The organism is Sphingomonas oligophenolica (assembly GCF_039522915.1).
Taxonomy (GTDB): Bacteria; Pseudomonadota; Alphaproteobacteria; order Sphingomonadales; family Sphingomonadaceae; genus Sphingomonas; species Sphingomonas oligophenolica.
The window spans coordinates 1-57,671 of sequence record NZ_BAAAEH010000031.1 but is presented as its reverse complement, the minus strand read 5'-3'; the positions used below and the strand labels follow the sequence as shown (position 1 = coordinate 57,671).

Here is a 57,671-nt window from a genome sequence, read left to right as displayed (position 1 = left end):
GGCCATCCGGGCGAAGATGACATACCCGGCCTGGTGCTCATTCCCGCGACGGCCGACAAGGTCAAAATCCCCATCATCGCCAGCGGCGGGTTCGGCGATGGCCGGGGACTGGCGGCCGCGCTCGCGCTCGGCGCGGACGGCATCAACATGGGAACCCGCTTCTGCGCGACCCAGGAAGCGCCGATCCACGACAAGATAAAGCAGTTTATCGTCGCCAATGACGAGCGCGCGACAAATCTCATCTTTCGCCGCTTCCACAATACCGGACGCGTTGCCAGGAACAGCGTGTCCGATCGCGTCGTGGACATCTCGAACCAGCCCGGTGCCGTGTTCGAGGATATACGCCCTCTGGTCGGCGGCGCTCTGGGGCGCAAGGCGCTCGAAACCGGCGATCTGGATGCCGGCCTGGTGTGGGCCGGGCAGATACAAGGGCTGATCCACGACGTGCCGACCTGTCAGCAACTATTGGACAGGATGATAGACGAAGCCGAAACGATCATTCGCGACAGGCTCAATTCGATGATCAGCGCATCGCCACACGAGGCTGTCGCACAATGAACTATGAATTTGTCGAAGTGGACGCGAGGTCGCCCTCACAATCGTAACCATCAATCGCCCAGCCATCCCCATCTGCAAGCTCGTGAAACATTCGTTGAAAAGGACGGCTTGGTCCAGGCGGTTCCAGCACCTCGCTTTTCCCGAACACCTGGCATAATCCAAGATGCTCGGGAAGCCGCAGCAATGTTAAGCCGGTGGACGTGAGAAGCAACGGTTGAAACGTAAGTGGCTGAGGCATCGCGCGACGCCCATGCCGAGCTGAAAACAAATTGTGCGAGTACGATTCGATCACATCTGGCGGGTCGCAACTGCGGAAATGATCGAAATGGTCGCATGCGGACATGCAAACTGACGGGCCGCCCTGTCTCGTTGGCCACGGAAATCCGTTATCGTCGCAAGGGAAAGGTGAGACTCATGGAGCCAATCATCTTCGAAAGACTGCTGCGGTTAGAGGGCAGCTTTAACCTGCGGGATCTAGGCGGCTATCCCACGGTCGGCGGCGGACACTTCGAAGGGCGCATGCCCAGAGCGTCGATTCCAACGCGCAATCGTCCTGCCGACGAAAATCGCAGACCGTGCTGATGCCAAGAGGCATGGTGTTCACCTTATCGCCCAGGATTATGAAGAATCGAGCGGTGTCCTGCTCGAATTGTTAAGACGTCCCGAGGGACTGTCCGATATTTGTGCGTGAGGCCTGTTATCGTCATAAGATGACGAACCGTTCGCCGGAGATGACGGCGAACTGAGTTTTTGCCTCGGCCCATTCACGCGGCGGCCGCTTCCATTCGTCGGCGGCTTTGTTGAGCACGAGGTATAGCAGCTTCATCGTGGCGCCGTCACCGGGGAAGTGGCTGCGGGTTCGCACCGCGCGCCGCAGCTTCGAGTTCAGCGCCTCGATTGCATTGGTAACCGGTACGAGGGTTGCCGGTGCCGGAATCCCCGCTGAGACCATGCTGGTTTTGGTATATGGTGCGACCATCAGGGACAGAGGCACCGGGAGCACGAAAGTGTGGGCAGGCCGATGTATACGAGCTGAGAGCTCGAGTTAGTAGCTGGCCGCCTCTGCCACTCGCCCGGTTGCGCCGAGAGCACGGATCCGTAGGTGTCGTGTCGCCCACCGCTCCCGTCGTCATGCTGACAGGAGGAACCAAACGGATACGATGTCGGCGGCTTTTTATATATCACGCTCCATCCGCGCCCGCTCCAGATCGCGGCGCAACCGCAGCGCGCTTGAACGCGGCGGTAAACCGCCGGTTCGTGGAACGTGCCATCATACACCCCCTGCCTTTGCACGGGGTCATCGGTGTCCCGCAAATCGAGGGATGATCGCTTTCAGCCGGGCACGTCACTCGGAACGGTTGGAGTCAGCCGGCGCTCCAGCCGCCGTCCACGGGCACGACCACGCCGCTCATAAAGGACGACTGATCGGACGCCAAAAACAGGGCAGCATCGGCAATCGACTGCGGTTCGCCTGGATTGCCAGCCAGTGCGCCGACCGGTTCGCAAAGCGCGAAATAGTCCATATCGATCGCGCTGTCATCCAGGATCGCGGTTCCGCCGATCGCACCTGGGCAAATTGCGTTGCAGCGGATGCCCTCCGACCGGTATCCCCAAGCGACCGATCGCGTCAGACCGATCAGCCCATGTTTCGATGCGGTGTAGGCGGCGCCCCCGACTCCGCCGCGCAGCCCGGCCACCGACGCGATGTTGATGATCGAGCCGCGGCGGGCGTTCACCATATGCGGCAGTATCGCGCGCGTCAGGATGAAGGGAGCGGTTAGGTTTACGGCGATGACGCGATTCCACAACGCCGTCGAGGCGCCCCCCGCTGCCTTGTAATCGTCGAAAATGCCGGCGCAATTGACGAGGATGTCGATGCCGCTTCCTTGGTCGATGATCTTCGAAACGGCATCGTCAACGGCTGAATCGTCAGTGATGTCCAATGAAGCACCGGATGCCGTTCCCCCGCCCGCTTCCATCATCTTTATGGTTTCAGCTACGCGATCCGATATCCTGTCGAATATAATCGCGCGTGCGCCGTGACTGGCAAGAGTGAGTGCAATCGCTTGACCGATCCCTGCGCCCCCGCCGGTAATGATCGCCGTCCTGCCCGTTAAATCGGACTTGGTTGAAGACTTAGTCAGGTCATCATGACGTAAAGCGTTCTCAGTCACCTCAGAAACTCTCCAATATTATCCGCTTATGTGAACAGATTATAGTTATTGTCACAGCAATGCAGCATTAAAGCTCGTTGCAGCTCAACTACCTGCGCAAATTGCGCTTCGTCGAATCCAATCGACCCTCGGCATTTAACCCATTCAAACTCCATCCGCATCGAAGCGCAAGTATGCGGGAGCGTAAATCATAACCAAGATATCTGCCACTACTGACAGCGATATTGGCGGCCAACACCCCTTAAATCGCTTGCAGCGATCAAGCTTGCGCCCGATGGATAGCGCTTGTCAGCCGAACAGCTTTCCAGAACAGAAAAACCTGAGGAGATGGCCGATGTTGATTCCAAATCCTACGGGACTGGCCAATATAATGCAGACGGCGTGGGTAACGCCCGATCTGGACCGCTCAATGGACCAGTTCGCCCGCCGTTTCAAATTGCAGGACTTTTTCACCACCGACATTGCCATTCCCGCACGTCTGCGTGACGAAACGGGAGAAATGGCGTTACGGATAGCGCTCGCCAACGTCGATAATATTCAGATCGAATTGATCCAGCCCGTAGGCGGCGGCATCGACAGGATTTATCGTGACGCGCTTCCCTCTGATGGGAGCCACGCAAACGTCTTTCATCACTGTTGCGTCAAGATCGCGGGCCCCATCGATCGCTGGAACGCTTATATCGCCGAACTCGAGAAGAAGACGACGATCGATTATACCGGCGACTCCGGCCCGAATGTTCGCTTCGTCTACACAGACGAGCGCGAAACGATCGGCATCTGGCTCGAGCATGTCTGGTACGAACCATCCTATGACGCGGAGTTTTCGGCACTTATCCCCACATATCGCTCGGCGTAAGGAGCAAGTATGACTGAGTTCCGCACTCTCGATCATCCGGTGATCGCGATGATCCGTTGGGATCCGCGTCGTCCGGCCGAGTGGATCAACGAACATATCGCCATGGTCCATGCGATCTCCAACGCCTATGTCATCACCACTGCCGATGGCGACGTGGTGATCAACTCCGGGACCGAGCAACAAGGAACCCGGATTCGCGAAAAGTTCGAGGAACTATTGGGTCGCCCGCTCGACATCAGGAAACTCATCTTTACCCAGAACCACACCGATCATATCGGCGGCTGGCCAGCGTTCGCGGACCCGCAGACAGAGATTGTCGCGCAGAAGATGACGCGTCAACTCGTCGATGAGCGCAAGATGCTGACCAACTTCTTCACGCGGCGTTACACGAATGTCATCGCTTCGATGATGACTGGCGCCAACAAGCAGGTCGGGACGCCCGAAATTCTCCCCGCCGTACTCACGACATTCGATGAAGAGTTCGACTTTACCCAAGGAAAGACGCACTTCGTCCTCAAAAGCCTGTGGTCGGGCGAAACTCAGGATTCGATCGCGGTGTGGCTGCCGGAGGAGCGCACCGTGTTCACCGGCAACTGGGCCGGGGCGATTCACGGCGCATTGCCCAATTTCTATACTGCGCGGGGGGACCGGCAGCGCTCGATTCCCGGCTGGTTGGCGCAGTGCCGCGACATCGTCGCGCAGGAGCCGGAACTGCTCATTACCGGTCACGAACAGCCGATCCAGGGCACGAACCGGATCAAGTCGGATCTAATGAAGGTGCATGATGCGGTGCGCCATCTCCATGACGAGACGGTGAAGGGAATGGAGGCTGGCTCGAAACTTTCGGACCTGATGCAGACCATCGTCATCCCGGATCATTTGACGCCGCGCGATGGCCGTTGCCCGCCGCACTGGATCGTGCGTGCCGTGCATGAGGAATATGCCGGGTGGTTCCGGCACGAGCATACGAGCGAATTGTATGCGACGCCGACGAGCGCGATCTGGCCCGATATAGTCGAAGCGATGGGCGGCGCGGAACAGGTGGCGTGCAAGGCCAGGGAAGAATTAAGCGCCGGGCATCCCGAAAAGGCGCTGCATTTTATCGAAATGGCCGTTGGCGTGGCCCCATCAAATAAGCGCGTTCGGGAAGTGGAACTGGCTGTGCTGGATGCGCTCGCCGATGGCACGCAAGGGCGGATATTCGATCTGCTCGGGTGGCTGGAAGGTCGTATTATTTCGGCGCGGAACGCGCTCGCATGAGACCTCGCTGAAACGACATGCAATGACTGTGTCGGGCAATAGCCGGCGCAGCGCCAGGATGGGAGCGGAATTGCCATGAGCGTCGAAACGGTTCGCGTCGCCGATATGAAGGACCCTGTCCTTACGGCGGTGCAGCAGAAACTTGTCGAATACACGGCTGCGAATCCCGTAACCCTCAGCGCGGAAGCGGCGATCGATGCCGCAAAGGCTCAGACAGGCCTGGATTATTTCGGCGACATGGGTTTCATGCCGCGGCTCGATCTGATCATGTCCGCCGCCGACGCGGACAAAAATCTTGCGCCGGCCGGGCGGGCCGGCTTCTTTGGTCTGGCGGTTCGATTTTTGCGGGCGCGCCTGGAACTCGAGGATTTCATCCGCAAGCATCCCGAGGCAGAGAACGTGCATCTCGATCCCCCGATCATAGACGCCGGTCTTCCTCGATCCGGCACGACCTATATTCTGCAACTGCTGGCCGCCGATTCCCGCATGCGCTCGCTCCAACACTGGGAAGGACTACGTCCAGTAGCCGATCGCTACATCAAAGACGGCAGGGACACTCGGTTCGAGCTGGCCGAAGTGGAATGGGTGGAGATGGACGCGATCTCACCTATCGCAAAGTTGACGCATGAGTTCATGCCTGATCATATCACGGAGGACATCGAACTGACGGGCATGGATTTCGGCGGTTATTATTTCGAGTGGTTCGCCAACATTCCCGCATGGCGCGATTATCAATATATGCATGATCCAGCGCCTTCTCTCGGTTATCTGCGCCGCGCCATAAAGGCGCTGGTTTTTCAGCAGGGTCCGGGCCGTTGGGTCGGCAAATGCCCTCAGCACATGGAGCAGTTGACGGCGGTGGCCAAGGCATTCCCGGGCGCCTTCATCGTGATCAATCATCGCGATCCGGTCGCGTCGATCCAGTCCGGCATTACTATGCTGGGCTATTCCGCACGCTTCACCCAAAACCGCCTGGATCTTGATCAGATCGCCACTTACTGGATCGAACGGTACGAGCATCTCCTGCGGCGCTGCGTGGAAGACCGGGAGGCGCTTGATCCGGGCCGCACCTATGACCTCTATTTTCACAGGCTGATGGCGGACCCGCTCGGCGAAATCGAGGCCATTTATCACAAGGCCGGACTTGCGTTCGATGACGTGGCCCGCGCCTCGATACAGAAGGCAGTCGACGCCAATCGGCGGGGCAAGCATGGCCAGCTCGCTTACGATCTCAAAGGAGATTTCGGGGTTGATCCCGCGCAACTGCGCAAGCGCTTCGACTTCTACTTCAACCGCTTTCCCGAAGTCCGGCCGGAGGTGAACTGACATGGCAGACAGTCTGTTTGACCTGAGTGGAAAGGTCGCACTTGTGACGGGCGCGAATTCCGGTCTCGGGCTCGGAATGGCTCATGCTCTCGCCCGCGCCGGGGCCGATGTGATCATCTGGGGGCGTCGGGAAGACCGCAATGCGGCGGCGGCCGAAGAGCTTCGCGTCCACGGGAGGCGGGTGGCTCATCGGATGGTGGATGTCGCCACCGAACAGGACGTCGTCGAGGGCTTTGCCGACGCGGTGAGCGAATTCGGCCGCGTGGACTGCGCGATTGCCAATGCGGGTGTGACGAACTTCACGCCCTTCACGGAAATGACGAATTCCGTTTGGCACGATCTGCTCGCCATCAACCTGCACGGTGCATTTTACACGTGCCGCGAAGCCGCCCGCCACATGAAGAAGCGGGCAGAGGCAGGCGACCCCGGCGGCTCGATAATTCTGAACGGCAGCCTTTTGGTTTTTGCCGGTAACCCAGGCATGGAGCATTACGCAGCCGCCAAGGGCGGGTTGAATTCCATGTCGAAGGGGCTGGCAGTGGAGCTCGCCCCTTATGGCGTTCGCGTCAACGTCATCTGCCCAGGCTATTTCGCGTCTGACCTGGGCGACCAAGATTCCCCCATGGCCGTTGCCCTGCTGCAGAAAGTTCCTCTCGGGCGTATCGGTCGCGCCGAAAATCTCGACGGGATCATCATCTATCTGGCAAGCGACATGTCGTCATACCATACAGGCGATTCGATCACGATCGATGGCGGCATCATGGCCAGATGCTTCTAGGCGGCCCGTTTCGACGCGAGGACGAGATTGCGACCGAAGGCGAAGGACCGATTGCCGTCACGCATTACGCAGCTGAAGGTCGGCGAGGTGGACCCCGGGAAGGCCGCCCTTGCGGGCTAGGCCGCCGGCGGTGCGGGCCGCCTCGGCGATACAAGCCTCCGCCGTCTTATCCCTTTTCAAAATCGGGGGCGCGCTTCTCGAAATAGGATCGCAGCCCTTCGCGGCATTCCGCCGATGCGCCAGCCCGCACCATCGATTGCAGCTCATTCTCCAGTTGCGTTTCGTATGCCGTTTCGAACGTCGTGCGCAAAAGGGCGCGCGCGGCGCCCACCGCACCGGTCGCGGCGCTCGCGAGGCGGACTGCGGTCGCCTCCCCCTCGGCCGCGAGTGCATCATCCTCCACGCATCTGGTCACGATGCCGATCGCCTCGGCCTCGTCGGCTTTGATCCGACGGTTGGTCAGGATGATTTCCTGCGCCTTGCGCAACCCCACCAACCGCGGAAGCCACCAACTCATCCCGCCATCCGCAGTCAGCCCCAGCAAGCCATAGGCCGCCGTGAAGTGGGCGGAGCGCGCGCACAGGACGACATCGCCCGCCAGGGCGAGGCTGAACCCCGCGCCCGCCGCCGGACCGTTGACCAGCACCAGCAGCGGCTTGGCCATACGCGCAAACCCGGCGATCGCTCGGTGCAACGTGCCTGCCAGGTCGCTCAGCAGCGAATCCACCCCATCGTCGGCGGTCCTGAAGCTTTCCACGTCGCCACCGGCGCAGAACAGGCGGCCCGCGCCCGTGAGCACGACGCAGCGAATCGCGGTGTCGGTCTGACAGCGGGTCGATACCTCCGCCAGCGCGCGCGCCATGGGAAGATCGATGGCATTGCCCGACTGCGGCCGGTTAAGCGTCACGCGCGCGATTCCTGCGGCGAGATCGAACAGGACGGGCGAGCCGCTCACCTGGGCGACATCCGGATCGCGCCATCGAGGCGGATCACTTCGCCGTTCAGCATCGGGTTGGCGATGATGCATTCGGCCAGTTGCGCATATTCCTCCGGCTTGCCCAGACGGCTGGGGAAAGGCACCTGCATGCCAAGCGACTCCTGCGCCTCCGCCGGCAGGGATGCGAGCATCGGCGTCCAGAAGATGCCGGGCGCGATAGTCATCACACGAATGCCGTAGCGAGCAAATTCACGCGCGATCGGGAGTGCCATGGCGGCCACGCCGCCCTTGGAGGCCGAATACGCAGCCTGGCCTACCTGCCCTTCAAATGCGGCGACCGACGCGGTGTTGATAATGACGCCGCGTTCTTCGCCTAAAGGTTCGGCATCGTGAATACGGGCAGCGAATTTCGACAGTACGTTAAACGTGCCGATCAGGTTGATGTTCACGATCTTTGCGAAGTCGGCCAACGCGATCGGGCTGCCGTCGCGGTTGATGACCTTGGCAGGTGGCGCGATGCCGGCACAGCTGACCAGGATCCGAGCCTTGTCGTGTTTTTCCTCCGCCTGGAGGATCGCGGCCTTGACCGCCTGCTCGTTGGTGACGTCGACGGAGATGAATTGGCCGCCGATCTCGGAGGCTACCGCCTCGCCGGTTTCGGCATTGAGATCGAACACCGTAACTCTCGCCCCGGCGGCCGCCAGCCGCCTTGCAGTGGCCGCGCCAAGACCGGAAGCCCCGCCGGTTACAATTGCCGCTACGGTATCAATTTTCAAAATCGATCTCCTTTCTTGAATCCGTAAGCAAGGCGGCAGTGCCTAGCCGTCATCGCCGGGTAAGGAATCAACGCCGCTCTCACGGCCGCGCACATCAGCGCGAACTTTGCTCCTTGATTCACGCCCGCAAGCCCGAGCGGCATTCCTAGCAGGCCGCCGCGCATTCGGTCCGCACGGCGCTACCGATTAATCTACTGACGAATGGCTTTCCTATCGACAAGTTATTTCGTCCCAGCCCGCTTGATCCCACAACGGCCGCGCATTTTTTGGCCGACAAAAGACTGGCGCCTTGGCGCCGAGATCAGGACCGCGGTTATGCAAAGCTGCGGCATCCCCGGACGGAATGCCGACTTCTCGGCTCCCAGTCCACAAATGGGTAATGCGCCGACACGGCTTTCCCGTTTATGTGCGCTGCCGACAATTTGCCGCACACGGCAAGCTGATGGAGAGACGGCATGGCTGAATATGATCTGGTCGTACGCGGCGGAACAATCATCGACGGCCAAGGCAATACCCCTGTCCGTGCGGACGTGGCGATCCGAAACGGGCTTATTGTCGCCGTAGGTCGTGTTGACGGGCGCGGTATTAGGGAAATCGATGCGGACGGATGCATCGTCACACCGGGCTTCGTCGATGTGCATACCCATTATGATGGGCAGATCACCTGGGAAAACCGCATGGTCCCCTCATCCAACCACGGCGTTACGACGGTGGTCATGGGCAATTGCGGCGTCGGCTTTGCGCCCAGCCGACCGGATGACCATGAAATGGTCATCAAGCTGATGGAGGGCGTGGAGGATATTCCCGAGGTGGTGATGGCGCAGGGCGTTCCGTGGAACTGGACCAGCTTCCCTGACTATCTCGACGCGCTTGAGCAGCGCGCTTCGGACGTCGACTTCGCGACGCAGCTTCCGCACAGCCCCCTTCGCGTCTTTGTCATGGGGCGGCGTGGCGTCGATCTGGAACCCGCGACCCAAGCCGACCTGGCCGAAATGCGTCGGCTTGTGGCCGAAGCTGTGCACGCCGGGGCCTTGGGCGTCTCCACGTCCCGCAGCCTCTTCCATCGTTTCCGCAACGGCGATCCCGCGCCGTCCGTCGGCACGGGCGAAGAGGAACTGCGCGCGCTGGCACTGGGCCTGAAAGATGCGGGCGCGGGCGTGTTTCAGTGCATCCCCAGTCTCGAAAGCACGGCGGAAGTGGAAATGGGCGTGTTCCGGGAGGTGGCGCGCACGTCCGGCCGGCCGGTCAATTTCAGCCTGCTTCTCCCGAACAGCGATTATGTCGACGCGCTGCACGACGCCGCCCGTGAGGGACTGACGATCCGCGCACATTTCGCGCCCCGCGCGACAGGCGTTCTTTTCGGCCTGGACCTCAGCTACCACCCCTTTTCGCTGCATCCCAGTTACCGCGCGATCGCACAGGCACCGTTGGCCGAGAAGGTCGAGCGGATGCGCGATCCCGCCTTCCGACGCCAGTTGATGGCGGAAGGCCCCGACGATCCCAACCCGGCGTTCGTGAAAATCGTCGACATGCGCGAGTATCTGTTCCTGTTCCGGGATCCGCTCGACTACCATCTGTCGCTCGAGGATAGCCTGGGCGTGCAGGCGCGACTTCGGGGCATCGCGCTGGACGACCTGATTTATGACACGCTGCTGGAAGATGAGGGGCGCGCAATCCTGGGCCTCTTCTCCACAGAGCCCCGCACCTATGTGGCGGCAATGCACCCGCTCGTTGAATCCGATCTGGCAATAATGGGTCTGGGAGACGGAGGCGCGCATTATGGGATGATCTGCGATGCCGCCTATACCAGCTACATGCTGACGCAGCGACGGAACGGGCCGCTGGGCCACAGCCTGCCCGCGCTGATCCAGGCGATGACCAACCGGCCTGCAGCGGCCGTGGGCCTCAACGACCGGGGGGTCATCGCGCAAGGATACAAAGGCGATCTGAATATTATCGATCTCGATCGGCTGACGCTCTACCGGCCCGAGATAGTCCGGGATCTGCCTGCTGGCGGCAAGCGTCTCTTCCAGCCGTCGACAGGATATCGCGCAACCGTCGTGAGCGGCGTCGTGACCCAGCAAGACGACCAGCCGACCGGCGCGCTGCCGGGTCGGCTGGTGCGTGGCGCGCGGCAAGCACCAGCGGTCCCGCGCATGGCAGCCTGACCCGCAGGCGGCATCGGGGCCGTAGTCAAGGTCCGCCCGGCCGCCAACCGCAATGCTTCAGAGTCGCCTGTTAGGAGGCATTATCTCATGGGAGATATCATGCCGCCGAAACGGCGGATTCCTTGTATCGACCATGGCACCGTGTAGACGGCATGCTCATCGCGCACGATGATGACAAGAGACCGATAATGTCGATCGCCATGCCCAAACCGGACGCACAGACGTTGGCAAAGCGCGCCCATATCGTGGCGGCGCTGCGTAAAATCGTGCCTGGCGAAGGGGTAATCGACGATCCCGATAGCCTGCGGCCCTGGGAATCGGACGGACTGACTGCCTATCGCCAGCAACCGATGGTCGTCGTGCTGCCGGAAACGGTGGAGCAGGTATGCCAGGTGCTGCGCTGGTGCGAGCGCGAGAATGTGAAGGTGGTGCCGCGCGGATCGGGGACGTCCCTTTCGGGCGGCGCGCTTCCGCTCGAAGATGCGGTCCTACTCGCCATGGGGAAATTCAAGCGCATTCTCGAGATCGACTATGAGGATCGCATCGCTGTCGTGCAGCCCGGCGTCACCAACCTCGCGATCACCCAGGCGGTGGAAGGCAAGGGCTTTTATTACGCACCCGATCCATCGAGCCAGATCGCCTGTTCGATCGGCGGAAATGTCGCGGAGAACTCCGGCGGGGTCCATTGCCTGAAATACGGGCTGACGACGAACAATGTTCTGGGCGTCGAGCTGGTGCTGATGAACGGAGAGGTCGTGCGCCTCGGCGGGCGACATCTCGACGCCGGCGGGCTGGACTTGCTGGGCGTCGTCGTCGGGTCGGAAGGTCTGCTCGGCGTGGTGACGGAAGTGACGGTGCGCATCCTGCCCAAGCCGGAAACGGCGCGCGCCGTTCTGGTCGGCTTTGCCGACGCAGAAAGCGCCGGAGCCTGCGTCGCTCAGGTGATCGCCGAGGGGATCATCCCGGCGGGTATGGAGATGATGGATCGTCCCGCCATCCATGCCGCCGAGGCCTTCGTGAATGTGGGTTATCCGCTGGACGTGGGGGCGCTGCTGATCATCGAAGTGGACGGGCCATCGGCGGAATGCGATCATCTGATAGCCGAAATCGCGGGTATTGCCGACGCCAACGGCGCGGTGACTTCGCGCGTCTCACAGGATGAGGCCGAGCGCGTCGCTTTCTGGGCCGGGCGCAAGGCCGCGTTTCCCGCAGTTGGCCGGATCTCTCCCGATTATTATTGCATGGACGGGACCATTCCCCGACGCCGCCTCCCCGATGTGCTACGCAGAATGGAGGAGTTGTCGCAGAAATACGGATTGGGCGTCGCGAACGTTTTCCATGCCGGCGACGGCAATCTCCATCCCCTCATCCTGTACGATGCCAATATTCCGGGCGAACTTGATCGTGCGGAGGAATTCGGAAACGACATCTTACGGCTATGCGTCGAGGTAGGAGGCGTATTGACCGGCGAGCACGGCGTGGGAATCGAAAAGCGTGATCTGATGCCCGAAATGTTCAGCGATATCGACCTGAAGCAGCAGCAGAGCGTCAAATGCGCCTTCGACCCCGGGCTGTTGCTCAATCCCGGAAAGGTCTTCCCGACGCTGCATCGCTGTGCAGAACTCGGCCGCATGCATGTTCACCACGGCGCTCTCCCGCACCCCGATCTGCCGAGATTTTGATGCTCACTCCCAGAGACACACGCGATCTCGCGGAGATCGTGGCCAGCGCTGCCGCGGATGGCACGAAGCTGGAACTGTCCGGTGGGGGAACGAAGACAGATTTCGGCGCACCCAGACAAAGCCAAATCGTCGCCTTGCGGCAGATTGCGGGCATCGTCGATTATGATTCCGCTGAACTCGTCCTGACCGTCCGTCCGGGCACATCGCTGGCCGAGATCGACGCGCTGATCGCGGCCGAGGGGCAAATGCTCGCCTTCGAGCCTTGGGGCGATCCGGCTGCGACGATCGGTGGTACGGTGGCGGCCGGCGTTGCCGGATCGCGGCGGGTAACGGCGGGGAGCGCTCGAGACCATCTGTTGGGCTTTACCGCCGTTTCCGGACGAGGCCAGACGTTCGTCGCGGGCGCGAAAGTCGTGAAAAACGTGACCGGTTATGACCTCCCCAAGTTGATGGCGGGGTCATGGGGACGGCTCGGTGCGATGACCGAGATTACACTCAAGGTACTCCCGAGGCCACGGCAGACGGTGACGCTGGCGGCAAGAAGCATCACGCCGGAAGGTGCTTATGCCGTCATGGCCTGCGCCCTGGGCAGCAATGCGGATGTTTCGGCCGCAGCGGCGCTTCCGACTGGCGAGGTTCTGCTGCGGGTGGCGGGATTTGCGGCTTCCGTAGAGGCGCGCTGTGTCACATTGCCTCGCTTGCTCGCCGGCCATTGCTCCTTCGAGCGCATGCCGGAGGAGGAAGCCGCGCCTCTCTGGCGAAAAGCCATGTCGGGCGACGCCGTTCACGGCGATATCCTGTGGGACGTGCATTTGCCTCCACGCTATGCGACCGGCCTGATCAAGGCCCTGGAGCCGCTGGGAATCAACTGGTCGATGGACTGGGGTGGCGGCCGCCTCTGGATCGGCACGGACGAGCGCGGCGGGCAGGTGCGGGACGAAGCGGCAAAACTCGGCGGCGAGGCGAAACTTGCGCGTGCGCCCGCTGAAATGCGGGCGCATATCCCGGTCTTTCACCCTCGCCAATCCGGGGTCGCCATGCTCGAACAGCGCGTACGGCGTGCGTTCGATCCCGCCGGCGTCTTCGTCACCGGTCGCTTTATGGAGGATGCGGATGCAGACCAGTTTCCCGCCTGAGGCGCTGGCAGACCCGGCGATGCAATCGTCCGAGCAGGTCATCCGCAAGTGCGTGCACTGCGGATTCTGCACCGCGACGTGCCCGACGTATGTACTGTTGGGAGACGAACTCGATTCTCCGCGCGGGCGCATCTACCTGATGAAGGACATGCTGGAAAATCAGCGCGTCCCTAGCCCCGAGGTGGTCAAACATGTCGATCGTTGTCTGTCATGTCTTTCCTGCATGACCACCTGCCCCTCCGGGGTGAATTACATGCACCTGGCGGATCACGCGCGGACTTATATCAACGACAATTACAAGCGACCCGCCGGCGATCGGTTCATTCGCGGCTTGCTGGCCGCCGTTCTGCCCTATCAATCCCGGTTTCGCTGGTCGCTGATCTTGGCGCCGATTGCCAAGCCGATGAGGCCGCTATTCCGTATGATCCCGGCGCTCAAGCCGCTCGCGGCGATGCTCGACCTGGCGCCAGCGGATGTCCGGGCGCCCGCCTCGTTACAGTCGACGGCGGTGCCGGGCGCCAAGGGCCGGGTCGCATTGCTGCAAGGATGCGCAGAGCCGGTGCTCAGGCCGGAATTCCGCGAGGCCACCGTGCGCCTGCTCAATCGCTGCGGCCACGACGTGGTGTTTGCAGCGGGAGAGGGTTGCTGCGGCGCTCTGGTCCATCATATGGGGCGCGAGGACGACGCCATCGCCGCCGCTCGCCGCAATGTCGATGCCTGGACCGCGCTGATCGAAGATCGGGGTCTCGACGGCATCATCGTGACCGCTTCGGGCTGCGGCACCATGATCAAGGATTACGGATTTTTGCTGCGCAATGATTTGGACTATGCCGAAAAGGCGGCCCGTGTCAGCGCGCTCACGATGGATGCCTCCGAATATCTCGCGCGCATCGATTTGCCCGTGGCCGAGACGAGTGGAATAGTCGTTGCCTACCATCCGGCTTGCTCGCTTCAGCACGGCCAGAAAGTGACGGAAACGCCCAAGCGCTTGCTCACGCTTGCCGGCTACACCGTGCGCACACCGGCAGAAGCGCATTTATGCTGCGGTTCGGCTGGCACGTACAACATCCTGCAACCGGAGATCGCGGACACGCTGGGCAAGCGGAAAGCCGGGAATATCGACAACCTGGATGCGGACGTGATTGCCACTGGCAATATCGGTTGCGCGACCCAGATTGCACGGTTTTCCGGCATCCCGGTCGTGCACACCGTCGAACTGCTCGACTGGGCGACCGGCGGTCCCCGACCTGCGGCCCTGAACAACCTTTCCCGGAGTAAAAAACTATGACACGCATTTCACTCGATCAGGCTCAAACCATCGTGACGGCAGCACTGAAGGAGGGGCGCACGCTTGGCCTGAAGCCGCTCAGCGTGGTGGTACTGGATGCCGGCGGGCACATGGTGGCGTTCGCCCGCGAGGATGGATCGTCCAATCTGCGCCCGCAGATCGCCACCGCCAAGGCCTCGGGCGCCTTGGCGCTGGGCGTATCATCGCGCGCCATCGGTGATATGGCAATCGAACGCCCAACCTTCGTCAACGCAGCGGCAGGGCTGAACCCGGCCGGCATCGTTCCCGCAGCCGGCGGCGTGCTCATACGCGACGAAAGCGGTGATCTGCTTGGCGCGGTAGGTGTGACGGGCGACACCAGTGACAATGACGAGAAGGCTGCAATCGCTGGTGTCGCCGCCGCCGGCCTGTCGGTCTGACAGTGGATTCAGCGTGCCGCGGGCGACTTCCTGCGGCTACGCGCTCGACGGCATGGCAAAAGGGCGAAGTGATCATCGCTTCGCCCTTGCCTTATCTGGTACCTTGACAGCCGAAGCGCCTCAATGGCGCGCTTCGAATTCCTTGGACGCGCGGAATTCATTGTCGATCGCGTCCCGGTAAGTCATGCCGAAATTCTCGTCGATCAGCGTGTTATAGGCCATGATGATCCTGCGATCATGCTTGGCGATGTCGCGGGCGAGCGCCTTTGCCTCCTCAAGGAGCATGTCCGGCTCCACAAGCCTGTTCACCAGTCCCCACCGTTCCGCGGTGGCCGCGTCAATGAGCCGACTGGACAACGCCATCTCCTTCGCCCTGCTCACGCCGATCAGGTGCGGAAGGAGGGAACTCAGCAGCGCTCCGGGAAGCAGGCCGACACGCGCATGGGCATCGCCGAAACGAGCGGTCGTCGATGCTATTCTGATGTCGCAGCACAGCGCGAGTTCCAGCCCTCCTGCAACCGCAACCCCGTTGATCGCTCCAATGACCACGCCCTGAAAGCTTGCCAGGCCGAAACGGGTATGACCAAAGCCGATGGAGTCGTCGCTCGGGCCAGTAATTCCCTCGCCCGATGCCATCTCCTTCATATCGAGACCAGCGCAGAAGGCGCGCTCTCCCGCACCCGTCAGCACGACGACCAGAACGTCTTCGCCAAAGCCCGAAAAGGCCTTCTCCATGGCCTCGAACACGGCGCGTGACAGCGAGTTCATCGCCTCGGGCCGATTGATGGTGACGACAGCGACGGGTCCCTCCTGGCTCACCGTCAAGACAGGGGTCTCTTGAGTGGATTCAGACATGAGGGATGCTCCGAAAGAGATCGGGAGGGGTCGAAACGCAGATACCGAAGCAATGCGCAACCCACCGGTGGCGGCGTGAACCTGCGAACGCAACGGCTAATCCGCGACATGCCCCGGCTATCGGATATGTAATGCGAGGCGAAGCCGGGACGACGAATACGGATCGCTAGCGCATATTCAGGTTCACCACGATCCTTCCGGCGCTCTCGCCCTTCGCTGCCTCGGCCATGACAAGGGCATAGTCCTCGATCGGATAGTTTCGGGCGACGGCCGGGCGCAATCTGCCCGCGCTGGCCAGATCGAGGAGATGCGCCATGTTCGCGGCCGCCTTGTCCGGTTGCGAAAGATAGAATTGGCGTATGTTCACGCCGACGAGACTCGCTCCCTTGAGCAGGGGAAGGTTGGTCCGCAAGCTGGCGATGCCGCCAGGGAAACCCACGATAAGGTGACGGCCGCACCACGCAAGGCTGCGAAAGGCCGCATCGGTGGCGGCTCCGCCGATCGGATCGAATACCACGTCGACCGGCATGCCGCCGTTCGCGGCTTTCACCGCATCCCGCCAATCGGCGGCGCGCGCGTCGATGGTTGCGTCCGCGCCCCCTCCGGTGGCGAGCGCACGCTTTTCATGCGTGGAGGCGGACGCGATGACATGGGCCCCCAGCACCTTCGCCACCTGCACCGCCGCGTAGCCCGTTGCCCCTCCAGCGCCCAGTACCAGCACCGTTTCGCCCGGTCGGACATGCGCTCGGTCCACCAGGGCGTGCCAGGCGGTGGAAAAGCTGGCCGGAAAAACAGCAGCCTCGACCAGGTCGATGCCGGGCGGGATCGGCGTGACGGCGTCGCGCGGCAAAACACATTCGTCCGCGAGCAGGCCATACCAGCCGCCGCAGACCACGCGATCGCCGACGGACACGTCGGGCACGTCGGGCGCGGTTTCGATCACCACGCCGGCCGCTTCGCTGCCAGGGATGAAGGGGACCGGCGGTTTGACCTGATAATTGCCCTCCGCCGTCAGGACATCGACATAACTGATACCCACCGCCACAAGAGCAACCCGCACTTCCCCTGCCTCGAGCTGCGGCCTTGGGAGGTGACGGAGCGTATAGTGACCAACAGGCCCGAGTTCGTCGGCCACGACGGCGCGATACATGCTTTGCCTCTCGCGCTTCGGTGGAGACGAGGCGCCGGCCGCCCCCACCTCGCTCAGTTTGTACGTCACCCCGCCCAAGCGCCCGTGGTCAACGAACCAAAACGGTCTTGAAATGGAGAAACTCGTCAATTCCGGCCTTGCCGCCTTCCTTGCCGTAACCGCTCAGGCCGAGCCCCCCGAAGGGTGCATTGTAGGTCAGCGGAGCGCCGCCGTTAACGCCCACCGTGCCGGACCGCAACTGGCCGATCAGGCGCCTGACGCGCTTGGCATCGCCGCTCTGGATGTAAGCCGAAAGACCGTAGCCGGTGCCGTTTGCAAGCGCGACCGCTTCCTCTTCTGACCTGAAACGCATCACGGAGATGACCGGGCCGAAAATCTCCTTCTGCGCAATCGAACTGTTGGGATCGACATCGGCAAGAACGGTCGGAGCCAGAAACCAGCCGGTGCCGAGTTCTCCGTCAAGTCGCTTGCCCCCCGTGACGATGCGGCCCGCGCCCGTGCTGGCTGCTTCATCGACGATCCCCAGAATCCGGTCGCTCGACGCTCGACTGATCACCGGACCGACGATCGTGTCGTCGGCCAGCGGATCGCCGACCTTCAGCGACGTAACGACAGCTTCCAACCGCCCCACGAAGTCCGAATACACCTCATCCTGCACCAGAACGCGGGTCGGCAACGCGCAACCCTGGCCGGCATTGGCAAGACCCATCAGCGCGGTATGCTGACACGCCGCGTCAAGATCCGCATCCGCAAAGACGAGATTTGCGGATTTGCCGCCCAGTTCCAGCACGGCGGGCGTCAGATTGCGCGCGGCGGCTTCAAGAATGCGATGCGCGGTAGCCGGGCCGCCCGTGAAGGTGATTTTCGCGATACCCGGATGGCCAGTCAGGGCGGTGCCCGCCTCGACACCGCCATGAACCAGATTGATCACGCCATCGGGCACGCCGGCCTCCCGCGCGAGATCAAGGAACAACTGAGAAGAAAAAGGCGCGATTTCCGCAGGCTTCAGGACGACGGTATTGCCCGCAGCGAGCGCTGGGATCACTTTCATGCCAAGCGAGATGAGGGGGCCGTTCCATGTCACGATGACGGCAACCGCGCCGAGCGGTTCGGGGATGGTGTAAACGAAGCCGGACTCTTCGTCGTGCGTGACAACCTGTCCTTCCAGCTTGTCCGCCCAGCCGGCATAATAATTGGTGAACTGTCGCGCCAGTAGCGCCAAATGACGATTGAAAGCGATAACACCGCCGAATTCGAGCGCTGAAAGTCGCGCGAGTTGCTCGCTATTCTCATCGATCAGCGTGGCGAGCCGCTCCAGAATTTGCCGACGCCTTTCCGGGGCTGTACTGCGCCAGCCGGGAAAGGCCGCGTTCGCCGCCGCTACCGCAGCATCGACTTCGCGTGCTCCGGCCAACGGCACAATCGCTTGCGCCTGCCCCGTTGCCGGATTGATATGTTCGAATGTCCCCGCCGAGCCGCTGGCATGGGCGACCCCAGCTATGACATGCCGAAGGTTCGGAATTTCGGCGGCGGCATCGCGATGCCGGTTCAACAGAGACATGTAAGGCAACTCCTGCGATATGATATTGGCGAGTGACCGAAATCACCAGGCGAGATGAAGGCTCTCGACTGAAAGGATATTCCCGATCCAAGCCGGCATTCCGTCGTTAGGATCACCGACGATGCGGAATGTGGACACGCAATCGAACCAGCTTTCCATCGCGACTTTCAGTTCGCGCCGTGCCAGCGGCGCGCCGAGACAATGGTGGAGGCCGTAGCCGAAACTCAGATGACGATTGGGGCTCCGGTCGATATTAACATCGTCGGGATTTTCGAACGCTTGCGGGTCTCGATTGGCAAGCTCGGTCCCCAGGGTAATCATGTCACCCTTGCGGATATTGACGCCCGCGATCTCAAAATCCTCGACGGCCGTCCTCGCACTGCTGACAACTGAGTAAACCCTGAGCAGTTCTTCGATCGCGCCTGGGATCAACGACCTGTCGGCCCGGAGACGGGTTTGCACGTCGGGGTTCATGGCAAGATAGCGGAAATGCCATCCCAGCGACGCGGACACAGTGTCCATGCCGCCTACGAAAACGTTGAACGACAATGCGAACTTTTCCTCGTCGTTGATCGGCCTCTCGCCAATCCGGGCCGTCGCGATGTGCGAGATGATGTCGTCACGGGGAGCAGCCTCGGCAGTCCTGACCTGCTCTTCCAGATAGCTCTTGATCCCAGCCAGCGCTCGCCCCTTTTCCGACGGGTCGGGATGATAGGTGATCGTCGACGCAAGGTCATTCAGCATATCGATGTCTTCGAACGGCAGGCCCATGAGGCGAAGGAACACGCCGACAGGGAAACGGCGCGCGTATTCTGCCATGAACTCGCACGCGCCACGAGGCCTGAGGCTCTGCACAAGTTCGTCGGACAGCAGCCGGATGGAAGGCAGCAACTTGTCGAGCGGCCCGTTCATGAAGAATGGCCGGAGCACGCCTCGATACCCGGAATGATGTGGCGGGTCAGCCTCGGTTGGAACCATCCGCATAGCTTCCCCCAGCAGCGCACCGACCCCGGTCTGATTCTGAACCGACAATTGTTCGGTCTTGGAATATAATTCCTTGATCTGACTGAAGCGCGTGAAAATCCAGGTTCCCGCGCCACTTGCATGACTGTCGGGCGCGTAGAAAACCTCGTCGCCGTCCCGCAATTGCTCAATCAACTGATATGGTTCTGTTTTCGGCGGCAATGCACCCCAAAGCGGGAAGCTCTTCGTCACCGCGTTGCGACCAGTGTGATGCATCCTACCCTCCCGAAACAGGTTGTCGTAATAAAGCATGACGCCGCGACCAGTCTGCGAGGCGCCCGCCCGCAAATGGGGCGCTTGCATCCCCTGCCTTCTGTTAGAGAATAGACGAGATGCCGCCGCCCTCGACGCGCAGGGCTGCTCCGGTCGTCGCAGAGGCCTGATGAGACGCGATATAGACGACCATGTTGGCGACTTCTTCGGAGGTTGCCAGGCGCTGCAGCAACTGTGTCGGCCGATGATGAGCCGCCGCCTGGCGCTGCAGATCGAGCGAGGTAACACCCTGCTTCTGCGCGTTCGCCTCGATCTCCCGCTCGACATTTTCGGTCATCGTCAACCCGACGACGATCGAGTTGGACGTCACAGACGTTCCCTTTGCGGTTTCCGCCAATCCACGCCCCAATGCGATCAGCGCGGTCTTGCTTATTCCGTAATGCATGCGGTCCCGCGGTGTGGTGACGCCGGATTCGCTGGCAATAGAGATTACCCGGCCCCAATTCTTGGCGAGCATGCCGGGCATATAATGCCGCGCAAGACGAATGGCGCTCATAACGTTGGTTTCAAAGATACGAAACCATTGCTCGTCAGTGATGTCAAAGAATTCGACGCGCTCATACATGCCGACGTTGTTGACAAGAATGTCCGCGTCCCCGGCAAGCTCGATGAAATGAGCGACGCCGTCCTTGGAACTGAGATCCGCCGAGACCCCCACCACCCCCGAGCCGGGGAAGAGTCGCTTTAGATCCGCCACGGCGGCCTCAGTCACCTCCGGCCGCCGTCCGTTGACGACAACGTCCGCGCCCGCGTTCAACATCCCCTTGGCGATCGCCAAGCCAATGCCGCTGGTCGATGCCGTCACGATCGCCCGGTGACCACTCAAATCAATTTTCAACCCTGTTCTCCTAACAATATTAGACTAACCGACGATATATCCACGAAATCGGATCGATGCCTCAGGCAATCATGCAGTTCCCGTTTTGATGATTAACGGAACTCATCTCGCGGCTGCGAAGACCAGGGCCCGCCTTATCATGTCAGGCACCATCGTCTCCATCACAGCGTGACCAGCAGCTTTCGAGTGTCCATTGAGATACTGGAAATACCAGCCCTCCATGATCGCCACCAACTTTAACAGCGCCAACGCGACGTAATAGTTGATGTCGGACACGTCCAGGCCCGTCGCCATCGAATACCGCTCCGCCATGGCGGCGCGGCTGGGCATGTCGGCCCAATCCATGTAACTCGCATGGGTCGGCGGCTCACCCCTCTCCTGCCAACCCGCCAGCATCCAGCCGAGGTCAAGAAGCGGATCGCCGATCGTCGCGGTTTCCCAGTCGATGACGGCCGCCAGCCTTGGCGGCGCCTGGAGTGAGAACATGACGTTGACGAACTGATAATCGCCATGAATCAGCGCCGTACGCTGCGTCTGAGGGCGCGAGCAGCGCAAGGCGCTGCACAGGTCATCGATCCCGTCCAGAGGGCGTGAACGCGCACGTTCGAGCTGCGAGAGCCAGCGATCGACCTGCCGCTCTAGGAACCCGGCCGGCTTGCCGAATGCACCAAGCCCCAAGGCCTGATAATCCTCATTCCCGATCGCTGCCAGCGCGTCGACCAGATTTGTGGCCAGCGCACGTGCGCTGTCTGAACCGCGAAAACCCATCGGCAACGGCGCCCGCGGAGAAAAGCCGTCAATCCACTCCGTCATGATGAAGGGTGCGCCCAAAACTTCGCCATCGGCATCTTTGGCGACCAGCCGGGCATGAGGGATCACGCTTCCGCCCAAAGCCTCCAGCAAGGTCATTTCGCGCCGCAAAGTATCTGCGGTGCTGTCGTTGCGATGCGCTGTCGGAACACGCATCGCGTATGACCTGTCGCCGCGACAGACCCGATATGTGAGGTTGCTCGCTCCCCCGGAAACGGTCCGAACATCTACGTCCGATGTCGATCCGCCCAATGCCATGTCCAGCCAACGCGCGAGCTTTGGCAGATCAATTGCAAAACCGTCCGACAACGCATCCTCCGAACCTCATCTGCGACGGTGATTGAAATTCTATCAGTCGTCAAATAGAATTCCCAACGTCAAAGGGCGTGCGAATAAGGTGTTGGTCCCTTTGCCGGACGAACCTGCCGCAGAGCAAAACTCGATAGGCGATATGGTACGGTTTCACACGATATGGGCAGGCCTGCTGTGCCAGGCGTTGCGACACGCACATCGAGTGACCACCCCGGCTTTACAAATGCGGCATGGTCGCGAGCAACGTGTCAAGACTGCCGCCATCAAGACTCCGGCAGGTTTCGGACGCCGTAGCATGGTTGGGGGAGCGTGGCCGTAGGGCGCATCGCCTATTTCTGATCGGGAAGCCGCGAACTATCCACTACCCCATGATGGTCCGACAAGATTACGAGGTGTCCGCGATCCGCGACTGCCTTTGCCGCGTTATAGCACGTCCGATCGGGCACTTGAAAATGATGATAGCGCTTGTCGTACGTCCTATGGTTCATCACGGCAATAAAGCTCGGCGTTGTCCGAATACAATCTGGATCGGTGAGAAATAACAGGTCACTATATCTACCTTCGCCCGTTTCGATACATAGCGTGGAAGCGCGGAGGTAACATCGAGTTGGACCGGAATACAGGACATGACAATACTATTCATTCCCTCATTCCAGAAACATAGATCGTTGCTGCGCCTGACGACAAGTCGGCAGCGCCGACACCATGATCAATCACATCCGTGGTGGACACATCCTCCCGGCAATGCCCACAGAGCCTTGGATGGTGCGCCTCGCGAACCCACTAGCTGGAATCAACGGAGATCATGGTATGAATGCGGTGCGATACGACGTGACGGACAATGTTGCAGTCCTCACGGTGGAATATCCGCCGGTGAATGCACTTAGCGCAGCCGTTCGCACCGGATTGGGCGAAGGCCTGGCGCACGCCAAAAGCGATTCGGCCGTGATCGCGGTCGTGATCGTCGGCGGCGGGGGAACCTTCATTGCAGGGGCGGACATCACCGAATTCGGCACCGAGAAGTCGAAGATTCTGCCAAGCTTGCCAGACCTTCAGCACAGTCTCGAAACCTTTCCCAAGCCGACGGTCGCCGCCATTCACGGCACGGCCCTGGGGGGAGGGTTCGAACTCGCGCTCACCTGCCATGCGCGTGTCGCCCTGGCATCGGCAAAGGTCGGCCTACCCGAGGTGAACCTGGGACTTTTGCCGGGCGCGGGCGGGACCCAGCGCCTGCCCCGACTGGTCGGTCCGGAGGTCGCGATCGACCTTATCACCACCGGAAGGCATATCTCGGCGGCCAGGGCGCTCGAACTGGGAATCATCGACGCGGTCGTTGAAGACTTGGTCATGGGCGCGATCGATCACGCCCGCAGGATGGCGACTCATGGCGCGACACTGACGCCGGTGATCGAGCGTAACGAGAAGGTCGAAGGCATTAGCCCGGACCTGTTCACCAAGGCTCGCCAAAGCGTCGCTAAAAAGGCGCGTGGCAAGATCGCCCCCCTCGTCATCATCGACTGTATCGAAGCTGCCTGCACGCTGCCGCCCGCCGAAGGACTGGCTTTCGAGATCGCGAAATTCCGGGAGCTTTATGCAAGCGACCAGCGCGCGGCCCTGATGCACTATTTCTTCGCTGAGCGGGAAGCGCGCCGCGTGCCCGGGCTCGCGGCCGAACCCAGGCCCATCGGCTCCGCCGCGGTCATCGGCGCGGGCACCATGGGGGGCGGCATCGCGATGGTTTTCGCGAACGCCGGCATTCCCGTCCATCTGACCGACATCAGCGAGGACGCCGTATCCAGGGGAATCAATCTGATCCGCAAGAATTACGACGTGTCGGTGGGCCGGGGTTCGATGACACAGGCAACCGCCGACAAGGCCCTCGCACTGATTGCGACCGCTACCGATTATGCCGACTTTGCCGACGCAGATATCGTGGTGGAAGCCGCGTTCGAGCGCATGGATATCAAGCGCGACATCTTTTCCCGACTTGATGCGGTGATGAAGCCCGATGCCATCCTCGGCACCAATACGTCGTCGCTCGACATCGATGCCATTGCGGCCGCGACCAACCGACCCGGAAATGTGGTCGGCGTCCATTTCTTCTCGCCCGCCAATGTTATGAAGCTCCAGGAGAATATTCGGGGCAAGCTGACGTCGGAGCAAACCATCGCCACGGTCATGGCGCTGGGCAAGACATTGGGCAAGAACGTGGTTCTGGCAGGCAATTGCGATGGCTTCATCGGCAATCGGATGTTGCAATATTATACCGGCGAAGCCGAATTCCTGATGGAGCAGGGCGCGACCCCGGAGCAGATCGACCTGGTCGCCGAGAAGTTCGGCATGCCCATGGGCCCCATTTCCATGCGAGACATGAGCGGTTTGGACGTGGGCGTGCTGGTGCGCGAGGCGCGCAAGGCGACGCTGCCGCCAGGCGAGCGCTTTTCCCCGATACTCGAACGCCTCGTAGAGCGCGGTCGGCACGGCATGAAAACGGGCAAGGGTTTCTACCGTTACGAAGGCCGCGAAAAGCATCCGGACCCCGAAACCACGGATATCATCGAGCAGGTAGCGCGTGAACTGGGCGTCCAGCGCCGCACGTTCACGGATGAGGAAATCGAGTTCCGCCTGTTTGCCCCCCTTGTCAACGAAGGCGCCAAGGAAATCGAGGACGGCACCGCGATCCGGGCCAGCGATATCGATGTCGCCTGGGTGAACGGCTATGGCTTTCCGGCGCACAAGGGCGGCCCGATGTACTGGGGCGAGCAAGTCGGATTGCACCGGATTTACGAGGCCGCGCTGGGAGCGGCCCAACGCAATGGACCGCGCTGGGGCCCCGGCAAGCTTCTCGAACGTCTGGCGACCGAAGGAAAGGGCTGGAAGGATGCCTGAGCGACGCGGGCTCGACGCGCTTTTGCGACCCGCCTCGGTGGCCATGGTAGGCGCGTCCGCCGACGTCACCCGCATCGGAGGCCGGGCGTTGCGCCATCTCAAGGAAGTCGGCTTTGACGGCGACATCTATCCGGTCAATCCCGGTCGGAGCGAAGTTCAAGGCCTGAAGGCGTGGTCGACGATTGATGATCTTCCGGCGCGGGCGGACTGCGCCGTGCTCGCCCTGCCCGCGCCGGCCGTACTCCCCGCTATCGAAGCCTGCGCGCGCAAGGGCGTAGGCGCAGCGGTGATCTTCAGCGCGGGCTTTGCCGAAATGGGCGACGAAGGTGCCCGCCTGCAGGATCAGGTTCTCGACGTGGCGCGGCGCGCCGACATGCGCCTGCTCGGACCGAACTGCCTGGGCCTGTACAATCTGCACGCCAACGTCTTCCTGTCCTTCTCGGGCATCTTCGACGACGTGCGCGGCACCACGGGCCGGCTTGGTCTGGTGAGTCAGAGCGGTGGCTATGCCGGTGAGGTCGTCAAATCCGCGCGCGAGGTGAACCTCGATTTCGGAATCTGGATCACCACGGGCAACGAAGTCGATGTCGGGCTGGGCGAGGCAATGCAGTTTCTTGCCGAGAGCGACGATGTCGACGTCGTGATCGGTTACATAGAAGGGGTACGCGACAAGGTTTCCTTCTTTGCCGCGCTGGAAGCGGCACATAGCCGACGCAAGCCGGTCGTGTTGCTGAAGGTAGGGCGTACGGAGCAGGGCGCACGCGCAGCGGCATCGCACACCGCCTCTCTCGCCGGTTCCGATGGCGTGTACGACGCGGTGTTCGAGCGCTTTGGCGCATACCGCGCGCGCAGCACAGAGGAGATGCTGGACGTTGCTTATGCCGCCAGCCGTGGTCGCTTTCCACGCGGCAGGCGGATCGCCATCGTCACCAATTCCGGCGGCATCGGCGTGCAGGCTGCGGACTTCGCCGAAGACGAACGGCTCGCCGTACCGACGGCTTCGGCCGGTTTGCAGGATCGGCTGATGGAGCTTTCGCCAAATGGTGCCGCAGCCAACCCCATCGACCTTACCGGGCAGGTTGCCAACGATCCGCCGATGTTCGCCAAGGCGCTCGATGCCGTTGTTCAGTCGGGGGAATTCGACATGGCCTATTGCAATATCGGCCTGATCGCCGGCCTGCCGTTCATCCGCGACCCGTTGCTCAATAGCCTGAGAGAGTCTGCCGGACGCAACGCGGCCACGCCGATGGCCCTCTCCGTGACGGCGCCACAAGAGACCGTCCGTGCTTATGGCGATGCGGGGTTCATCTGTATTCGCGAGCCGGCGCGCGCGATCCGCGCTATGGCCGCCCTCGCGCAATTCCCCGTGGCCTGGGACCGCTCCTTGCCCGATGTGACGGCGCTGTATGGCCTGCCCCGGATCGAGGCGGGTCGGGAGTTTTCCGAAAAGACGGCCAAAGCTCTGCTGTCGGAGATCGGCATACCCTGCCCTCCCGAGTTCCTGGTTACGGACGCGGCGTCGGCACGAGAGGCCGGACAAAGCATTGGCGCGCCGATGGCCGTCAAGGTCGTTTCGCCCGATATTCTGCACAAGTCTGACGTCGGCGGCGTCGCCCTGAACGTGACGCCGCAGGAAATCGACACATGCGTCGAAAAGATGTTGGCCGACGTGTCAGCTGCCGTGCCCGACGCACGGATCACGGGCTTCCTCGTATCCCCGATGATCTCTGGCGGGACCGAGTGCATCGTCGGCGTCCATGGCGATCCGTTGCTCGGTCCGGTGGTGATGTTCGGCCTCGGCGGAGTGACCGTGGAACTGCTCAAGGACGTGGCCACCCGCCTGGCACCCGCCACGCCGGAGGAGGCGGTCGAGATGATCCGTTCCATCCGCAGTTTTCCGTTGCTCGACGGTTTCCGCGGCCGCGCCAAGGCGGATATTTCCGCTCTGGCGCAGGCCATCAGCTCCGTGTCCAGGCTCGCAGCGGCGAATGCGGATGTCATTGTCACGCTGGAGATCAATCCGCTGCGGGTCATGGACGAGGGCAAGGGGATTCTGGCTCTCGACGCCGTCATCGAAACAAGAGAGATCAAATGAGTGATAGCCGGTCCCGGCCCTACCCTGTGCTGGTTTCCCGGCGCTGATCACCTTATGCTGCGACAATCACTACAAAGGGATATCGTCCCATGAACGACAGTAAGCGTTGGTTCATTACCGGGGTTTCGAGCGGCTTTGGCAGGCTGCTTGCCGAAGCGGCCTTGGGAAGGGGCGATAGCGTGGTCGGCACGTTGCGGAATGCGGAGCAAATCGACCAGTTCGAGGCTCTGGCACCCGGACGCGCGCACGCCATCGTGCTTGACGTGACCGACAGGAAACGCATCCCGGGCGCCATACATGATGGCGTATCGACGTTGGGCGGTCTCGATATCCTCGTCAACAATGCAGGGTACGGGCTGGCGGGTGCGCTCGAGGAACTGGATGAGGATGAGATCGACCACGCAATCGAGACCAACCTGAGCGGCACGATCTATGTCACCAAGGCCGCCTTGCCTGCCCTGCGCGAAAGCAAGGGTCACATTCTCAATTTTTCGTCCATGGCAGGGCTGGTGGGGCTTCCCGGCATGGCAGCCTATTGCGCCGCCAAGCATGGCGTTGAAGGGTTCAGCGAATCCCTCAGCGGAGAGCTCAAGCCTTTTGGCATCAGCGTCACCCTGATCGAACCCGGCGGATTTCGCACCAATTTCTTCAAGGGGTCGGAGCGGATCGCGCGCGCGCCTCTCTCGATATATGATACCACGCCGGCCGGCATGACTCGTGCCGGACTATCGGGTGCAGGCGACCTGATGCCCGGCGATCCGGCAAGAGCCATAGGGGCGATCCTGATCGCGGTTGACGCACAGCACCCACCGCTGCGCCTTGTCCTCGGGGGCGATGCATTGAGCAGCGTCCGAAGCAAGCTGGAAAGCGTAAGCGCCAATCTGGCCGAATGGGAGCATGTCACGCTCAGCACCGGCTTTCCCAAACCATAACCTCCTTCCGTCAGGCGAGATAATGCAACCTCCCCGATCCGAAATCGTCCTTGCTGCTCTGCATGACGATGTCTGCGTGTTGACGCTCAACGACGCCGAACGGCTCAACCCGCTGTCCGATGACATGCGCCAGGCGTTCCTGGCTGCGCTGGAAGCTGCGATGACGGACGAAGCGGTCCGATCGATCGTTCTGACGGGCGCCGGCGGGAACTTCACGGCCGGAGCCGATATCCGGCAATTGATGCTTGCTGGCGGCCCGGATCCGGCGCGATCACGGCGTCGTCTCACGCCGCTGCACCGTGCGGTCGAGATCATCGCGGGAGGACCGAAGCCCGTCATCGCAGCAGTCGAGGGGGCAGCGTTCGGTGCCGGTCTGTCGTTTGCGTCGGCATGCGATTTCGTGATCGCCGGAGAAGGCGCCCGCTTCGGAGCGGCATTCGGGAAGATCGGCCTGACGGCGGACTGTGGACTCGTCTGGTCCCTGCCCCAGCGCGTCGGTCGAACACTCGCACGCGACATCATGTTCACCGGCCGTCCGGTAAAAGCGGAGGAAGCCCACCGGATCGGCATCGTCGACATGCTGGTTCCGGCGGGTGGAGCATTGTCGGCGGCTCTAACAAAGGCCGCTGACTATCGGGGTATCGCGCCACTCGCGATCGCGGCGATGAAGTCCGCTTTTGTGCGGGGTCCGGGCTCACTAAACGACGCTCTGGCGTTCGAGATTCAGCAGCAGCCCATGCTGAGCATGACGAGCGATCATGCCGAAGGCGTGGCTGCATTTCGGGAAAAGCGTCAGGCCATCTTCACGGGGCATTGAGACGCATGAACAGTGGGGCCAGGCGATAATGCGCGTCTTTGCGGCCACGCCGCTCTACGTGCAGGGGCCCGGTGCTCTCAAGCAAGTGGGAGCGATCGCAGCGCGCATCGGCCAACGGCCAGTCATCGTCATCGACGCGCAGATTCTCGACTTTTTCGCCCAAGATCTTCGATCGGGTTTCGCCTCGCCCGTGGCGATCGTCCCGTTCGCGGGCGAAGTTACCGACGCTGCCATCGCATCCGCGGCGGTAGGTTGCATCGGATGCGATCTGGTGGTTGCAGTCGGGGGCGGCAAGGCGCTCGATGCAGGCAAAGCCGTGGCACTGCGCCTTTCGGTTGCCGTCATCTCGGTGCCCACCATCGCTTCGAACGATGGACCGGCAAGTCGCGGCATCGCCATGTATGACGATGAACATCGTCTGGTGCGGGTCGATCAGATGCCCTGCAATCCAGCTGCTGTCGTTGTTGACACCCAGGTCATCGCGCAGGCGCCGGTCCGTTTCCTGCGTGCGGGAATCGGCGACGCCATCGCCAAGACATTCGAAGCCGAGGCGTGCTGGGCCGGCAGCGGTCTGACGAAGCATGGCACGCGCGCCACCCATTCGGGCCGCGCCATCGCTCAGGCAGCTTACCGGATGCTGCGCGAGCACGGCGTCGCCGCCATCGCCGATGCAAGGCGGCACGAGGTCACCGAAGCTCTCGAAGCTACGATCGAGGCGTGCGTGCTGCTCAGCGCCATGGGGTTCGAAAATGGAGGCCTGGCGATCGCTCATTCGGTCACACGCGGGTTGATGCCCCTGCGCGGCGCCAGGAACCGGCTGCACGGTGAACATGTGGCTTATGGAACGCTGGTGCAACTCGCCGCGGAGCAGAGCACGCAGGAGTTGGTCGATCTCAAATCCTTCCTGGACGAGATCGGTCTCCCGACGTCCCTTTCTTCGCTTGACGTGGACTCGCTCACATCTTCCGACATCACGGCCATCGCCACGGCAACGATGGCCAGCCCCCACATGAAGTCCCTCGCCCGCGTTTTCGTCGTGTCGGACCTTGTTGACGCCATCGAGCTTGTCGAACAGCTCGCGAGGGAAGAACCGACATCGCCAACACATACATAATTTGGATCAGGGCAGGTTGCTCTGCCGATCGCTCGTGCACTACGCGCAATGCTTGCAGGAGAATGGCATGGCGATCGACTATACCCGTTTGATGGCGCGCGAATTTGCCGACAAGACCCATAGCTATTCCTGGCGCGACACAATTCTGTATGCCCTTGGTCTTGGACTGGGATCAAACCCCACCGATCTCAACGAATTACAATATGTGTATGAAAACGGGCTCGAGGCGCTGCCGACCATGGCTGTTGTGCTGGGCCATCCCGGATTCTGGATCAGCGAGCCTGATACCGGCATAGATTTTCGCAAGGTCGTCCACGGTGAACAGTCGCTGATCATTCACACGCCGATGCCCACCGAGGCCATCCTCATCGCCCGCAACTCCGTGGACGAGATCATCGACAAGGGGGAAGGACGAGGCGCGTTGCTGCGCGTTCGCCGTGACTTGATCGACCAGGCAACCGGCGTTCTGCAATCGACCCAGGTCATGTCCATGTTCTGTCGCGGCGATGGCGGCTTTGGTGGCCCTTCGGTTGGGAAGGCCCAGCCCGATGCCACCATACCCGATCGGGCACCAGATGCGTCGGTAACGCGTGTTATTCCGGCCCAGGCCGCGCTCATTTACCGACTTTCCGCAGACCTCAATCCTCTTCATGCGGATCCGAGAGTCGCCGAAGCAGCCGGCTTCTCCCGTCCGATACTGCACGGGCTCGCGACGTTCGGCGTCGCCGGATACGCGCTACTGGCAGGGTCCGGCAATCGGCCTGCATCGGCACTGCGCGAACTATCGTGCCGCTTTTCCTCGCCTGTTTTCCCCGGCGAGACCCTCCGCACGGACATATGGACCACTCCGCACGAGACGGTCTTCAGGTGCACGGTGACCGATCGGGACAAAGTCGTGCTCGATCGCGGCCGGGCTCGGTTCGATTGATCGCTCAGCCTTCCCACCAAGGAGACACGGTTTGACCCAGGCGCCCCCCACGACCACCTATTTCAAGCACCTCGCGGAAGGCAGGTTCCTGATCCAGCGGTCGCCCAGTACCGGAGAGTGGGTATTCTATCCCCGCATGATCGCCCCGCGCACGGGCGCAACCGACCTTGAGTGGGTCGAACCGAGCGGACTGGGCACCGTTTATGCGACGACCGTCAAGCGCATGAAGCCGCCGGCGGAAAATGTGAGCATCGTGATCGTTGAACTGGACGAAGGGCCGCGCCTGATGACGCATGTACAATCCATGCCTGCCGAGGACGTCCGTATCGGGATGCGCGTGCGTGCCAAGGTCGTCGATGGCCCTGACGGCAAGATCGTGGCGTTCGAAGCGGACGGCGCACAATGACCCGCGGCTCACAGCTTCGCGGGAAAACCGCGTTCGTTGGCGCAGCGACATTTGGATGTGGCGAAGCGCCTGGATATACGGCGATCGAAATCGCAGCAGAGGCCGCGCGGCTTGCAATCGCAGACGCCGGGCTCACACCTTCCGATATCGACGGCCTGTTTATCTGTCTACCTTCGGACTTCCTGTCGGGGCTGACCCTCGCGGAATATCTCGGCATCCGGCCGGCGATGACCAATAACAGCCGCACCGGCGGCTCTGCCTTCGTTACGCATGCTGAATGGGCCATGCTGGCGCTGGACGCCGGCCTGATCGACCACGCCCTTATCTGCTACGGTTCCAATCAGCGTACAGGTGCCGGGAAGCTGGTGTCGGCGCAGATGCCCTCGCCCTTCGAAATTCCGTACCGTCCCAACAATCCCGCCGCATCCTACGCGCTTGCGGCATCGCGACACATGTATCAGTACGGCACCACGTCCGAACAACTCGCGTCGGTCGCCGTCGCTGCAAGACAATGGGCCAACCTCAATCCCGAGGCGTTCCGTCAGGGTCCGTTGTCGATCGAGGATGTGCTCGCGACCCGTCTGGTCGCCGATCCTCTCCATGTCGCCGACTGTTGCCTGGTCACGGATGGCGGCGCAGCTGTCGTCATGACGCGCGCGGATCGCGCAAAGGATCTGCACAAAACGCCGGTCGCGCTACTGGGCGTCGCGTCCGCGACCTGGCATCACGAGATTGCGCAGCTGGCCGATCTGACCGTGTCGGCCGCGCTGGAAACGGGGCGTCGCGCCTTTGCCCAGGCTGGACTTGCCCCCGATGACATCGACGTACTGAACGTGTACGACGCCTTCACGATCAACACCATCATGTTTCTGGAGGATCTGGGTTTCTGTCCGAAGGGCGAAGGCGGCCCATTCGTGGCGAGCGGCGCCATCGCGCCGGGCGGATCCCTGCCGGTCAACACGAACGGCGGCGGCCTGTCATTCTGTCATCCGGGCATGTATAGCCTTTTCACAATGGTGGAATCCATCCGGCAGCTTCGCGGCGATTGCGGTGACCGTCAGGTGAAAGGTGCAAGGTTGGCGCTGGCTCATGGCAACGGGGGCACGCTCTCCAGCCAGGCGACATGCATCATGGGCTTGCCGGAAACGGTTTGAAGGGCGCCACCATGACAGTCACGCTCGAAAGCAATGGCAATGTCGCGACGGTCACTTTGGACCGTCCCGAAAAAAAGAACGCACTCAGCCTCGCGATGCGGGTCGATGTGCCAAAGCTTTTCGAGCAGATTCAGGACGATGTTTCAATCCGGGCGGTCGTCCTGACGGGCAGCGGACGGGATTTCTGCGCCGGGGCGGACGTCAGCGAGATGGGCGGTGGCGGCATCGCGGATTCAATGGCCCGTGTGGAAATTCTTCACCGCATGGTGCGCAGCCTTATCCGGACCGATATCCCCATCATCGCCGCTGTGCGCGGGGTATGTATCGGCGTAGGCTGGTCGATGGCGTTGGCCTGTGACTATGTCGTCGCCGCACCCGACGCCCGTTTCCAGTTCGCGTTCCGGCATATCGGGCTGGCGCCGGACGGTGGGGCAGTTCACTTACTGTCGCAGAATCTGGGTATGCTTCGCGCCAAGGCGCTGGTCTATTCCGGCCGGTTCGTCTCCGGCCAAGAAGCAATGGATATGGGCCTGGTCAGCGAACTTGCCCATGCTGATGGCATCCTCGATCGCGCGAACGCTCTGGCGGCCGAACTGGCACAAAGTCCCACGCTATCCTTAAGGATGATAAAACGACAATTTGCGGCGGCAGAGGCGCAGACGTTCGAAGAAGCGCTTGCAGGCGAAAAGATCATGCAGCCGCTGATGATTCGTTCCGACGACTTTCGCGAAGGTACAAGCGCGTTCAAGGAAAAGCGAAAGGCTCAATTCACCGGGCAATAAATGCGTCCCGTACTTTTTTACCTGAACTCTTGTGAATATCGATCTACCCAATCTCAAGAAAGGTTTTACCATGGATTTCGCGATTTTTCCGAAAGAATTCAAATTCGATCTCACGGATGGCATTCTTACTGTCACGTTGAACAACCCGGACAACCTCAACGCCATAGCTACGCATATGGACGATTTACTTCCGCGGATATTCTTCGAGGCCGATCAGGATCCGCGCGTGGAGATCATCGTCGTAACCGGCGAGGGACGTGCCTTTTCGGCCGGTGGCGATCTCGAGGGCATGAAGCGCAACCTTGATGGCATCGACAACTTCCTTGCCGGCTATCGCAACGGCAAGCGCTTCATGCAATTGATGCTCGATACCGAAAAGCCGATCATCGCGAAGGTCAATGGTGACGCTATCGGCATGGGCTGCACACTCGCTCTCTGCTGCGATATCGTCATCGCCAGCGAGAATGCGCGCTTTGCCGATCCGCACGTGCGCGTCGGCCTGGCAGCAGGGGACGGCGGCGCCGTGTTCTGGCCCAAGAATATCGGATCGGCGCTTGCCAAATATTTCCTGCTGACTGGCGACCTTGTCAGCGCGCGCGAGGCGAAGGACATGGGCCTGATTGCAAAGGTGGTCGCACCCGAAGAGCTGGATGCCGAAGTTGACCGGATTGTTGGCAAGCTGCGCAACAATTCCATGGCGGCCCTCCGCTTCTCGAAGTCGATCCTGAACATCCCCCTGCGTCAGGATCTCGCCAGTATGGTCGACGCCGGTTTCGCGCTGGAGAGCATCTCAAGCCAGTTGCCGGACCACAAGGAAGCGGTCCACGCCTTCGTGGAAAAGCGCAAGCCTCAGTTCCGGAAGTGATGATGGTAGTGGCCGCCCCGCAAACCGATCGCAAAGTGGCGGTGGTGACCGGTGCGGCCAACGGCATCGGCCGCGCCATCGCCCTTCGTTTGGCGCGCGACGGAGCCGACCTGGGACTGTTCGATATCGACGGCGAGGGGCTCGCGTCGCTTGCCGCCGAAGTCGAACTGCTCGGAAAATCCGCAGTGGCGATCGAAACCGATATGCTGGACCGTTCGGCCATGAAGGCGGCGTTTATCTCGGTCGCCCAGGTACTTGGCCCTGTCGAAATCCTCGTGAATAATGTCGGCCAGAGTGCACGTGACAAGGCGGCGCCGTTCTGGGATGCCGGGCCCGACCTTGCCGACTTCCTCGTGCGCATCTGCCTGCACACGGCGATGGACGCCTGCCGCGAGGCTGTGCCGAGCATGCGAAACCGCAAGTCCGGCCGGATCGTCAATATCGCTTCCGATTCCGCTTTCATCGGCAGCAAGTCTTCTGCGGCCTATGCCGCTGCGAAGGCCGGCGTGATCGGTTTCACTCGGTCGCTGTCGCGCGAGCTCGCTGAATTTGGCGTTACCGTAAACGCTATCGCACCCGGGTATATCCGCACGCGGGCAATGGATCTGCTACCCGAAACATTCGTAGCCAAGGCTATCGCCGAAACGCCGCTCCACCGACTGGGCGAACCCGAGGACATTGCCCATGCGGTGGCGTTTTTCGCAAGCGAGCAGGCCGGTTTCGTCACCGGCCAGACTCTGATCGTAAATGGCGGTCGCTGGATGAACTGAAGAGTCGCACGGGCCTCTCAGGACGCACTGCCGACCTTCACCGGACCCATGAGCCCGGTTAGAATCACCGCGACGACGAGTGCGACTATCAGCCAGTCGAACGTCGGGATATAACTCCCTGTCACCTCCCGGAAATAGCCTGCCACGACTGGTGCAACGCCGTAACCCAGCGAAAAACCGCCCATCAAAAGGCCATAGACGGAGGGATAAGCGGACAGTCCGAAATAGCGGCTGGCCAAATACGCAAGGCCGATGGTTGTACCACCCGATCCCACTCCGAGGCAGATCGAAACAGCCATCGCCATCAGCGGATCACCGGAGAAGAACCGGAGGAGCAGACAGCTAGCCAGAACGATTGCGATCGAAAAGCCGAATACGGGGACCGGGGGAAAGCGATCCTGCATGAAGCCGGCGAGGATGCGGCCTGCGATCAGCGCAATTCCCATCAACGATATGACCCACGCCGCTTCGGACGAGGGCAAGCCCCCTTCCCGCAGGATGGGGAAGAAATGAACCTGTAAGGAGCCCTCTGCCAGCGCCATGAGGATCGCCACGGCAATGAATTGCCAGAAATGGCGCATGCGTAACGCCTGTCCCAGCGTGAATCCGGTATCGGCAAGACGGGCGCGCACATGATCTTTGGAGTCAGGTGTCACACTCACATCCGCAGGCCGACAAAACCAGAAATAGACGAGCGGCAACAATATAAGCAGCAGCAAGGCCGCGATCCCCGCATAGACGCCGCGCCACCCGAAATTCCTGAGCATCACGACTGCCAATTGCGGGAATGCGAAGTAGGCAATGCCGGCGCCGCTGAGCGTGATTGCCAATGCCATGCCGCGCGCACGGTCGAAGAGCGCGGCTACCGCTCCCGACCAGACCATGGGACTGATTCCGACATTAATAATCGCAAAGACGGTCCAGGCGGCCAGCCATGTGAGCGGGCTTCCACCAGCCAGCGATATCAACACGAGAGCGGGACTGGCCGCCAGGATGGCGATCAAAGCGCAGCGCCTCGGGCCGAAGCGGGCCATGAGACGCCCGAGGACAGGCGCCAGGAGTAACGTCATCACAGAACAGATGAGCACGTTCGACGTGATGATAGCACGTGACCAGCCGAACTCCGCAGTCAAAGGAGCCATAACAACCCCCGTCACAATGGAGACCGCTGTCATGAAGATGACTCCGACGAAGCCGCTGGCTACGGTGCGCCAGCCGTTCCTCCATTCGTAGCTGATACCTGACACGGCTTGTCCTCTCGAGTGTTGTGGCACGCTCATGCCTCGATATTTCTTGTTCGATCGAACGCACCTGCGGCATTCGGGTTATTGACTGCGCTCGGCCATTCCTACCTGTTTGCGGGACTTCAGGGTCAGAATCGGACCCGTGAATTCGTCGGGTCGCTGCAGAATGGCGAGAACGTGCGCGCCCACTTCATTCGCCCTGATACCGCGAGGGTCGGCCACGGCCTCATCTGCTGGATCGACAATGTGCGAATAGAGCATGAGCTCGATTACGGATACACCGCGCTCTTCGCTTTCTTGGGCGAGAAACCGGAACAGATTGCGCTGCGCAGCCTGGCTCATCGAAACCCCCACCAGCCCCGGAACCGTGAAGTCGGCCATGCCGCCGCCTATGCCGAGATAACGACCTCCTTTTGATAACAGCGGAATGAAGGCCTTCGCGGCGCAATGATGAGTGGCGACATTCTCACGAAAAAAGTCGATCAGCGTCTCGCCCGGCATATCCAGCGCGGGCTGGGACGAAACCGGTCGGTTGATTGTCGTGATGACAGCATCAAACGTGCCGGAAAGCGCCGCCACATCTGAGGCTGTGCGCTGTGCCGTTTCATCGTCGGCGACGCTGCCGACGATGATCCGGGCCTGACCTTCGAGCTCCTCTCTCAGGGCCGCCAACTTGATTTCATCTCGGCCGATAGCGGTGACGGCCCAGCCAGCGCCATGAAGCGCTCTGGCAATACCCCGGCCCACGAGGCCGGTGGCCCCGATGATCGCCGCATTGCGTCGTTCCGCCATATCAACTTCTCCTTGCCTAAACCCGGCTACGGACTTTCCGAAACGCCCTAGACGGCAAAGCGCCGGGCGGCTGCGCCCTTGCTAATTACGCCGGCGGCGGATCAGCGCCTCCTGCGTGATGGACGCCAGCACCCGGCCTTCCACGTCGAACATCGTACCCCGGTTGAAACCCAGGCCGCCGCCAGCATAGGGGCTATCGACCTCATAAAGCAGCGTGTCGATCGGCCGTGGAGTCGCGTGGAACCAGATGGCATGGTTGAGCGAACTGGATGCCAACTCACCGTCGTGCAGTTGCTTGGCGTGCATGATCCGCCCCGCGAAATTCGCACATGCATCGGTCAGATAGGCGAGCGTCGCGAAATAACCGATCATATCGCCTGGCAGTGGCGGTGGAGACGGACGCAGCCAGGCGAGCGTGTAGGGTCGGGTCCCCGGTTTACCGAGGCCCTCCTCGGGGTCGGGGAAATAGCTCTCGAACGAAGCACGGTTTATCACGCGCCGCACCACAAGCGGATCAAGTTCATCGGCCCGATCCAGCACGCACTGGTGTTGCGATTTCAGCGTTTCGATGTCGGGTGCTTCCGGTGCTTTCGCCTCGTGGAACGGCTGGTCGTCTTCCGGGTCGTGGAAACTGATTTCGGCGCGATAGACTTCCTTACCGTCCTGCCACGCCGCAACCCGGCGATGTGCGAACGTACGGCCGTCACGCGTCCGCTCCACATGATATTCCACCTGATCACTGGCACGGGCGCTCCGCAGGAAGAATGCGCTGAGCGCGTGCGGCATGCGGCCGGGCGCACTCAGCATCGCGGCATGAACCGACAAGCCGAGATACTGGCCCCCGAAGACCTCGCCACCGGCGTTCATGTCCGCCGCTACCGATCGCCAACGATCGTCGCCACTTGGCTCAAGCCCCAGCAATGCGCGCAAATCCGTCAAAGACATAATCTACAATTGTTCCCCTCACCGCCCGACCGTGAGACACGGGGCGTCGGCATGCAACCGTCCAGTGCCCGTATGTCCCTGCTAACAGAGCAAATCACGTAGCGGATGAGGATGTCCGGGGAATGGACAGTAGCTGCGCTCTTCAATACCCCCCGAGAGCATTCCAAATCGAGACGAGCAGAACGCGGAGATGACAATGGACAGCGCAGCGGTACTATATAAGCAGGTCGGCCACATCGTCACCCTAACCCTGAACATGCCGGACCTGCGCAATCCCGTGTCGGAACCGGCGATCATTTCCGGGCTGATAGAGTCGTTCGCGCGCCTGAATGCCGACAAGGATGTGCGGGTAGCGATCCTGACCGGGGCCGGCTCCGCGTTCTCATCGGGCGGCAACCTCAAGGCAATGGCCGCCCCGGACGGCAACGCATACGCCGCACCCGTCGACAATCGTCTCTGGTATCTTGAAGGGCTCCAGCGCGTCCCCCTCGCCTTCGAGCGGCTGGAGGTGCCCATCATCGCGGCGGTGAACGGCCCCGCCATCGGTGCGGGATGCGACTTGGCCTGCATGTGCGACATTCGCGTTGCTTCCAGGAATGCCAGCTTTGCCGAAAGCTTTGTGAAAGTGGGCCTGGTGCCTGGTGACGGCGGAGCCTGGCTGCTTCCGCGTGCTGTGGGGCAAAGCCGCGCTCGCGAAATGGCCTTCACCGGGGACACGATTTCGGCGGAGACGGCGCTGGCCTGGGGGCTTGTTTCCTATGTGGTGGATGAGGGCGACCTGCTCGACAAGGCAATGTCGATCGCTGAGCGCATAGCGGTCAATCCGCCTCAATCCGTGCGCATGACCAAAAAGCTGATGACCAGCGCACAGGACATGAGCCTTGAACGCGTCCTGGACTTTTCCGCAGCAATGCAGCCGCTTGCGCACGCGACCCAGGATCACCGCGAAGCGCTCAATGCGTTCGTCGAGAAGCGCAAGCCTTCATTTACGGGAAAGTAGGCCGACCGAACGACCCAACGCAGGAGCGAAGATGTCGATTTACAGGAATTGGATCGCGGGCGAATGGTTCGCGGGGAATGATGTCTCCGAGAACGTAAACCCCTCCGATCTGAACGACATCGTCGGCGAATATGCCCGCGCCGATCCGCGTCAGGTCGAAGTGGCAATCGAGGCGGCCGCCGAAGCCCGCGCCGGTTGGCGAGAGGCCGGAATCATGCGGCGCTTTGAAATACTCGACCGCGCGGGAAGCGAAATTCTGGCCCGCAAGGATGAACTGGGCGAGCTTCTGTCACGAGAAGAAGGCAAAACCCGTGTGGAAGGCGTCGGCGAAGTCGCGCGCGCGGGCAATGTCTTCAAATGGTTCGCTGGCGAAGCACTCCGTCCAGGCGGCGAACTGATCGAATCTGTCCGTCCCGGCTTGTCGGTGGAGGTGACCCGCGAGCCGGTTGGGGTGGTGGGACTCATCACGCCGTGGAATTTCCCGATCGCGATCCCGGCCTGGAAAATTGCCGGGGCGCTCGCCTATGGCAATACGGTCGTTTTCAAACCTGCGGATTCCGTGCCGGCATCTGCCTGGGCGCTGACGGATATCCTTGTTCGCGCAGGGGTCCCGGGCGGCGTGTTCAACCTCGTCATGGGGCGAGGCAGCGTCGTCGGCGAGACGATCGTCAACCATCGCGACGTCGCAGCGGTCAGCTTCACCGGCTCGCAGGAGGTCGGCCAACGCCTCGCAAGCCAGCTCGTTGGTCGTCTGGCGAAAGTGCAGCTTGAAATGGGGGGGAAGAACCCCTTGATCGTACTGGACGATGCAGAGCTGGACATCGCGGTTGAGGTCGCCGTTCAGGGTGCCTATTATTCCACGGGGCAGCGTTGCACGGCATCGTCGCGCCTCATTGTCACCAGAGGGATCCACGATGCCTTTGTGGCAGGCCTGACAAAACGCCTGGAACGGGTTCGCGTGGGCGCCGCGCTGGATCCACGAACGGACATCGGTCCGGTCGCCGAAGCGAAGCAGTTGCGCGGAAACCTGGATTATGTCGCGCTTGGCCAGCAGGAGGGCGCACAGCTCGTCCGGGGTGGCGATCTGCTGGAACGAGACCGGCCGGGCCATTTCATGAACCCGGCACTGTTCGTCGATGCACGCAATGACATGCGGATCGCGCGCGAGGAGATTTTCGGGCCGGTCGCCTGCGTGATCCAGGCACAGGATTACGATGACGCTGTGGCGATCGCCAATGACACGCCGTTCGGCCTCTCGTCGGGAATCGTGACGACGTCGCTTAAACATGCGAGCGATTTCAAGCGGCGCTCGGCCGCAGGCATGGTGATGGTCAACACGCCAACCGCCGGCGTCGACTTTCATGTGCCGTTTGGCGGACGTAAATCGTCCAGCTACGGTCCTAGAGAGCAAGGCCGCTATGCCGCAGAATTCTACACGACGACAAAGACAGCCTACACGGCAGCCTGATCAGGTCTCGCGCGGCTCCAGCAGCATTTCGTCGACGATGTCCAGACCGTATCCGCCAACGCCCGTAATCGCGTGCCGCATGCTGGTGCGTAGCAGGATCATATCATGCACGCCCAGGTCCGCGAGGATTTGGGCGCCGATGCCGAAGCTGCGCGCATCGGCCGGATTGCCCGTGGGACCAACGCCAATCCCGACGTCCGGCGAGGGTAGAAGAACGAGGATGATACCCGAGCCATGCTCGACAATCTTTCGCATCGCTCTCGGAATCAGTCCGCGACGGGGACCGGGCACGTCCAGCATATCGTAGAAAGCGGACGCAACATGAACGCGGACCAGCGTCGGCGTCGCCGGATCCACCCTCCCCATCCGCAAGGCATAGGCCCGTGTTCCGTCGATTTTGTTGCGATAAACGAACATTTCCCATTCGTCGCCCGTGTCGGACCTGAACGTCGATCGCGCAATCGTCTCGACCAGATGGTCAAATCGAAGACGATGGGCGATCAGGTCCTTGATGGTGCCGATTTTCAGATTGTGCCGCGCAGCAAACTTCAGAAGATCGGGCATCCGGGCCATCGTACCGTCTTCTGCCATGATCTCGCAGATCACCCCTGCGGGAACGAGGCCGGCCAGGCGGGCGACATCGACAGATGCTTCGGTATGCCCCGCCCGCACCAGCACCCCGCCGTCGCGGGCGACCAAGGGGAAGACATGCCCGGGCGTGACGATCTCATCCCGCCCCTTGCTGGCGTCGATCGCAACGGCGATCGTACGGGCACGGTCGGCGGCCGATATTCCGGTCGTGACGCCATCGCGTGCTTCGATCGATACGGTGAAAGCGGTCTCATGCTGTGTCCCGTTATTCTGGGACATCATCTCGAGGCCAAGTTGCTCCGCCCTCGCCCGGGTCAGCGACAGGCAGATCAGGCCGCGCCCATGTTTCGCCATGAAGTTGATCGCATCCGGTGTCGCCATCTGCGCGGGTATGACGAGATCGCCCTCATTCTCGCGATCCTCGTCGTCCACGAGGATGAACATGCGTCCGTTCCGAGTTTCTTCGACGATCTCCTCGGCCGTCGCGATCATGGCGGACAATTCAGACGTGCTCATACGTATCCTTATAAATGGACTTCCGCGACTTCCCTATCCGGACTGCGTGTCGCCGGCGGAGAAAGCGGACCTATGTCATTACTTCGCGAACGTGCACAGGGGTACCACTCATCCGCAGTTGCCCGCTATATCGTTCGGGCCTGATGACCAACCTGCCCGAAAGCCGTATTGCCTCCCCGGAATTGCCGCCGTCAGCCGCTTGGAACCCGCGGCGCGAGGGATGCCGAACCGTTTCAGTCACCATCGAGGATGCTGAGCGCCATGCGCGTGAGCACGGGAAAATTATCCGCCCGCTGCTGCGCGTGGAGCGATGCAGCGTTGCCCCGGATCATCCGCCCCTTGATTCCGTGATAGATCGCCGCGAGACGAAACAGGTTGAAAGCGATGCAAAACGCCCAGTCCTGCGCCGCCAGCGGCGCTCGACCGACCTTCTCACAATACGCCTCCAGATATTCCCGCTCTGACGGCAGACCGAGCATCACCAGATCTTCGCCTGCGAGGCCTGAAATGATATTTTCGGGTAAGCGATAAACCATCGCGTTATACGCAAAGTCGGCCAGCGGGTGGCCGAGTGTCGACAATTCCCAGTCAAGCACGGCCCGCACCGTCGGAGCGTCGGGCGCGAAGATCAGGTTGTCGCATCGGAAATCGCCGTGAACGATCCGCGGTGCCTCGTCCGCAATCACGCGCGACGGCAGCCGCTGGATCAGACGATCCATCGCCTCGTCGCGGCCAGCATCCGCATCGGCGAGATATTGCCGCGACCAGCGTGCGATCTGGCGCTCGAAATAATTGCCGGCCTTGCCGAAATCATCGAGTCCGATCGTAAGGGGATCGATACGATGCAATGCGGCGATTGCGCCGTTCATGGCATCGAAATGGGCCGCTCGATCCGCTTGGCTCATTCCCGGCAGCCTGCTGTCCCACTCGATCCGGCCATCGATAAGTTCCATGACATAAAACCAGCTGCCCAGGACATCGTCGTCGGTGCACACCCCGTAGACCCGGGCGACCGGGAAGCCGACCGTCCCCAGTGCGCCCATGACGCATGCTTCCCGGTCCACGGCATGCGCACCCGGGACCGTGGCGCCGGGAGGCTTGCGGCGCATGACGTATAAGCGCCCGGGAGTCGTAAGTTTGAAGGTGGGATTGGACTGGCCGCCGCGAAACTGCTCCACGGTCAACGGGCCTTCGAAGTCTTCGACGGTCTCCTGCAGCCAGCGTTCGAGGCGTGCCTCGTCGAACTTGGAGCCCTCGCGAACGGGCTCTGTACCGGCGCTCGCCGCAGCGGCTTCGCCGCTCATGCCTGCGCCTCGCGCCATTGACGCTTGATCCGCTTGGCCAGGCTCCATTTGTGCACTTCGGTCGGGCCGTCGTAAATGCGGAAGCACCGGATCTCGCGGAAGATTTGTTCCACCACGGTATCACCGCTTACCCCCATCCCTCCCATCACCTGAACGCACCGGTCCGCGACCTTCATCAGCATCTCGGAAACCGCGACCTTGGTCATCGAGCTTTCCATCATCCCCAACGACCCGGTGTCGAGTACATCGGCACACCAGTCGATCATCAGTTCGCATTGCTTCAAATCGATGAGGTTGTCGGCCAGCATGAAGCCCACGCCCTCATGGTCAATAATCGTCTTGCCGAAGGCGACTCTGCGATTGGCATAGTCCACCGCGATCTCGTTGGCCCGACGGCAGGCACCCAGCCAGCGCATGCAATGTGACAGGCGCGCGGGAGAAAGTCGTACCTGGGCGTAGCGGAAGGCCTCGCCCGGCTCGCCCAGCATCTGATCGGCCGGCACTCGCAAATTCTCGATCGATACCATCGCGTGACCGCCGGGCAGTTGCGAGTCGAGGGTGTTGGGAACATGCTCGACCCTGATCGCGTCACTGGGAAGGTCGACGATGAACATGCAGGCCCCGCCGTCCGTCTCGGGATCAGCCGACTTTGCCATGATAATCCCGATCTTGGCGCCGACCATGCCGGTGATGAACGCCTTTCGGCCGTTGACAACCCAATCGTCCCCATCCCGGCGGCAGGTTGTTTTCATCAGCGAAGGGTCTGAGCCGCAACCATTGTCAGGTTCGGTCATAAAAAAGGCAGATCTGGCGCGACCGGCCCTCAAGGGCTCCAAGAAGCGCTCCTTGATCATCGGCGTTCCCATTTTGCCCAGCAGGTACATATTGCCTTCATCCGGCGCGCTGGTGTTGCACGCAACCGACCCAAGCGGCGACAAACCCGTGCGGGCCAGGACGATGGCGGTCTCCCGCTGTGTCAGATGAGTGCCGTCCGACCGGATATGCGGAGAAAGGACTCCCGCGTCCCGGGCGCGCTGCTTGAGTTCCTGAACCAGTTCCTCGGTCGGATAGCCATGGTGATCGAATCGGGTATCTGTTTCATAAGGGATCACGACGTTGCGCACGAACGATTCAACTTGCCGCCCTATCTCGAGCGCCGTCTGGTAGGATGGGACCGTGCCCGTGCCGGAAGCCATGATGGGCGCTTATCCTTTCGTTCATCGTTGCCCTGCAGCGCGCATCGTATAAGATGGGAGAAAATATAGAACGGCCCTGAAATAGAGGCGCTGCATCCTCCGCGCATCCTTGACAGAGTCGATTTTCAAATGATAGATAGAAAAATGGGAGAGAGCGGATGCGAGCGAGGCAGCTTTCACGATCACTGAATGAGCGCAACGTCGTTGGGTGGAACAGCGCCGAAACGGAAGGTGTCGTCAAGTCCGCTGGTCGAGTCTTGAGGATATTGGAACTCTTTGACGTCCTCCGGCGAGAAGCCCCGGTCTACGAAGTGTCAGATCTTCTCGATCTCCCCCAGTCGAGCACGTCGGTCTTGCTTCGTAGCATGGTCGTTATGGGGTATCTTCAGTTCAATCCCAAGACACGGGCCTTCAGCCCGACGACCAGAGTGGCGTTGCTGGGCAATTGGGTTAACGGCGCCATGATCAGCGACGGCTTGCTGATGCGCCTGCTCCAGCGAGTCAACGCGCGTACGAACCAGGCCGTGGTCGTGGCCGTTCGCAATCAGATCTGGTCTGAATATATCCACATCGTCCAGTCGACCAACCCCGTTCGCCTGTTCGTGGTGAAGGGATCGAGGCGGCCGCTTATCCGATCCGGCACGGGTCTGATGCTGCTGGCGGACCTGCCGGACTCCGACATCAAGCGGATCGCCATGCGTACCAACGCGGAGGCGGGCGAAGGCCAGCCGCGCGATTGCATACAGACGTTGATGGAGCAGGTTGCCGAAGTACGCAGTCTGGGCTGGGCCTCGACCTTCGATACGATCACGAAAGGCGGTGGCATGATCGCGATGCGGCTGCCGCAGGTGAACAATGAGGAACAGCTGGTCGTCGGCGTGCCGGGCCTTAGCGACAACTTGCGCGAAAATCGCGACACTTATCTGGCAGTGCTGCGAGAAGAGACCGCGCGGTACATCGAATGGCGCCGATCGCACGAGGTTATCGAGGCGGAAGGGTGCGCCTGAACGAGAAAGCGCCTATTACACCTGTAATGCCTGCTCCGTGTGGGTAGATCAGGCGCACGCGGCGTTGCAAACATAATGGGACAAAGGCAGATGCTCCGTTGAATTGACGGAGCTCCTGCGTGCAGACTTTTACAGCACAACAGATACACTGGCCCGAGTCGGCGGAATCCCTCCGGCAAAAGGTCAGGAATCTGATCGCTTCCTATCCTGTAAATCCGGATCCCGCGAAGCGGGCGAACTGCTGGGCCGTGGCCGATCCAAATTTCAGCCGCCTGCTCGGTGAGGCTGGCCTGATCGGGATGACGTGGCCGCGCGAATATGGCGGGCATGAACGCTCCAGTCTGGAGCGATACGTCGTTCTGGAGGAACTGCTCGCGGCCGGCGCGCCGGTGGGCGCGCACTGGATCGCGGATCGGCAGACCGGCGGGATGCTCCTGAACTACGGTCGGGAGGAGCAAAGGCGCCGCTGGGTGCCGGGCATGGCGAAAGGCGAGGTGTTCGCCTGCATCGGGTTGTCTGAACCGAATTCCGGCTCCGATCTGGCGTCCGTCAAGACGATGGCGCACAGGAGCGGCAACCGCTGGATCGTGGAGGGCCAGAAGGTCTGGACGACCGGCGCACATTTCTCCCACGTCATGATCGCTTTGGTACGCACGGTTCCGGGATCTCAGAGGAACGAGGGCCTAAGCCAGTTCGTCATTCCCATGGATGCGCCTGGCGTCACGATCCGGCCCATCATCGATCTGACCGGCGGCCATGATTTCAACGAAGTTTTTTTCGACTCGGTAGAATTGGAAGAGCATGCGCTTGTCGGCCAGGAAGGAAATGGTTGGAGGCAGGTTACCGCTGAATTGTCGCTGGAACGTTCCGGCCCGGAGCGCTACCTGTCGTCGACCGCGCTGTTTCTCGAATTGCTGCGTCATGTAGGTCCCGACGCCGACGAGGCGGTCAAGCAACTTGTCGGTACGCTCGCGGCGGAAATGTGGACCTTGCGGATGATGTCCGCAACCGTCGCAGCAAAGCTGTCGGCAGGCGAAGACCCCGCGCTGGAAGCAACGATCGTCAAGGATCTGGGCAACACCTTCGAGCAGTCCATGCCCGCGCTTGTGCAGGCCGCGGTCGATCTCGATCTTGCAAGCGGTGCTCCGCTGGCCCGAGTGCTCGGTCACTTGCTACAAGTCTCGCCGTCATTCTCGTTGCGCGGCGGCACTCGAGAAATTCTCAAGGGAATCATCGCTAAAGGACTTGGCCTGAGATGAATGAACAGCAGACAATGCTGAGTGACATGACTCAGGCACTTTTCGGCGAACTGGGCCATAAAACTACCCTCGCGGAGGCGTGGCCCCGCGTGGAGGAACTCAGCTTGCCCGACCTTCTTGTCGATGATGCGCATGGCGGCTTCGGCGGGTCTTGGCAGGATGCTCTGATCGTCTTCCGGGCCGCTGGCTACCATGCTCTGGGACTACCGCTCGTCGAGAGCGTGCTGGCGGCGCACCTGGGTTCGCGACACGGCTTCCAAGGGCGCGGCACGATCGCGAGAGCAGCCAACGGGACGATATCGGGCGATCAATTTGAAGGGACGCTGGAGGACGTTATTGTCAGCGATGGCGCAGCCTTCGTCGTCGCGCCGTTCGAAAAAGGCTCCAGCCTGATCGTCGAGCTGCCAGCCTCGGCTGCCCGACGCGCCACGACAATATCGGGTGAAGCGCGCGATCAGGTCACGATCTGCCATGGCCGTGCGGTAACGCAGGATGTCGATATCTTCGCTCTTGGCGCTTTCGCGCGATCGGCGCAGATTGCGGGCGCGCTTGATGCCGCTCTGGCGATCAGCACGGATTATGTGAACCAGCGCAAACAATTCGGGCGAAATCTTTCCGCATTCCAGGCCGTCCAGCAGAATCTGGCTACGTTTGCCTGCGAAGCGGCTGCCGCCAACTGCGCGGCAAGCGCCGCGGCACAGGCGCTTGATCGCGGGAATGGCACATTCGAGATTGGCGCTGCCAAACTGCGCTGCAACATCGCGGTGGGAACGGGTGCCGGTATCGCGCATCAGGTCCATGGGGCTATCGGCTTCACGGAAGAATATGGCCTGCATCCCCTCACCCGCCGACTTTGGACCTGGCGTTCCGAATTCGGCAATGACAGCCATTGGGCCACACGGCTCGGTGGCCAGCTGTGCGCGCGCGGCGCCGACAGCTTCTGGCCCGATCTGACCGCCCTGACAGACTGATCGACGCGTGCGGTCGGTCGTGAGCGCGCTTATGCCGCGACGCGCGTACAATATATCAACGGAGCAAGGGCTGTTCCGATGGCGGTCAGCCATTGCCGAACATGGCAACGCTTCGCAGGATCACGCGGACCAGGTCGGCCTGCCGACGCACGCCTGCTTTCAGGAAAATGCGCTTGCTGTACGTGCGAGCACTGTTTTCAGTAATGCCCATCTGCTGCGCTGCCTCGCGTAACGTTGCTCCCTCGCTCAGCAGGATTGCCAGCATCGCTTCGGAAGGCGTTAGGCCAAACAGCTTGGACAGCAGCACTGGCGATGGTTGCGCATGTCCAGTCAAGGCGTGCAGATAGACGATCACCCGCGCCGTCGTCATGGCGTTGTCCGCTGCTCGCGGGGCGATCGGCCTCGCGAGCACGCCAATCGTCTCTTCCCCGTTTCGCAGCCGAAACACCGCCTCGGTTCGTGCGATGTCGAGATTGGTCGCGAATTCGCGTATCGTCTGCGCATGGTCCTTGCGCCGGAAGATCAGCCGGCCGTTAACGCGCCTGAGATCTTCGCTCTGGTCAATCAGCTCATCTGCGACGCGGTTGCAGACAAGGATGCGGCCATCTTTGTCCAGCGCGGCCGCACCAAAGGCGAGTTGCTCCAGCGCCTCGGTGCAGATACCGCTCGAAACCTGCAGCAAGATCTTGCGGGCGAAAATCGCCATCCCCCGCTCCAGATGGGGCAGCAGGGATTTCAGCCAAGCCCGCTCGCCCGCATCAAGCGGCCCGGTCGCGTCATCGCGCACCCACAGAAATTGCGCACGAAAGCCGTCGGCCGGGCCAACCGCAACCAATTCGAGATGGCCCTTGTCAGCCACCTTGAGATGTTCAGTGAAGACGGGCGCGGTCGCGATCTCGCCATGCGCGCTGAAGTCGCGCAGCGTGTAGATCTGGCCACTTTCCATCGTCTCATAATCGATGGGGCCACTACCGGCGATATCGGCGTAGATGCGACTGGGGATGCCGTCCTCACCATCGTCGCCACGCCGCACCATGAGCGTCAGCGATCCATGCGGTCGGTGCCGGAACATGATAGCCGAAAAATAGGCTGATAGGCTCCGGTGAAACGCGTTCAGGAAAGGTTGCCACCCATCGGGATGCACCGACGCCTCGTAGATCAGCGAGATCAGTTCCTCGCGATCCGGATCGACACAAGCCGCGGTCCCGTTCATCGTACGGGCATCGCTTTGCGCCATATGGTCAATAAGCCTCGCATACGACGCCCCGGCCGGGAAACAGCACTCAGTGATAAGTGGGAGCTGGTCATCGTGCCGCAAGTCCCGCACGCGCGAGGGCCAAAGACCGTCGGTATAGCTTATAGCGCGGCTGCAGCGCCGCCGTCGACGACAAGCACCTGACCGTTGACGAAGGAAGCCGCTTCCGAGGCAAGGAACAGCAGCGCCCCGGCAAGCTCACGCGGCTGGGCGAAGCGACCGACCGGAACCTTGTGCCTTATAGCATCACCGATATCGGCAGCGATCTTCTGGTTAACCTCGGTCAGAAAGGGACCGGGCGCGATCGCGTTGCACGTCACGCCGAGAGGCCCGTATTCCACTGCCAGCGCCCGCATTAGCGCCTCTATCCCTGCCTTGGATGTCGCGTATGCGGCATCGTTGGGGGATGCACGTTGCGCGGCCACCGAGCTTATCAGGATTATGCGACCAACCGGCGCAGCTTTCAAAAGCGGCAGAGCGTGCCAGCACAGGCTCTGAACCGCCAACAGATTCGTGTCGATCAGCCTAGCGAAATCCTTCGGTGGGATATCCTCGAACGGACGGCGCATGCGCGCCGCCGCATTGGCCACCAGGATGTCGATTCGGCCATGACGTGCGCGCACCTTTTCAAGTGCTGCGATCGTCGCGGTCTCATCGGCCGGATCGAAGGCGAGTGCCTCGCCTTTCTGGCCGACGCCGCGGAACTCAGCGACGATCTCTTCCGCCTTCGAAGGGTCGCGGCTGTTCACCAATACCGTCGCGCCAGCCGAGGCGAGCGCCGCCGCCATTTCCAGCCCCAGCCCGCGCGCCGATCCAGTCACCAGCGCGATCCGGCCATCTAGCCTGAACAGCGTCGCGGCGACGTCGGGCGACGACTGTGCCGACCACGCGGTCAAGTCCGCGCGCCTTGGCCGAAGTCGCACGGCCCCTTGCGCGTCGATATGTCCTCAGCGCTTTTGGTGTGGGGTGGGTTTGCCGACTTTAGCACATTCATAACCGCCCTGCCTTTCAATACCGGTCTTGTGCCAGAAGTGTCGACCACTCGAGCGGACCGCGCCAGCCTCCCGATGAGGAACTCAGCGGTCGACTGCCGGCCGCGGCGCGGTCAGCCGCCGCACGCCGGCCAGTAAAGCGACCGCTGCCGCCGCTATGCCAAAGACGAGGAAGACGCCCGACAAGCCAACCAGCGCACGTGTCCAGGCAGCCACGAAAGGGAAGAGCAACTGTGCCCCGAACATCACGCCGTTGGCCAGGCCGATAGCCTGGGCGGTACGTTCCGGGCGGCTGAAAGCGACTGCGGCCGCATTCAGGTTGGGGCTGAGCAGCGCCACCATCGCACTCATTCCGGCAATTGCCGCAGTGAAGACGTAAATGTCCCGCGTAATGCCCGCAATGCCCAAAGCCACACCCATGGCCGCTGTCCCGAGTATGAACACCCCCATAATCCCTATCCGGCGGTTGACCGGACCATATGCGAAAGACCCCAGCACTGCCGCCACCGCACCGATGGTAAGAGGGATCGAGGCGAGGCGCGTGTCCGTGATTCCAAGCGACGCCAGATAGATCGGGGCGTAGATCGGCGAGAGCATCATGCTCATGCCGGTCAATCCCGCGACGATCAGCACGCCAGCCATGGCAATATTGAAGGCGGGCTGGCGCGGCCGGTCCGACACGGATGTACGGGCTGTCGTGCGGCGACCCAGAGTGACCGGTATGGCAAGGACGAGCGGCACGAAGGCCAGTGATGAGAGGTGCACGAGGAACGCCGGCCGCCAGCCCATGTGGCCGAGCTGGCCGACGATTGGAAACAACAGGATGGCGGCGACCCCGCCCACCGCGGCGAACCACCCGAAAAGGCGCGCTTGTTCCGCCGCGGCCAGTGCGCCGATACCGGCGAGCGCCCCGGTGAAAATCGCGGCGGTCGCGACGCCCAGCACGAACCTTGACGCGACGATGAGCCAGAGATTGTCGAGCAAGGCCGGAAGGGAACCGACTAGCGCGAACACGAGTAGCGCGGGCAGGATGACACGCCGACAACCCAGCCTGCCGGTCAGCACGCCGCAGAATGGAGCAGCCAGAGCAAAAGCAAAGCCCGCGATCGCGCCAATCATCTCGGTCAGCAACGGCGCCTGCGACGTGCCGGCGAAAGCGCTGGCGATCTGCGGCAGGACAAGGCCGGGCGAAAACAGCCCGATGGTAACGAACAAACCGCACGCCAGCAAAGCGGCGGTGGCGGGCCTGCCGAGCCGCACCGGAAGGGTTTCATCGCCCGATTGGATTGTCATACGCCTTTGCCCCCGATTATGTCATGACCGACTTCAAAGCGCCTCGCCTTTTGCCAACCCGTCGAAATACGGTGCCATTCCCAAGGGCGGGACGCTGCCATCGCCCGCCAAAATTGGCGCATGGCTTCGTACCTGGATTCCGTCGCCATGCGAGATGAGCGGTGCGAACAACTTCTTGATGATAACACGCGCACCATCTTCTCCACGTCAGCCGCGTTGTCACAAGCGTTGTTAATACCGTCTCATCTCGATACCCGCGTCCAAGGCCCGACCGTCATACACTCGTCCCTGCCAGATGCCTTCGCTTGACGCGGGATCACCGCGGATGCCAAGTTTTCTTATTGACGACCGTTAGGAAAAACCACAGTGGCCGGATAAATTCCGGCGAGTCAACTGGCGACCTGATCAACCTACGCCGCCTGCTTGAACCACGCTCATTGGACGGAGAGGCAAATGCGACTGAGCGGGAAAAATGCGATCGTGACCGGCGCGGCTCGAGGCCTCGGCGCCAGCATTGCAGCGGACCTTGCCCGGGAAGGTGCTCGGGTGATGCTCTGCGACATTCTTGAGGATCAGGGCCGTGACGTCGCCCGCGCGATTGGCGAATCTGCCATGTTCAGGCGGCTCGACGTGACGCAGTCGAGCGAATGGGCAGATGCCGTTGCCGAAGCGGAAGCGGCTTTTGGTTCGGTCGATGTGCTCGTCAGCAATGCCGCCCTGATCGAGCAGGTTCCCTTCGACGAAGTAACGGAAGAGCTTTTCAAATCGATTTTCGCCGTCAACGCTCTTGGCACTTTCCTGGGAATGAAGGCAGTTGTGCCCGCGATGCGGCGCGCTGGCGGCGGCTCCATCGTGAACATCTCGTCCACCGCGGGCGTGCATTCGTCGGGCGGACTTGCCTATACCGGCTCGAAATTTGCGGTCACCGGCCTCACGAAGACTGGCGCGCATATGCTTGGACCGGAGAAGATCAGGATCAACTCCGTCCATCCGGGTTGGATGAAGACGCCACAAACCGAAGTCGTTCCCCGCGAGTGGGTTGCCAGCCTGCTTCCGTTGCGTACGATCATGGATACGGCGGAAGTGGCCAAGCTTGTTTCGTTCCTTGCATCGGACGACTCCTCGATGATCACGGGAAGCGAGTATCTGATCGACGCAGGTTCTCTCCTGATGGGTGCCCGCGATATCGTTGATCGCATGGCGGAGCATATGTGATGTCGGTTCGGCGACCCGAATTCCTACGCGGCAACCATTTTCAGGCCTGGGGTAAATAGGTGAATATTGATCTTTCCGGTCGCAAGGCCATCGTAACCGGCTCCACCAGCGGAATCGGTCTGGCGATCGCCAAGGGGTTGGCCGGTGCTGGCGCCGACGTGGTCGTCAATGGCCGCAGGCAGGACGTGACGGACGATGTCGTGGCACAGCTTTCTGCGCTGTATCCAGATGTAACGATCGAGGGCATCGCCGCCGATCTGGCGCGCAAGGAAGACGTGGATCGCTTTACGCAGCTCGCTCCGACAGCCGATATCCTCGTCAACAATCTTGGCATCTGGGGGGAGGCTGACTTTTTCGACCTCTCCGACGAGGAATGGCTTCGTTTTTTCGAAACCAATGTCATGAGCGGTATCCGGCTGGCGCGTCATTACATGCCTGGGATGCTGGAACGGAATTCTGGCCGCCTCATCTTCATCTCAAGTGAATCCGGCGTGACTACCCGTGGCGAACGACTGCACTACAGCGTAACCAAAACCGCCATCCTGGCCGTGGCGAGAGGGCTTGCGGAACGCGCGCGCGGTACTGCCGTCACCAGCAACTCGATCGTCGTGGGCACCACTTTAACCGAACAGATAGCCGGAATGATCGAACAGATGGCAGAGGCTCAGAATGTCTCTTTCGATGACGCGCAGCGAATGGTGATCAAGGAACATCGCCCAACGCACCTCCTGCCGCTCCTGGCCACGACGAATGAAGTGGCGAACATGGTCGTGTATGTCGCGTCGCCACAGGCGTCGGCGACAACTGGTGCGGCGCTGCGGGTGGATGGCGGCGGTATCACCACCATCCTCTGACGTTTCATGCGGACAAGCGATAAGCACCGGGAGCGAGCGGGAGGTCCAGAAAAGTGCGAATTCCCGGCGCTGCTTCGCACAGTCCGATGACCGAATTGGTGATGTGTCCGCCAACGGCCCACCCGGCGTCCGCCATAGGATTGCGCCCAAAGGCTCCTAATTCCACTTCCACCTTCATCGCCGGCGCGCCGTGGATTTCGATCTGATATCCCTCGATCCCGTTCGCACCGAAATAGGGCCAGTGGGAAGCCGCCTCATCGGCGATGCGCGTGATGTGCTCGGCCACGATACGTGCCTTGCCGCCCACCATGCCTGTGGCGCTCAATCGCTCCGCCGCGATTGTCCCTTTCCGGACCATGCCAGCGGCAATTTCAAAGTCCCGATCGGCCACGGCATACTGGATATCCATCTTGACTTCGTCCAGCGGGGCCTTGATCCCCGCTGCGACCATTGCGACCGAGCCGCCCAGCCCGCGCGAAAAACTTGCCAGCACGCGGGAAAAATCGAATACGGTCGGATCCTCTCCGAACCCGTAAAGGCCCATTATCATATCGGGCTCATTGTAGTTCGCATAGTTCATGATTTCGCGAACTGCGATGGTATCGATGCGAGCCGATATCTGCGTCAGGCCAAGCACAAGACGATCCGGGATAAAGCCCGGAGAGATGCCGACATAAAGAAAGCTTGCGTTGCCCTTGATACACGCAGCTTCCAGTCGTCGCACCGTCTCTTCCCCAAGGTGCTGGGCGTAGACGAGCGAATTGGGCGCGGACGCGATCACGTTCTTTCCGCTCTCCAGGAAACGACACAGCAACGCGAACAATTGTCCGGAATGCGTATCCGCCTGCAGGACGTCGTCAGCATACGGATCCCAAGGCATGAACGAGACACAGTCTGCGTCCATCGCCAGAAGCGCGGACGTGTCGGTGGTGGTCAGAACGCCCGTATCGGGCATGCGGCAGATCGATCCGGCGTCCCGCCCCGCGTTCCGCGGACTATGCACACCCACACCGACAAGCTGAAGCTGGGGGTGCGTGAGGATAGATCGCAAGGCGAACTTGCCTGTCGCCCCCGCGCCAAACTGGATCATCCGATATTGCCTCATAGGCATCCTCCGCGTAGAATTCTGGCAAACGATAGACTGAAATTTGCCGGTGTGCCATCCGCACATACGGTGGCACTTGTTCAAGAGGATATACCATGAAAGCAGTCAGAGTTCTGACCCCGGGCAGCTATTCCATCGATGACGTGCCGATGCCATCGTGCGGACCGCGCGATGCGCTGATCAAGGTTTCGGCATGTGGCATCTGTGGCAGCGACCTTCATTTCGTAAAATGGGGAACATTGCGAGCAGACGGACAGCCCATGGCACTTGGCCATGAAGCGACCGGCATAGTGGAATCCGTCGGGAGCGCGGTCGATACGGTCTCGCCGGGGATGCGCGTGTTTATCAGCCCGACCGCGAGCGACGGCAGCACGATCGGTGCCGGCATTCATGACGGTGCTTTCGCGAGCCACGTTGTCATTCGCGATGCAGTGCTTGGCAAGAACCTTTTACCCCTGCCTGCCGACCTTGACCTGCATCGCGCCGCTCTGGTGGAGCCGCTCGCAGTGGGCCTTCATACCGTGAATCGGGGCAACCCCGACACGTCCACCAAGGCCGTCGTCTTTGGTTGCGGGCCGATTGGGTTGGCGGCGGTGCTTTGGTTGGCGCGGCGCAATGTTCGCCATATCACCGCAATCGACATCGCCGACGAACGGTTGGCCTATGCGACGCAGATGGGCGCGCACGCAGTCATCAATCCCAATAAGGAAGACCTGCCCGCGCGTCTCGCCGAGTTGCAGGGCGCGGGTGATCCGATCAGAGGACAACCAACAGTCGGCACGGACGTTTTCTACGATCTTGCGGCCGGTCCCGGTGTCATAGAAAATATCACAGGAATGGCCAAATTTCGTTCGAGACTCGTGATCGGCGCGATCTACTTCAATCCCGTGCCAATGAATTTCCGCGCGCTCATTTCACGGGAGATGGAGATCACGACGGCCGGACCGTACGAGCAGGAACTTCACGATGCGTTGGCCGAGTTGCCCAACGTCGATCCAGCGACGCTGGACGCCTATGTCACCGCGACGCTCCCCTTTTCCGATTTCGACAAGGCGTTCGAGCTTGCCAAGCAACCATCGAGCGCCAAGGTCATGGTGACGTTCGACTAAACTGCCGCGTCGCCCGAGCATATTATGGATGGTTCGGCGAAAACAGCAGTGATGATCCAAAGCATGGCGGGCCGCGCATTAGAGCCACCCGCCATCATCTGATGGCGCAATCACACACGTGATTCTCATCGGCACTTGTCTGCTTGAGTTCGCCGGATTGCTCCGCCAAAGGTCGGCCCAGCGCCGAAATGCGCTTTCAGGGATCTCAGCGAGGAACGCCGACTAAAGGGCGGCGAAGCTGAGAGTTTTAGGAAGGCTTTATGAATACATATATGAGACTGCTCGCGCTCGCCGCGAGTGCTTCTGCAGGAGCAATGACTTTCGCGACGTCCGCACTCGCGCAACAATCAACCGGGGCAGCCGCTTCCGAAAACCCCGCTCCGCCTAAAGAAGCGGATTTAACCGACATCGTCGTCACGGCGCGGCGCTCAAGCGAGAATATTCAGAAGGTTCCGGTTGCAGTGTCCGTGCTGAGCGGAGACGCGCTGGAGCAAAGGCGCATCACTGGCGCAAAAGATCTGCAGTATAATACGCCAAGCCTCGTGATCACCAGCGACCCGCTCGGCGGCTCGACCGCTCCTGTGTTCCAACTCCGCGGCCAGACCGTCGCCCAGGGGTCCGATGACACGGTCGTGACGTATCTTGGGGATGTCCCGATCAATTCGCGGGCTTTCGCTGGCGGGCTTTTCGACCTCAACTCGGTGCAGGTGATCCGCGGACCGCAGGGAACTCTGTTTGGCAAGAACAGCACCGGTGGTGCAGTGATCTTCACCCCGCGCATTGCCGATACCAGCACCGTTTCAGGTTTCGCCGACGGCACAATCGGCAATTACAGCTATTATCAGATCGGTGCCGGCGTGAACGTTCCGCTGATCACCGACAAGCTTGCAGTCCGCCTGTCGGGCCAAATTACGCGTCAGGACGGTTTTGTGCGCAACGTTTCAGGGCCGGACGGCGCGGACAAGAAATATGAAGTTCTGCGCCTGTCGTTGGTGGCCACTCCGACGGAGCGGCTTCGCAACGAAACGTATTTCAGCTACTTCCACGGTCGTCAGCACCAGAATCCGTTGATTTTCAGCCGTTACAACTACGACTTGGTACAATTCGTTATCGCAAACGGTACGGGCAGCCAGGCGATCGGCACTGGTGTGGCAAATTTGGTTCAGGGTCAGTTTGATCGCCAGCAGCAGCTTGGATTGCGGACTATCGATTATTCGGTTCGTCCAAACAACGACGACAACGATGTTTTTATCGCGACCAACACGACCAGCTACGATCTAGGCTTCGGCACTGTGAAGAATATTTTCGGATATTCCAATCAAAAGCCGCGGGTTAGTTTGTCGCAGACCAGCACAGACTTTCCGCTGGTCGATGTATTGCAGTCGAAATATCTTGACTCGTTCAGCGATGAACTTCAACTTTCGGGCAATACAAATACCTTGAAGTGGATTGTTGGAGCTTTTTTCTCAAGCGATCATACCAGAACTGTGCAGCCGGCCTTTCTGTTTGGCGGTCTGAACAACCAGACCACCTCGACCGACCAGTACACCTCTAAGGCGTTGTTCGCTCAGGGAACATATGACTTTTCCGAGATAGGCCTTAATGGACTGAAATTCACTGCTGGTATTCGTCATACCTGGGACATCCGCACCGGCGTTCTGGACGCGATTGATTACACTGCGGCTGGTGGGCCCGCGGTGGCTCCAACAGTTACAAACAGAAACACTTACAGGAATATCAGCTGGACTCTTGGCCTTGATTACCAAGTATCCCGAGATCTTCTGGTCTATGTCTCAAGCCGGCACAGCTACAAGGCCGGCGGCCTGAACCTTGTTTCATCCAATGTTCCCGTGGTTTTGCAGACCTATGCGCCAGAAAAGCTCACGGATATCGAGCTCGGTGCCAAGGCCACGATCCGCGTCAATGACGATGCGGTGATTCGCGCGAACGTCGCCGCTTACCGTGGCTGGTACAAGGATATGCAGTTCCAGGAACTGGCCAATTGCGGCACGGTGGCATCCTATGTCATTAATGCAGGCAAGGCGTCCCCGAAGGGTCTCGAACTTGAAGTGGACGCGGCGATCAAGCGCAACCTCCGCGTGGGTGGCTTTTACAACCGCACTCTCGGCAAGTTTGACCAATTTGCACTGATCCAGCCGAGCACCTGCACCGTCGTCGGTGCAAACACCAACTTGAATGGTGCAACTTTCGGGCATATTTCGAAAGACACGGCAGGCCTGAACGCGGCATATACGGTGCCGTTGAACCAAGGCGACGAAGCCTTGGTGTTCGCCGGTGACTGGTATTACCGGGGCAAGCGCGTCGGCGTGGCGACGGAGGGCAACGCCTCCGCCATTCCGAGCTACTCGTTGTTCAATGCCCGCGTCGATTATAACAACATTGGCGGAAGCCGATTCAGCGCTGGCGTCTGGGTTCGCAACATCGGCAACAAATTGTACGTTTCCTATCGTAACAACGTCTACGCGTTTTCTGGCTACGACGTGCAGGCCTATGGCGATCCGCGCACATTCGGCATGGACGTGAAATTCAAGTTCTAACTGAACGACTACCGGCTGGCGCCGGTAGGTTCGGTTGGAGTGGCTGAAGCCTTTTCAATTGGGGC

General features: G+C 61.2%; 49 protein-coding genes and 1 pseudogene (1 of these 50 running past the window's edge). 30 read left to right on the top strand and 20 right to left on the bottom strand.

The features are described from left to right. Positions 1–558 carry the 3' portion of an NAD(P)H-dependent flavin oxidoreductase gene (locus ABD050_RS15235; RefSeq protein WP_343890303.1) on the top strand. It extends 447 nt beyond the left edge of the window, so 558 of the gene's 1,005 nt are visible here — the last part of the coding sequence; the start codon falls outside the window, past its left edge; its stop codon occupies positions 556–558. Between the two features lie 703 nt (positions 559–1,261). On the opposite strand, the pseudogene ABD050_RS15230 reads toward ABD050_RS15235, so the two are convergent. Together ABD050_RS15230 and ABD050_RS15225 are read right to left on the bottom strand one after the other, a co-directional pair. Further along, positions 1,262–1,477, bottom strand: a pseudogene (locus ABD050_RS15230) (transposase); the annotation flags it as partial. Positions 1,478–1,922: 445 nt separating this feature from the next. Then, positions 1,923–2,732 (bottom strand): SDR family NAD(P)-dependent oxidoreductase, encoded by an 810-nt coding sequence (locus tag ABD050_RS15225; RefSeq protein WP_343890302.1) that lies wholly within the window; start codon positions 2,730–2,732, stop codon positions 1,923–1,925. Between the two features lie 334 nt (positions 2,733–3,066). Here ABD050_RS15225 and ABD050_RS15220 point away from each other — a divergent pair, with 334 nt between their 5' ends. The 4 genes from ABD050_RS15220 (at position 3,067) to ABD050_RS15205 (ending at position 6,952) form a co-directional block, all read left to right on the top strand. Beyond that, positions 3,067–3,588 carry a VOC family protein gene (locus tag ABD050_RS15220; RefSeq protein ID WP_343890301.1) on the top strand — a complete coding sequence of 174 codons (522 nt, stop codon included), beginning with the start codon at positions 3,067–3,069 and terminating at the stop codon, positions 3,586–3,588. A gap of 9 nt (positions 3,589–3,597) precedes the next feature. Then, entirely contained in the window at positions 3,598–4,848 is a 1,251-nt protein-coding gene (locus ABD050_RS15215; protein WP_343890300.1) for an alkyl sulfatase dimerization domain-containing protein, read from the top strand. Between the two features lie 75 nt (positions 4,849–4,923). Continuing rightward, a complete protein-coding gene (locus ABD050_RS15210) occupies positions 4,924–6,174 on the top strand; it encodes a sulfotransferase family protein (protein WP_343890298.1) in 1,251 nt (416 codons plus the stop codon). Position 6,175: 1 nt separating this feature from the next. Continuing rightward, on the top strand, positions 6,176–6,952 hold the full coding sequence (locus tag ABD050_RS15205) for an SDR family NAD(P)-dependent oxidoreductase (RefSeq protein WP_343890297.1): 777 nt from the start codon (positions 6,176–6,178) through the stop codon (positions 6,950–6,952). 166 nt (positions 6,953–7,118) lie between these two features. Here ABD050_RS15205 and ABD050_RS15200 read toward each other — a convergent pair whose 3' ends face one another. Both ABD050_RS15200 and ABD050_RS15195 read right to left on the bottom strand, forming a co-directional pair. Beyond that, positions 7,119–7,907, bottom strand: coding sequence for an enoyl-CoA hydratase/isomerase family protein (locus ABD050_RS15200; RefSeq protein WP_343890295.1), 789 nt, complete (start codon positions 7,905–7,907; stop codon positions 7,119–7,121). Next, positions 7,904–8,665, bottom strand: coding sequence for an SDR family NAD(P)-dependent oxidoreductase (locus tag ABD050_RS15195; protein ID WP_343890294.1), 762 nt, complete (start codon positions 8,663–8,665; stop codon positions 7,904–7,906). Before ABD050_RS15195 ends, ABD050_RS15200 begins: the two co-directional genes overlap by 4 nt. 455 nt (positions 8,666–9,120) lie before the next feature. Between ABD050_RS15195 and ABD050_RS15190 the strand changes: the two genes are divergently transcribed. From ABD050_RS15190 to ABD050_RS15170, 5 genes are all read left to right on the top strand, one after another. Beyond that, a complete protein-coding gene (locus ABD050_RS15190; RefSeq protein WP_343890293.1) occupies positions 9,121–10,833 on the top strand; it encodes an N-acyl-D-amino-acid deacylase family protein in 1,713 nt (570 codons plus the stop codon). A 188-nt stretch (positions 10,834–11,021) separates the two neighbouring features. Beyond that, positions 11,022–12,515, top strand: a complete 1,494-nt coding sequence (locus tag ABD050_RS15185; RefSeq protein ID WP_343890292.1) for an FAD-linked oxidase C-terminal domain-containing protein — start codon at positions 11,022–11,024, stop codon at positions 12,513–12,515. Beyond that, positions 12,515–13,651, top strand: a complete 1,137-nt coding sequence (locus ABD050_RS15180) for an FAD-binding protein (RefSeq protein ID WP_343890291.1) — start codon at positions 12,515–12,517, stop codon at positions 13,649–13,651. Before ABD050_RS15185 ends, ABD050_RS15180 begins: the two co-directional genes overlap by 1 nt. Next, positions 13,629–14,939: a glycolate oxidase subunit GlcF gene (gene glcF / locus ABD050_RS15175; protein WP_343890290.1), complete on the top strand. Its 1,311-nt coding sequence runs from the start codon at positions 13,629–13,631 to the stop codon at positions 14,937–14,939. The genes ABD050_RS15180 and glcF overlap by 23 nt, the downstream gene beginning before the upstream one ends. Continuing rightward, a complete protein-coding gene (locus ABD050_RS15170; protein ID WP_343890289.1) occupies positions 14,936–15,358 on the top strand; it encodes a GlcG/HbpS family heme-binding protein in 423 nt (140 codons plus the stop codon). Before glcF ends, ABD050_RS15170 begins: the two co-directional genes overlap by 4 nt. A 120-nt stretch (positions 15,359–15,478) precedes the next feature. Here ABD050_RS15170 and ABD050_RS15165 read toward each other — a convergent pair whose 3' ends face one another. From ABD050_RS15165 to ABD050_RS15140, 6 genes are all read right to left on the bottom strand, one after another. Further along, positions 15,479–16,306: an enoyl-CoA hydratase-related protein gene (locus ABD050_RS15165; RefSeq protein ID WP_343890288.1), complete on the bottom strand. Its 828-nt coding sequence runs from the start codon at positions 16,304–16,306 to the stop codon at positions 15,479–15,481. 73 nt (positions 16,307–16,379) lie between these two features. Next, positions 16,380–17,432, bottom strand: a complete 1,053-nt coding sequence (locus ABD050_RS15160) for an NADPH:quinone oxidoreductase family protein (RefSeq protein ID WP_343890287.1) — start codon at positions 17,430–17,432, stop codon at positions 16,380–16,382. A 19-nt stretch (positions 17,433–17,451) separates the two neighbouring features. After that, a complete protein-coding gene (locus tag ABD050_RS15155) occupies positions 17,452–18,924 on the bottom strand; it encodes an aldehyde dehydrogenase family protein (RefSeq protein WP_343890286.1) in 1,473 nt (490 codons plus the stop codon). Between the two features lie 42 nt (positions 18,925–18,966). After that, positions 18,967–20,199, bottom strand: a complete 1,233-nt coding sequence (locus ABD050_RS15150) for a cytochrome P450 (protein WP_343890283.1) — start codon at positions 20,197–20,199, stop codon at positions 18,967–18,969. A gap of 64 nt (positions 20,200–20,263) precedes the next feature. Further along, on the bottom strand, positions 20,264–21,058 hold the full coding sequence (locus ABD050_RS15145; RefSeq protein WP_343890282.1) for an SDR family NAD(P)-dependent oxidoreductase: 795 nt from the start codon (positions 21,056–21,058) through the stop codon (positions 20,264–20,266). A 102-nt stretch (positions 21,059–21,160) separates the two neighbouring features. After that, the gene (locus tag ABD050_RS15140) at positions 21,161–22,126 is read right to left on the bottom strand and encodes a phosphotransferase family protein (RefSeq protein WP_343890308.1); all 966 of its coding nucleotides are present in this window, start codon (positions 22,124–22,126) and stop codon (positions 21,161–21,163) included. Positions 22,127–22,885: 759 nt separating this feature from the next. On the opposite strand from ABD050_RS15140, the gene ABD050_RS15135 reads away from it, so the two are divergent. From ABD050_RS15135 to ABD050_RS15085, 11 genes are all read left to right on the top strand, one after another. Beyond that, positions 22,886–25,069: a 3-hydroxyacyl-CoA dehydrogenase NAD-binding domain-containing protein gene (locus ABD050_RS15135; protein WP_343890281.1), complete on the top strand. Its 2,184-nt coding sequence runs from the start codon at positions 22,886–22,888 to the stop codon at positions 25,067–25,069. Next, positions 25,062–27,164 (top strand): acetate--CoA ligase family protein, encoded by a 2,103-nt coding sequence (locus ABD050_RS15130; RefSeq protein WP_343890279.1) that lies wholly within the window; start codon positions 25,062–25,064, stop codon positions 27,162–27,164. Before ABD050_RS15135 ends, ABD050_RS15130 begins: the two co-directional genes overlap by 8 nt. 89 nt (positions 27,165–27,253) lie before the next feature. Further along, positions 27,254–28,096, top strand: coding sequence for an SDR family NAD(P)-dependent oxidoreductase (locus ABD050_RS15125; protein ID WP_343890277.1), 843 nt, complete (start codon positions 27,254–27,256; stop codon positions 28,094–28,096). Between the two features lie 79 nt (positions 28,097–28,175). Beyond that, entirely contained in the window at positions 28,176–28,913 is a 738-nt protein-coding gene (locus ABD050_RS15120; protein WP_343890276.1) for an enoyl-CoA hydratase/isomerase family protein, read from the top strand. Between the two features lie 28 nt (positions 28,914–28,941). Beyond that, positions 28,942–30,027, top strand: a complete 1,086-nt coding sequence (locus ABD050_RS15115) for a glycerol dehydrogenase (protein ID WP_343890275.1) — start codon at positions 28,942–28,944, stop codon at positions 30,025–30,027. Between the two features lie 67 nt (positions 30,028–30,094). Then, a complete protein-coding gene (locus tag ABD050_RS15110) occupies positions 30,095–30,955 on the top strand; it encodes a MaoC/PaaZ C-terminal domain-containing protein (protein WP_343890273.1) in 861 nt (286 codons plus the stop codon). A 31-nt stretch (positions 30,956–30,986) separates the two neighbouring features. Beyond that, positions 30,987–31,361, top strand: a complete 375-nt coding sequence (locus ABD050_RS15105; protein ID WP_343890271.1) for a Zn-ribbon domain-containing OB-fold protein — start codon at positions 30,987–30,989, stop codon at positions 31,359–31,361. Next, positions 31,358–32,515, top strand: a complete 1,158-nt coding sequence (locus tag ABD050_RS15100) for a thiolase (protein ID WP_343890269.1) — start codon at positions 31,358–31,360, stop codon at positions 32,513–32,515. Before ABD050_RS15105 ends, ABD050_RS15100 begins: the two co-directional genes overlap by 4 nt. Positions 32,516–32,526: 11 nt before the next feature. After that, complete coding sequence (locus ABD050_RS15095) at positions 32,527–33,297, top strand: enoyl-CoA hydratase/isomerase family protein (protein WP_343890267.1); 771 nt, start codon at positions 32,527–32,529, stop codon at positions 33,295–33,297. 70 nt (positions 33,298–33,367) lie between these two features. Then, a complete protein-coding gene (locus ABD050_RS15090) occupies positions 33,368–34,162 on the top strand; it encodes an enoyl-CoA hydratase/isomerase family protein (protein ID WP_343890266.1) in 795 nt (264 codons plus the stop codon). Between the two features lie 2 nt (positions 34,163–34,164). Further along, positions 34,165–34,932, top strand: a complete 768-nt coding sequence (locus ABD050_RS15085) for an SDR family NAD(P)-dependent oxidoreductase (RefSeq protein ID WP_343890265.1) — start codon at positions 34,165–34,167, stop codon at positions 34,930–34,932. A gap of 17 nt (positions 34,933–34,949) precedes the next feature. Here the strand turns inward: ABD050_RS15085 and ABD050_RS15080 are convergent, their stop codons facing one another. The 3 genes from ABD050_RS15080 to ABD050_RS15070 form a co-directional block, all read right to left on the bottom strand. Then, positions 34,950–36,179, bottom strand: a complete 1,230-nt coding sequence (locus tag ABD050_RS15080) for an MFS transporter (protein ID WP_343890263.1) — start codon at positions 36,177–36,179, stop codon at positions 34,950–34,952. 78 nt (positions 36,180–36,257) lie between these two features. After that, positions 36,258–36,968 (bottom strand): SDR family oxidoreductase, encoded by a 711-nt coding sequence (locus ABD050_RS15075; protein ID WP_343890262.1) that lies wholly within the window; start codon positions 36,966–36,968, stop codon positions 36,258–36,260. Positions 36,969–37,049: 81 nt separating this feature from the next. After that, a complete protein-coding gene (locus ABD050_RS15070; protein WP_343890261.1) occupies positions 37,050–37,913 on the bottom strand; it encodes an acyl-CoA thioesterase in 864 nt (287 codons plus the stop codon). A 196-nt stretch (positions 37,914–38,109) separates the two neighbouring features. Here ABD050_RS15070 and ABD050_RS15065 point away from each other — a divergent pair, with 196 nt between their 5' ends. Both ABD050_RS15065 and ABD050_RS15060 read left to right on the top strand, forming a co-directional pair. Beyond that, entirely contained in the window at positions 38,110–38,913 is an 804-nt protein-coding gene (locus tag ABD050_RS15065) for a crotonase/enoyl-CoA hydratase family protein (protein ID WP_343890260.1), read from the top strand. A 31-nt stretch (positions 38,914–38,944) separates the two neighbouring features. After that, complete coding sequence (locus ABD050_RS15060; RefSeq protein WP_343890258.1) at positions 38,945–40,381, top strand: aldehyde dehydrogenase family protein; 1,437 nt, start codon at positions 38,945–38,947, stop codon at positions 40,379–40,381. Here ABD050_RS15060 and ribB read toward each other — a convergent pair whose 3' ends face one another. The 3 genes from ribB to ABD050_RS15045 form a co-directional block, all read right to left on the bottom strand. Next, entirely contained in the window at positions 40,382–41,488 is a 1,107-nt protein-coding gene (gene ribB / locus ABD050_RS15055) for a 3,4-dihydroxy-2-butanone-4-phosphate synthase (RefSeq protein ID WP_425542465.1), read from the bottom strand. It abuts the gene before it with no gap. Positions 41,489–41,721: 233 nt separating this feature from the next. After that, on the bottom strand, positions 41,722–42,792 hold the full coding sequence (locus ABD050_RS15050; protein WP_343890256.1) for a phosphotransferase: 1,071 nt from the start codon (positions 42,790–42,792) through the stop codon (positions 41,722–41,724). After that, positions 42,789–43,988: an acyl-CoA dehydrogenase family protein gene (locus ABD050_RS15045; RefSeq protein WP_343890255.1), complete on the bottom strand. Its 1,200-nt coding sequence runs from the start codon at positions 43,986–43,988 to the stop codon at positions 42,789–42,791. Before ABD050_RS15045 ends, ABD050_RS15050 begins: the two co-directional genes overlap by 4 nt. A 158-nt stretch (positions 43,989–44,146) precedes the next feature. Here ABD050_RS15045 and ABD050_RS15040 point away from each other — a divergent pair, with 158 nt between their 5' ends. The 3 genes from ABD050_RS15040 (at position 44,147) to ABD050_RS15030 (ending at position 47,225) form a co-directional block, all read left to right on the top strand. Next, on the top strand, positions 44,147–44,995 hold the full coding sequence (locus ABD050_RS15040) for an IclR family transcriptional regulator (RefSeq protein ID WP_343890253.1): 849 nt from the start codon (positions 44,147–44,149) through the stop codon (positions 44,993–44,995). 119 nt (positions 44,996–45,114) lie between these two features. Then, positions 45,115–46,254, top strand: a complete 1,140-nt coding sequence (locus ABD050_RS15035) for an acyl-CoA dehydrogenase family protein (RefSeq protein ID WP_343890250.1) — start codon at positions 45,115–45,117, stop codon at positions 46,252–46,254. Beyond that, positions 46,251–47,225, top strand: coding sequence for an acyl-CoA dehydrogenase family protein (locus tag ABD050_RS15030; protein ID WP_343890248.1), 975 nt, complete (start codon positions 46,251–46,253; stop codon positions 47,223–47,225). Before ABD050_RS15035 ends, ABD050_RS15030 begins: the two co-directional genes overlap by 4 nt. An 85-nt stretch (positions 47,226–47,310) precedes the next feature. On the opposite strand, the gene ABD050_RS15025 is transcribed toward ABD050_RS15030, so the two are convergent. From ABD050_RS15025 to ABD050_RS15015, 3 genes are all read right to left on the bottom strand, one after another. Next, positions 47,311–48,438, bottom strand: coding sequence for a helix-turn-helix transcriptional regulator (locus ABD050_RS15025; protein ID WP_343890247.1), 1,128 nt, complete (start codon positions 48,436–48,438; stop codon positions 47,311–47,313). Positions 48,439–48,581: 143 nt separating this feature from the next. Then, complete coding sequence (locus ABD050_RS15020) at positions 48,582–49,301, bottom strand: SDR family oxidoreductase (protein WP_343890307.1); 720 nt, start codon at positions 49,299–49,301, stop codon at positions 48,582–48,584. 255 nt (positions 49,302–49,556) lie between these two features. Further along, positions 49,557–50,687, bottom strand: coding sequence for an MFS transporter (locus tag ABD050_RS15015; protein ID WP_343890245.1), 1,131 nt, complete (start codon positions 50,685–50,687; stop codon positions 49,557–49,559). Between the two features lie 531 nt (positions 50,688–51,218). Between ABD050_RS15015 and ABD050_RS15010 the strand changes: the two genes are divergently transcribed. Both ABD050_RS15010 and ABD050_RS15005 read left to right on the top strand, forming a co-directional pair. Further along, on the top strand, positions 51,219–51,980 hold the full coding sequence (locus ABD050_RS15010) for an SDR family NAD(P)-dependent oxidoreductase (protein WP_343890244.1): 762 nt from the start codon (positions 51,219–51,221) through the stop codon (positions 51,978–51,980). 59 nt (positions 51,981–52,039) lie between these two features. Further along, positions 52,040–52,834, top strand: a complete 795-nt coding sequence (locus tag ABD050_RS15005; RefSeq protein WP_343890243.1) for an SDR family NAD(P)-dependent oxidoreductase — start codon at positions 52,040–52,042, stop codon at positions 52,832–52,834. A 4-nt stretch (positions 52,835–52,838) separates the two neighbouring features. Here the strand turns inward: ABD050_RS15005 and ABD050_RS15000 are convergent, their stop codons facing one another. Further along, positions 52,839–53,924, bottom strand: a complete 1,086-nt coding sequence (locus ABD050_RS15000; protein ID WP_343890242.1) for an NAD(P)H-dependent amine dehydrogenase family protein — start codon at positions 53,922–53,924, stop codon at positions 52,839–52,841. Between the two features lie 110 nt (positions 53,925–54,034). Between ABD050_RS15000 and ABD050_RS14995 the strand changes: the two genes are divergently transcribed. Both ABD050_RS14995 and ABD050_RS14990 read left to right on the top strand, forming a co-directional pair. Then, the gene (locus tag ABD050_RS14995; protein WP_343890241.1) at positions 54,035–55,048 is read left to right on the top strand and encodes a zinc-dependent alcohol dehydrogenase; all 1,014 of its coding nucleotides are present in this window, start codon (positions 54,035–54,037) and stop codon (positions 55,046–55,048) included. Between the two features lie 260 nt (positions 55,049–55,308). After that, entirely contained in the window at positions 55,309–57,606 is a 2,298-nt protein-coding gene (locus ABD050_RS14990) for a TonB-dependent receptor (protein ID WP_343890240.1), read from the top strand. The last annotated feature ends 65 nt before the right edge of the window (positions 57,607–57,671 follow it).

Bases quoted from the DNA above. Each gene is read 5' to 3' on its own strand.
- ABD050_RS15220 (WP_343890301.1), top strand. From the start codon at position 3,067: ATGTTGATTCCAAATCCTACGGGACTGGCCAATATAATGCAGACGGCG.
- ABD050_RS15140 (WP_343890308.1), bottom strand. From the start codon at position 22,126: ATGGCATTGGGCGGATCGACATCGGACGTAGATGTTCGGACCGTTTCC.
- ABD050_RS15065 (WP_343890260.1), top strand. From the start codon at position 38,110: ATGGACAGCGCAGCGGTACTATATAAGCAGGTCGGCCACATCGTCACC.
- ABD050_RS14990 (WP_343890240.1), top strand. From the start codon at position 55,309: ATGAATACATATATGAGACTGCTCGCGCTCGCCGCGAGTGCTTCTGCA.
- ribB (WP_425542465.1), bottom strand. From the start codon at position 41,488: ATGAGCACGTCTGAATTGTCCGCCATGATCGCGACGGCCGAGGAGATC.
- ABD050_RS15130 (WP_343890279.1), top strand. From the start codon at position 25,062: ATGCCTGAGCGACGCGGGCTCGACGCGCTTTTGCGACCCGCCTCGGTG.
- ABD050_RS14995 (WP_343890241.1), top strand. From the start codon at position 54,035: ATGAAAGCAGTCAGAGTTCTGACCCCGGGCAGCTATTCCATCGATGAC.
- ABD050_RS15110 (WP_343890273.1), top strand. From the start codon at position 30,095: ATGGCGATCGACTATACCCGTTTGATGGCGCGCGAATTTGCCGACAAG.
- ABD050_RS15170 (WP_343890289.1), top strand. From the start codon at position 14,936: ATGACACGCATTTCACTCGATCAGGCTCAAACCATCGTGACGGCAGCA.
- ABD050_RS15215 (WP_343890300.1), top strand. From the start codon at position 3,598: ATGACTGAGTTCCGCACTCTCGATCATCCGGTGATCGCGATGATCCGT.
- ABD050_RS15155 (WP_343890286.1), bottom strand. From the start codon at position 18,924: ATGTCTCTGTTGAACCGGCATCGCGATGCCGCCGCCGAAATTCCGAAC.
- ABD050_RS15090 (WP_343890266.1), top strand. From the start codon at position 33,368: ATGGATTTCGCGATTTTTCCGAAAGAATTCAAATTCGATCTCACGGAT.
- ABD050_RS15190 (WP_343890293.1), top strand. From the start codon at position 9,121: ATGGCTGAATATGATCTGGTCGTACGCGGCGGAACAATCATCGACGGC.
- ABD050_RS15050 (WP_343890256.1), bottom strand. From the start codon at position 42,792: ATGAGCGGCGAAGCCGCTGCGGCGAGCGCCGGTACAGAGCCCGTTCGC.
- ABD050_RS15100 (WP_343890269.1), top strand. From the start codon at position 31,358: ATGACCCGCGGCTCACAGCTTCGCGGGAAAACCGCGTTCGTTGGCGCA.
- ABD050_RS15095 (WP_343890267.1), top strand. From the start codon at position 32,527: ATGACAGTCACGCTCGAAAGCAATGGCAATGTCGCGACGGTCACTTTG.
- ABD050_RS15210 (WP_343890298.1), top strand. From the start codon at position 4,924: ATGAGCGTCGAAACGGTTCGCGTCGCCGATATGAAGGACCCTGTCCTT.
- ABD050_RS15000 (WP_343890242.1), bottom strand. From the start codon at position 53,924: ATGATCCAGTTTGGCGCGGGGGCGACAGGCAAGTTCGCCTTGCGATCT.
- ABD050_RS15010 (WP_343890244.1), top strand. From the start codon at position 51,219: ATGCGACTGAGCGGGAAAAATGCGATCGTGACCGGCGCGGCTCGAGGC.
- ABD050_RS15180 (WP_343890291.1), top strand. From the start codon at position 12,515: ATGCTCACTCCCAGAGACACACGCGATCTCGCGGAGATCGTGGCCAGC.
- ABD050_RS15070 (WP_343890261.1), bottom strand. From the start codon at position 37,913: ATGTCTTTGACGGATTTGCGCGCATTGCTGGGGCTTGAGCCAAGTGGC.
- ABD050_RS15025 (WP_343890247.1), bottom strand. From the start codon at position 48,438: ATGAACGGGACCGCGGCTTGTGTCGATCCGGATCGCGAGGAACTGATC.
- ABD050_RS15115 (WP_343890275.1), top strand. From the start codon at position 28,942: ATGCGCGTCTTTGCGGCCACGCCGCTCTACGTGCAGGGGCCCGGTGCT.
- ABD050_RS15125 (WP_343890277.1), top strand. From the start codon at position 27,254: ATGAACGACAGTAAGCGTTGGTTCATTACCGGGGTTTCGAGCGGCTTT.
- ABD050_RS15150 (WP_343890283.1), bottom strand. From the start codon at position 20,199: ATGCTTTATTACGACAACCTGTTTCGGGAGGGTAGGATGCATCACACT.
- ABD050_RS15185 (WP_343890292.1), top strand. From the start codon at position 11,022: ATGTCGATCGCCATGCCCAAACCGGACGCACAGACGTTGGCAAAGCGC.
- ABD050_RS15205 (WP_343890297.1), top strand. From the start codon at position 6,176: ATGGCAGACAGTCTGTTTGACCTGAGTGGAAAGGTCGCACTTGTGACG.
- ABD050_RS15040 (WP_343890253.1), top strand. From the start codon at position 44,147: ATGCGAGCGAGGCAGCTTTCACGATCACTGAATGAGCGCAACGTCGTT.
- ABD050_RS15135 (WP_343890281.1), top strand. From the start codon at position 22,886: ATGATCAATCACATCCGTGGTGGACACATCCTCCCGGCAATGCCCACA.
- ABD050_RS15060 (WP_343890258.1), top strand. From the start codon at position 38,945: ATGTCGATTTACAGGAATTGGATCGCGGGCGAATGGTTCGCGGGGAAT.
- glcF (WP_343890290.1), top strand. From the start codon at position 13,629: ATGCAGACCAGTTTCCCGCCTGAGGCGCTGGCAGACCCGGCGATGCAA.
- ABD050_RS15030 (WP_343890248.1), top strand. From the start codon at position 46,251: ATGAATGAACAGCAGACAATGCTGAGTGACATGACTCAGGCACTTTTC.
- ABD050_RS15045 (WP_343890255.1), bottom strand. From the start codon at position 43,988: ATGGCTTCCGGCACGGGCACGGTCCCATCCTACCAGACGGCGCTCGAG.
- ABD050_RS15085 (WP_343890265.1), top strand. From the start codon at position 34,165: ATGGTAGTGGCCGCCCCGCAAACCGATCGCAAAGTGGCGGTGGTGACC.
- ABD050_RS15075 (WP_343890262.1), bottom strand. From the start codon at position 36,968: ATGGCGGAACGACGCAATGCGGCGATCATCGGGGCCACCGGCCTCGTG.